The organism is Mitsuaria sp. MSU3D (assembly GCF_056867975.1).
The window spans coordinates 3354891-3411454 of record NZ_CP200314.1 but is presented as its reverse complement, the minus strand read 5'-3'; the positions used below and the strand labels follow the sequence as shown (position 1 = coordinate 3411454).

Genomic DNA, 56564 nt, shown 5'->3' with positions numbered 1-56564 from the left:
TTCGCGCAGGACATCGGTTTCCTGCCCCCGTCGGTGCACATCCGGGACAACCTGGAACTGCGCCCCAGCCAGTACCGCGTGACGTTGCGCGGCGCGGTGATCGGGGAAGCGGAGGCCTACCCGGGCATGTGGCTGGCGATCAACCCCGGTCACGCCACGCAGAAGCTGATCGGGACGCCCACCACGGACCCCGCCTTCGGACTCCCGGCGGTCTGGGTCGAGGAGCGGCAACGGGATATGGCGCAAATGGCGGGCTTTACCGTCGTTGATTGCGCGACCGTGGTGGCCACGCATCTTTCACACTTGCTGCAAGTTCACGCGGCCCGGTTGTTGGGCCGGGTGGAAACCCAGCAGCTGGTGGATCACCTCACCAAGCAAGCGCCCCAACTCATCGAAGACGTGATTCCCAAGATGGTCAATGTCGCCGCCCTGCAACGAGTCCTCCAGTTCCTGCTGGAAGAGGGCGTGCACATCCGCGACATGCGTTCCATCGTGGAAAGCCTGGCCGAAAACGCCGGGCAGACGACCGATCCCGCCGAGCTGGCCCGTCGCATCCGCATCCACATCGCTCCGGCGATCGTGCAGCAGATCTACGGACCGGCCAAGGAGCTCGACGTCATCGCCCTCGACCCCGAGCTGGAACGTCTGGTCTCGCAGGCCCTGCACTCGCCTCACGGCGCGGCGCTGGATCCCGGCGTGGCCGACACGCTTGCAAGAAGTGCCGCGCAGACCGCGCAGTCCCAAGAGGATCGCGGTTTGCCCGCCTGCCTGCTGGTGCCCGACCTGATTCGCGCTCCCCTGGCCCGTCTGCTCAAGCGCGCTGCGCCGCGGCTGAAGGTGCTGGGGCACAGCGAGATTCCTGAAACGCACACGATCCGCATCGGCTCCATCATCGGAGGCACGGCATGAACGTCAAACGCTTTACCGCCCGCAATTCCCGAGAAGCCATGGCCCTGGTCCGCCAGGCCTTCGGCGACGACGCGGTCGTGCTCTCGAACAAGCCCTGCCCCGAAGGGGTGGAGGTGCTGGCGATGGCGCCGGAAGGCATGTCGCAGATCGAGCGCGTCGCCGCCTCGACGCCGCGTGCCGCCGCTGCTGCGCCCCGCGCCGCCGCGCCGCGTCAGCCGGCTGCCCAGCCGCAGCGCCAGCAGCAACGGGAAGACGTGCCACCGCGTCAGGCGCTCAAGCAGCGTCTGTCCGCGTCGCCGGCCCCGCAGCGCGCGGAGCCCGGTTTCGGTGGCTCGGGTGCCTCGGTGGGCGAGGACGTCAATGCGATGGCCATGAGCACGCTGTCCTTCCAGGACTACGTCCGGGAGCGCATGCTCAAGCGCCGCTCGGCCGAGATGAACGGCCTGCCTGATCCGATGATGGACGAGCCGGCGCCCGCCTTTTCGCAATCTCAGATCAATGCGCAAATGAATGAATCGGTCGCCTCGATGGCTGCGCAGCGCGACCAGCGCGCGCGTTCCGCGATGCAGACCCTGGGCGCCCGTCGTGTCGACGAGCGTGCCTACGACTCCGCGCCGGCCCCCGCGCCGCGCGTCGTGCCGCCGGTGCTGCGCGACGAGATCCGCGTGCAGCAGCAGTCCCTGCAGGACCTGGGCGGCATCGGCCACGGCTTCGGCGGCATGGGCAACCATCCGCTGAACGACATGCCGGCGTCCTCGCGTCGCGAGCAGGAGATGATGACCGAGCTCCGCGCGATGAAGGGCATGATCGAAGAGCGCTTCGGCGCGCTGGCCTTCATGGAGAAGCTGCAGCGCCAGCCCGCGCAGGCCCGCCTGACGCAGAAGCTGCTGGATGCCGGTTTCTCGCCGGCCCTGGTGCGCAAGCTGGTCGAAGGCCTGCCGGCGCAGACGACCGAGGAAGCCGATTCCCACGCGTGGGCCGCCAACGTGCTGTCGCGCAACGTGCAGACCGCCGAGCAGCAACCGGCCCTGGAAGACCAAGGCGGCGTGTTCGCGATGATCGGCTCGACCGGCGTCGGCAAGACGACGACGACGGCCAAGATCGCCGCGGCCTTCGCCACCAAGTACGGCGCGAGCCAGCTCGGCCTGATCACGCTGGATGCCTATCGGGTCGGCGCCCACGAGCAACTGCGCGCCTACGGCCGCATCCTGGGCGTGCCGGTGCACACGGCGCATGACCGCGCCTCGCTGGAAGACCTGCTGGACCTGCTGTCGTCCAAGAAGATGGTGCTGATCGACACGGCCGGCACGGCCCAGCGCGACAGCCGGACCGCCGAGCTGCTGGAGATGCTGGCGCACAAGAGCATCAAGCGCATCCTGGTCGTCAACGCCGCTCAACAGGGCGAGACGATCGAGGACGTGGTCGGTGCCTGGCGCGGCGCGGAAGCGCAGGGCGTCATCCTGTCCAAGCTGGACGAAGCGGTGAAGCTGGCCCCGGCGCTGGACACCGTGATCCGTCACAAGCTGCGCGTCCTGGGCGTCACCAACGGCCAGCGCGTGCCGGAAGACTGGCATCGCCTGTCGTCGCAGGCCCTGGTGCAGCGCGCGCTGCGCAGCCACGGCCAGGCGGCCTGGCGCGTGGATGCTTCCGACGTCAACCTGATCTTCACCGCCGGCACGATGGCCGGATCGGCGGGCGCATCCTCGCCGATGGGGATGAACTGACCAAGGGCTGACCGCTCGGCCGGAGGGGCTTCCGGGGGACCGGAGTTGCCAAACCCGGTCACAAGTTCTAGAAAGGGGGAAGGGCTCGGGCCTTTCCCCCTTTTCCGTTGCGGCGGGGGACGACTCGAAGTCGTTGTGTGAGAGGTCCACGAGGTGAGGGTGCCAGGAGAGAAAAGCGGGGTGTTTCCCCCTTTCAATTCCCGGTCAAGGAGTGGCCCCCGGGGCGAAACTTCCGGTAACGGCTCCAGCAATGGCCGGTTCCTTTCGAGAGGGACATGGTGGCTGGAGCGGAAACACGCAAGAGACACAGAGCAGCCCAATGCGCGACTTCAGCAATGCTCCCAAGGACCAGGCCGACGGCCTGCGCCGTCTGTTCGCCACGGCGCGCGTGCGCGTGGTGCCGGTGGTGAGCAATCCGCATGTGGTGGGAAGCGGCGCGCTGCTGGAAGGCATGTGCGCGGCGTTCGGCGAACTCGGCCTGCACACGCTGGTCGTGGACGCGGGCGAGCAGGCCGCGGCGCCGTCGGACCTCGCGGCGGTGGACCTCGCGGCCTGCGTGGAGGCGCTGTCGGCGAAGGTGTCCTTCCTCACCGCGCGCGGACTGCCGCTGCGCTACATCAATGCCAACGGTTCGGCCGCCCAGTTCCTGGAAGCGGTGACCGACGCGGCGCCGTTCGCGGACGTCGTCCTGCTGCATGCCAGCGCCGCGGAACTGAGCCGCGTGCTGGTCTCGCGCGAAGTGCGTCCGGTGCTGCTGGCCGACACCGACGTGCAGAGCGTGACCTACGCCTACGCCGGCATGAAATGGCTGACGCAGCGCGCGGGCCTGATGGTCTACAGCCTGCTGCTGGCCTGCAACCCGCAGCTGCGCCTGGCGGAGCGGATCGCCCAGCAGCTCTCGAGCTGCGGCGACGGCTTCCTCGGCGCGGTGCTGCGCGAGTGGGCCTGCATGGATCCCCGCCAGCCGGTCTCCGCGCCCCTGACGCACGAGCTGCGTCACATGGCGCGCGAGCTGCTGCTGGCCTCGGTACCGGGTGCGGCGCTCGACAGCGCCGCTGATGCGATGCCGCTGCGTCCGCGGCCGATGTGGCAGCCCAAGGCTGGCCGCGCCCCGCAAGGCGTGACCCTCGCTGCGCATTGACGCCGGATTGGAGACGAGACGATGTACACCGCCAAGGGTCAACTCGACAACAACTCGCTGATCCGCCAGTACAGCCCGCTGGTGCGCCGTCTGGCGCATCAGATGATCGCGAAACTGCCGGCCAACGTTGAACTGGACGACCTGATCCAGGTCGGCCTGATCGGCCTGACGGACGCGCTGTCGCGCTTCGACACGGCGCAGGGCGTGCAGTTCGAGACCTTCGCGACGCAGCGCATCCGCGGCGCGATGCTCGATGAACTGCGCGGCAGCGACTGGATGAGCCGCGGCAACCGCCGCCAGCAGCGCTCGATCGAGAGCGCGGTGCACAAGCTCGAGCAGAAGCTCGGCCGCCCGCCGCAGGAGTCCGAGATCGCCGTCGAGATGGGCATCTCGCTGACCGAGTACCAGGAGATGCTGGGCAAGGTGCGCGGGACGCAGCTGGTCTATCTGGAGGACATCTCCGGGGACGACGACAGCGACGACTACCTCGATCGTCACGTCAGCGACGATTCGGCCGATCCGATGTCGATGCTGCGCGACCACCGCATGCGCGAGGCGCTGGTGGAGGCGATCAAGAACCTGCCGGAGCGCGAGGCCTACGTCATGTCCATGTACTACGAACATGACATGAACCTGAAAGAGATCGCCGCGGTGCTGAAGGTGACTGAATCGCGGGTGTGCCAGCTGCACAGTCAAGCGATTGCCCGATTGCGCGTGAAGCTGCGCGACTGGTAAAACGAGCCGCACAGCGGCCGCAGTTCTTGTGGTCCATAAACCATGAGGGGAGCGACCGATGTGGGACTCATGGCGCAGGCGCGCCGGGAAGGTGGCGCCAGATGCGTCGGTGGGGGGAGCCGACATCGGCTTTCATGAGCCGGCGATGCAAGGGAACACGGCGAAGGTCGTCCGGGAGCTCTCCTCCGGCGTTTCCAAACTGGGCCGTGACGCGGCCGAAGTCCGCGGGTTGCTGGAGGACACGCAGAAGGTCGTGACCTCGCAGGCGCAGGCGATGCAGGCGCTGGGCTCGGAGCTGCAGCAGGTCCGGCATGCGCAGGACGGCATCAATCAAAGCACGAACCAGACGCGCGAGGCGGTGGAGCGCGCGCGCACGGCCTTGTCGGGCGTGGGCGACGAGGTGGGCGGGATCGTGGCGACGCTGCGGCAGGTGTCCGGGGCGGCGTCCGAGATCACGAAGATCGCGTTGCAGACGCGGCTGGTGGCGTTCAACGCATCGGTGGAAGCCAAGCGCGCCGGCGAAGCGGGCCGCGGCTTCGGCGTGGTGGCGGATGCGGTGAAGGACCTGGCGGCGCAGGTGGAGGCGTCGTCGAAGGCCATCATGGGCACGGTGGGGACGCTGGATGCGCGGATCGGGACCTTCAGCCGGGAGTTGAGGGCGGACGGCTCGGGAGGAGCCGGCGAGAGCAAGATCCTGCAGGCGTTCGCGGATGTGGAGGTCGATGTCGACCTCATCGCGAAGTCGGCGCAGGAGAGCCAGGCGACGACGCATCAGTTGGCGGAGCGTTCGGGAGAGCTCGGGGTGGAGATCCAGCAGGCGATGCGCAAGCTGGAGTCGGCGTTCGCGTGCAGCGACCGGTTCCTGCGGCTGTCCGAGCAGATGATCGAGCAGATCGCGTCGAGCGGCATCGAGGTCGAGGACTCGCCGTACATCCAGGCGGTGCAGAGCGCGTCGGCGGAGATCGCGGGCTTGCTCGAACGCGCGGTGAAGGAGAAGCGGATCGACGTCTCGGCGCTCTTCGACGAGCAGTACCAGCCGATCGCGGGGACCGACCCGCAGCAGTTCACGACGAGATTCACGCAGATCGCGGATCAGCTGTTCCCGGAGGTCCAGGAGCGGATGCTGAAGTTCTCGGACAAGGTGGTGTTCTGCATCGCGGTGGACCGCAACGGGTACGTGGCGACGCATAACAAGCGCTATTGCCAACCCCAGCGCGCGGGCGACGTGGCTTGGAATACAGCCAATAGCCGATACCGGCGGATCTTCAACGACCGGACAGGGCTGGCTTCAGCCCGGAATCAACGACCGTTCCTTCTGCAAACCTACCGCCGGGATATGGGCGGTGGGAATTTCGTGCTGCTCAAGGAGGCTTCGGCACCCGTCACCGTTGCTGGGAGGCATTGGGGCGGTTTGCGTCTCGCGTTCAATTTCTAATTTTTAACAGGGAGGACGTCATGGAGAGATATGCCAACAATAACGGTGACTCTGGAGTGGTCGCATATGAGATTGGGCAGGGTTCCATCAAGGTTAGTTTCGAGATGGGATGACCTATCTCTATACTAATGGGTCTACTGGAGCTGCGAATATCGCGGAAATGTAAAGGCTTGCGCGCGCGGGGAGTGGTTTGAATTCATACATTAAGCGAGTGGTTAAAAGCGGTTATGCCTCGAAAGGCTGAAGGCGTCGTTGGTACGTCTGCGATTTTCCTCTCGGCCTTCTGGTCGGGATGGCCCCGGTCGGCTGGCTCTTGTGTAGCTACTGATTCTAGGGAGTCAGGCTAAAGAGTTAAGTCACTGCGGCTTAAAATCCAACAAAAGCCAGTAATCGACGCTGCGGTTGGTTTTCTGCATACTGCGAAGCAGATGCTCAAAACATCGTATTTCCAGCGAATGCTATCGCGCTAAATTATCGTCCCGCTTCTGCGGGCGAGATGGATCTTTCCGCGAGGAGGATCGCACGTTGGAAATCCGTGTTTTGACATCTCGCCCACCCTACGCATTCAATTGCTCAGGTGGTCGTCCCTCAACTGCCTTTTAGTTAAGGACCTCCATCCTATGCTCTCCAATCGCTTCCTTGAAACCGTCGCCGAAAGCAATTTCCGTCTCTCCGAATTCCTGGCCCTCGAACACCTCGACTTGGACCCGGCCCGCGGCGCCCCGGCAGTCCCGCTCCTCGACCGCATGCCCCTTGAGCTCAATTCCGAACGCACCCTGGAGCAGCTCAGCGTCGCCGCCGGCAATCCCTATCGCTATGACATACTCGAAAACGGCAGCTGCTACTGCTATCCGCTCGTGCTCAAGCAGTCCACCACCGTCCGCACCGCCATGTTCAACGTCCGCGAACGCCTCACCCAAGTGATCTCGCTGATGCAGGATTTCGATGTCCCGATGAGCGAGCACCGCGCCAACGGCTGCCTCCGCGATACCGCCCTCGATCTCGTCCACGAGATCGCCAGCTTCTTCGCAGTCATGGAGATCGCGGTCGTCGAGGACCACAACCGCCAGGTGAAGAACTCGATCCAGGCGAGCTGATGTCTCTCACTGGCAGACCCCGAGCCAAACCCCAGACCCCCAAAAGAAAACGAGTGCCCACGCGGGAGCGTGTGGCACTCGTTTTGTTTTGATTGCCTCGCGAGGGATCCATGCAAGTCGCTTTAATTGACCTTGAAGCGCCCCCGGCTCTGATGTGGGTCCCACGACTTGCGCGTGAGCGGTTCGTTATCGACGCGCCTGAGCTTGGCAAGACTTGTCTCGGGCATCGCCTTCACCTTTTCTGAAAGCCTGTTTGATTCGATGGTTACATCGGCTTTAACACACTCAAGCACCGCGACGAAAAGCTCTCTGTACGCAATCATCCACGCCTGAAAGAAGCCGCCAACCAGATTGGCGGCCATTGAAACCCCAGTGATTCTCTGGTTGCCGTTGTCCTCCACGACCGCCTGGATTCTGACTCGAACATCGTCAAAATGATTTACCGAGTGTGCAACCCACTTGTTTCGTAAGTCTCCGACCTGCGCGTGGCGTCGCTGAAGTTCAGAGGGCAATCGTTCAATCAAGCTAGCGTCGACAGCCTTGCGAGCGCCGCTGCCAAAACATCGGCCGTAGCTTATGAATGCAGCTCGACATAGAGCGTGTCGCGTATGCTCCCTACGCATAATTTCGTCTGTCGATAGGCCGGGCGCCGTAGGATCGATCTCGATGTGAAGGTCGCTGAAACGTACGGCTTGCTCCAGATCAATTTGTATGCCATACAAATCTGCTAGCTTTTGTGAATCTGGAACGCAGTATTCGAACTCCTTTAAAACACTCATGCATGCCCCTTGGTTGCGAACAAGATTTTTAGTCTTCTATTGGTTCGACCGGCCAATTCTAAATCATCAATTTCCTAGCCAAGTGATGAAATCGTTTGGATCCAGCCTTGGGGTGAGGTATTGATTGACTGTGAGATAGCCTAATGTCTCTCCATTTTTTACAAAGATTGGCGGAGTCGTAGAAAATCTGTTGTAAGGCGACTCTGTCCCGTACGGGCTTCCATATTGAGAATATTGGTTGAATATTGACTCTGCGGCGAACCGGTTTCCATGCGCGCCGTAAGGGTTGATTAAAGAATCGGTGTCAAATTTGTTGCGATTGACGTTTCCGAGAAAAACTCCGCTTGGGGTTTTTAATTGACTTCCGAGAATTGAGTCCGTACTCAATATTTCTGCGAAATTTCGAGTGCCGATATTGGCAAGAAGATCGGCGGCGGTTTCGGGCGGAATGTGGCCAGAATTTATAAGGCTAGTGATTGATTCTAAGAGTTTGGATGCGGCGGGCTTAGGGAGCTGTGTTTCAAAGTAATCTTTGAACCCACGTGGTAGTCTGGGCATCCGAAGCCGACGCATGGGGCGCATGGGTCGAAGAGGCCTCATGGGCCGTAGAGGCCGAAGGCGGCTATGACCTTGAGTATTCATATTTACGAGAAGCCGGTCATCATTTGATAGCGTACCAATGTAAGAGCCATCGGCGGCGCTATATACGTCGTCACCATCTTCTATAAAGCCGATCCAGTTGCAGTTTGGATCAAATAGATGATTGCCTTGTACGAATGCAACGTATGCTCCGCTGGTGTTGAATATATACCGCACGGACATTAATTGTCTCCCCAAAATGCATAGTACAGTCCGACAATCTGAAATACAATACCAAGCGCAAGAATAGCCCACCCCGTGGTTGCTAATGCATTATTCCCGCCTGTCAGAATGTTAATTGCAAATCCGACTGGTATGGCTGCTGCTGCTTGGAAAACGGCGCCGGTTCGCGCTCTTGTTTTTGCGTGGTCATAGCCGCTGACATACGTATTTGCAGTATTGAGTTCATTTTTCAACGAGCCATTTTCGTTGTTGAGTCTATTGTGATCATGCAACAGCATGGTCAGCGCTGGCTTGTTTTTCAATAGGTCATCAACCGTGACTCCGGCGAGACTCGACTGGATAAAGCCAAGTGGATTGATAAGCGGAGATGCAGGAATTGGTGGAACCGTTGCGGCCGCAGCCGGAGTCGCCGGTGCAGCCGGCTGAGCAGGGGTATTCGGACTGGTTGCCACGTGGCGCTCCTGTGGGCGGATGTGTTTTTCGTCTTGCGGAATTAATGTATTGCCAGTTGGCGCTGGCTCATAGAGATCCGCTGTTGCCGGGTTGGCCTGAGCGCAACATTCTTAATTGCATCTCACGCGGCTACCGCTCTCGGAATGAATCCCCGATCCGTCAACGACCTGATCACCCCTCGCAGCAGCATGCTGTTGCTGAACCCGAGCGTGTACTGCCGCGCCTCCGGATGCGTCGGCTGCAGCATCCCGTTGTCCAGCAGCCTGCGAATCTGATACGTGCGCTGCTGGCTGCTCATCCCGGGCATTGCTTCGGCCAGGTCGGCCGACTTCACGACCTTCTTGTTGATCGCCACCTTCAGGATGCGTTCCTCTTGCGCCGTGATCAGCTGGCGCGCTCGCGCATGGGCCAACGCCGGATGTAGGATCTCCGCGGTGAGGTTTCCATAGTCCGCCAAGCGGTCGAGCTTGCGCACTTCATCCCGCACGCCTGAAAGCACATAGGTGCACCACGCCTCCAGCGCTTCATCGGTCCCCGAGTCCGCCAAGGACAGCATCTCGTAGTACTTCTCGCGATCCGCGCAGAAGACTGCGGCGGGGTTCAACAGTCGCCCGTCTTCAGCGCTCACCCTGAACCCGTACTTGATCAGCAGCGCGTAAGTGAAGAGCCGCACGACGCGCCCATTCCCATTGCCGAATGGGTGGATCCATGCGAAGCGGTGGTGCGCGAGCGCCACCTTCATGAGGTCGTACTTGCGTTGGTCGTCGCGGTTGACGAAGTCGATGAGCTCCTGCATGTAGGCATCGACTTGCATCGCGTCAGGCGGTGCGTGCTCCGACAGCGCGATTTCCACTGCGCCGCTGCGGTAGGCGCCAGGTGTCTTGTCACCCTCGCGCTGGAGACCGTCAACGGTCATCGCATGCAAGCCGCGCAGGAGATGCGCGGTGACCGGCGATCCGGGCGTGATGGCGCCCTCGATCTCATCCATGGCGAGTTCGATGTTCCCGATCTCTCGCAAGGCATCTGCTTCCACCAGCGAGGGCTCCGACGCCTTGGGATCGGCGAACTTGGTCTCGACGTAGTCGGCCAGCGTCGTGTGGTTCCCCTCGATCCGAGCGGACGCCAAGCTCTCCAGCAGATGGAACACCTGCTTGAGTTGGAAGAACACCGTCGGGGGCGTCGATCCCTTGATCTCAAGCCGCCTCAGTTGCTCCAGGTCCGTCAGGACGTCGAGCAGTGGCGACGAAAAGTTGGGGTTCAACAGGCGCAGCGGATGGTCGACGAACTTCGCCATGATGTGTTGTGTAAGTTGAATCGCTCTTTTTGGTATGTTGAATCTTGTAGGAATTTCTTCGTGCTGACAATGACTTAGATTTTTCGTTGTCGGTCGGTATGTTGAATTTAGATTTTTGGGATGTTGAATGGACGGCTGCGGCCATGTCGAAAAGACGCCCGAGATCTGCATGGCGTGGCCCTCGTCCAGCGGCGCGTCTTCCCGTGTCGATCCGTGAGGTCAGCGGTCGTGCGTGTCAGGTCATGCCCGTTGCCGAGCTGGTCGGCACGAAGCAGATCTTCCGGTTGATGCTGCCGATCGGCCTTGATCGCAGGGGGCGGGGCGGTCCTCGCGCTCGACGAGCTCGACCTGCACCGGAGGCGGACCATTGGCTAGGTTAGGCTTCCAGCCGCTCACCTCCACAAACCCTCGGCGATGTCCATAGCTCGCGAACCTTGCATCAAATGCGGCGCAGTCATCCTTGCTGACCATGGCGTAACGCTCAAGACGGTCGCACAGCTTTCGACGCTGCCGCCGGCGAACTACGCCGAAGAGATCGCAAGGCTGGAAGGCCTTCCGCTGGAGGTCGCGCAGGAGTTTGTCGATCACAGGATGGGGCATCGCTGCAACAGGACCGAGCCTCCATGTCCTGTTTGCTCGTCACCACTCAAGACCTGGCACGCCACCGGCTGTTGGACCTGCGGTTGGCGGCGGAATTCAGGGTGGGAGGGGCCGCTTCCAGCGGCGCCTGAAGCACACCGATAGAACGGCGCCGACGACCGCCGACGACCGCCGAGAAGACCCGACGATTGCTCACGCGTGAGTCCGCCTCATTCGCAGACTCCGCCGCCTTCAGCCTGCAGTCGTCTGCAACCGCGTCCTCATTTCCGCCGCGTACTCGGTGAACCCCAGCGACCGGTAGAGCTCCCGGGCGTCCTCGGTCGCGCCGAGCCGGACCTCGTTGATGCCCAGCCCGCGCAGGTGATCGAGTGCGGTCACGACGAGCGCCTTCGCGACCCCGCGGCGGCGATGGGTGCCGGCGGTGAAGACATTCGTGACCCGGGCCATATGGCCGTCGGGATTGCCGCGCGTCGGTCCCCAATCCAGCAGGACCACGCCGGCGCCCCCCACGACGATCCCGTCGTCGACGGCGAACCAGCCCAGATAGCTGCCGGACCCGATGCGCGGCTTCACCCAGGCCGAGTAGGCGGGGCGACGCTCGGCATCGTCCTCGCGAAAGCAGCCATGCGCCGCGACTTGATCAGCGTCGGAAGGGGCGACGCGCCGAATGACCCAGGGTGTGTCCATGCGGGCATTGTCGGTGCCTCGCCTCGGCATCGCCTCTGCGGGCGGTACCGCACCATGCTGGCCAACAGGAACAATGACGAGATGACCGCTACCGCTTCTACAAGAGTTCCGACCAGGGGCGCCAGGGGCCATCGGCGCGACTAGCGCTGCTCGGCAACCAATTGCGTCAGTAGCCGTGCCAGTTCAAGCGCCTCTTGCTCTCCGAGTTCAACTGGATCGCCGTGTGGTTCCACAGTCTTGATGTAGATCCTTCCCGCTGGATCGACCCACACGACTATGTCTCCGCTGGCAAGCTTGAAGATGCTGCGCTCTGGATTTTTCACACACTCTCCTCGAGGGCTGCCAGCGGTGCCGCAGCGGACCTAATCGCCAAACTGGTTGATCGCTTCCATCTAACTCGGGTCAAGTGCAATAGAGTGGCTCATCGTGCCGTGAAGACGAGGTGGCTACCTGCCTTCATGGTGGAACTGTACCGATGGCTGAAGTTCGTTTCCAGACTTGATCAGCCCGTGAGCCCGCACAGTGCCTCCGCTGATGGCCAGGTGCGAGCACTGTCGCGACCCATAATCCCCCGCATGAAACTTGTAGTGGCTGTTCATTTCGATGGCGCCCAGGCGAATGCCGCCGCCGTGGCGTTCGATGCCTGGGATGCCGCTGAAGCGGAGAAGACTTACGTCTCGCGCATCGCTCATGTCGAGAAGGCTGTCCGCGGAGAACTCGACCTGCGGGAACTGCCCTGCGTGACGCAACTGCTGCGCGAGCACAACCTGGAACCCGAGCTCCTCCTGATCGACGGCTTCGTCCATCTGGATGGCGACGACACGCCGGGCCCCGGTCAGCACCTGTACCAGGCGCTGGGCGGCCGGGTGCCCGTTGTCGGTGTCTCGAAGAAGAGCCTGCCGGGTCTGTCGTCGCAGTTCGAGGTCATGCGCGAAGAGGAAACGCCGCCGCTGGTGGTGACCTGCGCGGGCATCGACATCGGCGCGGCCAAGGTGAGGCTGCGATCCATGCACGGCAGGAAGCGCGTGCCGACGCTCATGAAGCTCGCCGCCCGCCTCGCGAAGAACGCGGACTGATAGAGTGCCCCGCGCCGCCCATTGGCGGCGTGACAACCCCAAGGGAGATGGAGCGATGAGCGAGCGCAATCAACGGCTGGATGATCTGCTGGCCGACAAGAGGCCCGAGATCGAAGCGCACTGGACGTCCATGCGCGAGGGGGAAGGCTCGGCGCATACGCAGGCGGCGACCGACGCCATCGATGCCGAGATCCAGGCGTTCTTCGATCGTCTGAAGGCCTTGCCGGAGCCGGCGACGGACGCCTTGGTGCTGGCCGAGATGAGGCAACTCTACGATGGGTTGTATGAGGTCATGGAGGCCGCCGACGATGGCCTGCTCGAAACCGACGAGCGGGAGCTGCTGGTCCCGCTGTTCATCGACGCCGCGGCAGTCTGCGGTGTGGATCCCGACGAATACGACGGTGAGCCGGGTGGGGAGTACCGGGACTTCTGAGCGGGGATCAACACGCGGGCCCTTGCAAAGGGCGCGCATCGGAGGAGTGGCACTGATGAACGATCTTTGGAAACAGCTCGAGGACTGGCTCGCCGCCAATTGGCCGGAGGGGCTCGCTTCCCTCAACCCGCCCGCGACGGACGAAGAGATCTCCGCGCTGGAGCAGGCGCTCGGCGCTCGGCTTCCTCAAGACTTCATCGACTGCCTGAAGATCCACAACGGGCAGTCGGACTCGGCCGGCGGCCTGTTCGACAACGCCGACTTCCTGCCCACCTCCGCCATCCTGGACCAATGGACGGTCTGGAAAGAACTGCTCGACTCGGGGGACTTCGAGGGCATCGAGTCCGAACCGGAAGAGGGCATCCGCAACGACTGGTGGAACGCGCGCTGGATCCCTTTCACCTACAACGGCGCAGGCGATCACTATTGCCTCGACCTCGCGCCGGATGAGGCCGGGCAGGTCGGCCAGGTCATCACCATGTGGCACGACTCGAGCGAGCGGGAGATCCTGGGGAACAGCTTCGCGGCATGGCTGAAGCAGTACGTATCGGATGTCCTGGCCGGCGAGTACGTGTACTCGGACGATTACGGCGGTCTGGTTCCCAAAGAGGACGCCTGACGCTGCCAGCGGGCGAACGGGCAACGCCTGGCCCCTCATTGCACCTCGACGTCTCGGGTGAACTCCCGTGTCGTCCGGACTGGGAGATCGGTCCCAAGTGGAAGGTCTTCGGCAAGGGGGCCTTCCACTGCATCCGTCTGATCCGGGCCTGCGAGGCCTCCATCCGGACCGGGGCGGCGGTGGTGTTCTGCTGAGACGGGCGTGTGCGGCCGGAGGTGATACAAGCTCCCCATCGCCCCGCCTGGCCAGTGGGTGCCCCAGGCACCGAACCTGCCGCCCCGTCGCCGATGCCATTGATCCCTTCACCGAGTCCCTCCGACCCCCGCGCCGCCGACCTGCGCCGCATGAAGCGTGTCGCGCTGGGCTGCCTGCTCGCGTCGCTCGCCGGCCTGATCGTGAGCCTCCTCATGGGCGCTCAAGGCCCCTGGGCCTGGCTCAAGGCCTTCTGCGAGGCCGCCGCCATCGGCGGCCTGGCCGACTGGTTCGCCGTCGTCGCGCTGTTCCGGCACCCGCTCGGGATTCCGATCCCGCACACCGCGCTCATTCCGCAAGGCAAGCACCGCATCGCCGACAGCCTCGCCGAGTTCGTCCGCGACAACTTCCTCCACCCCGAGGTGTTGCTGCAGAAGCTGGAGATCCTCAACCCCGCCGAGCGCCTCGGCCAATGGCTGCGCGAGCCCGTCAACCTCGCGCAGGTCACCGGCTCCGTCCGCACGATGGCCGTGGAGGCGCTCTCGCTGCTCAACGAGCAGGCCGTGCGCCGCGCCATCGGCGAGTTCCTCGTCGCCCGCGCGCTGTCCTGGAACGCCACCGGCACGGCCGCCTCGGTCCTGGATGTGCTGACCAAGTCCGGCCGCCACCAGGACGTGCTCGACGGGGCGCTGTCCAAGCTGCGCGACTACCTGTCCACCCCCGAGGTGAGGGCGCTCGTCGCCGCGCGGCTGGTGAAGTTCGCCAGCGCCCAGTGGCCGAAGGCCGTCAAGCTCGTCGACACCATCGCCAACGTCGACAAGATGGCCGACAGCCTGTCCGACAAGCTCGCGCTGCAGCTGGTCGAGGAAGTGCAGACCGCGCTCTCGCAGCCGGACCATTCGGTGCGCCGCCAGTTCGACGACTGGATCCACGAGTTCATCGATCGCCTGCGCCAGGACCCCGAGTTCGCGCGCGAGGTCAACGCGATGAAGGACCGCGTCGTGCAGAGCGACGACGTCCGCGCCTACCTCGACGGCGTCTGGACGGAAGTCCGCGCCACCATCGAGCAGGACCTGCGCCGCGACGACTCCGTGCTGATGCGGCACCTGGACCAGTCGCTGGCGGCGCTCGGCGACCGGCTGAGCCGCGATCCGGCGCTGGTGCAGGCGATCAACGAGCATGTGCTGTCCGCCGCGGGCCGCATGGTCGGCGGCATGCGCGAAGGCATCACTCGCCACATCGCGACCACCGTGAAGGACTGGGACGACCGCAGCCTCGTGCGGCAGATCGAGCTCAGCGTCGGCCGCGACCTGCAGTTCATCCGCCTCAACGGCACGCTGGTGGGGGGCGTCATCGGGCTGTTGCTCTACGCGGTGACGATCCTGGCGCAGCGCTGAATGGAGTCGGTCGACGGCCGAATCGACGACGATCGTTGTTTAATGAACATCACTCGTTGTTCATTGAGCATCGACTGTGGCCTAATCCACAACGTCGACTTCCAGGCGTTTTCTCCGATGAACACGGCATTGATGAGCGAGCTTGTGGGCGGCGCGGGGCGCTACCGCGCGCTTCGTTGTCTCTATGAACAGCCTGAACGCGAGTTCGGCACACGCGAGCTGGCGGCCGCCGCCGAGATCGACGCGGGCAATGCGTCGCGTTGGCTCCGTCGCTGGACGGAGGTCGGCTTGGTCGATCGCAAGACGGTTCGGGGATTGCCTGTCTTCCAAGCCTCCACCGATCCGGCGCTTGCGCCGCTGCGCGCGCTGGTGATGCAGGACAGCGAGCTCGTCCGCGTCATGCGGGAGCATCTCGCCACGATCAAAGGCCAAGTGGAAGCCGCTGCCCTGTTTGGGTCAGCGGCACGCGCAGACATGCATTCCGACAGCGATATTGATCTTCTCGTGTTGACCCCCGACCTCTCGCGCCTTCAAGCTCAGGCCCACTTCAAACCAGCCGGGCGCGCGCTGAAGCGGGCCGTCAACGTGCTGGTCTACACGCCCGAGGACTGGCGCCAGGCACGCGACGATCGCAACCCCTTTGTGCTCGACATCCTCGGTCATCCGACCGTCGAGCTCAAAGGATCGCTGCATGCTCCGTAAGCCAGAAGATTTCTACAAGGAAGGCAGCAAGGTCTTCCGCAAGGCACCGTTCAATGCCACCTCCATCAAGGGCTGGATCACGATCTCCGAGGGCAAGGTCGCTGACTCGCTTCGACCGGAGAACTCCAGCACGACGCGGCTCGGCGCCGCTTATGACGCGATCCTCAACCTGAGCTTTGCATTGCTGTGTTCCAAGGGATGGCGCTGCACTTCCGCAGATGGGCATCACGTCCAGGCGCTGGAAGCGGCTTGCGCGTACGCCGGGTTGTCGTCGAATGTCTTCGACCAGCTGGATGCCATCCGTGATCTGCGGAACGACCAGTATCAAGGGGTCCCCGCGACATCGAAGGATGTCGACGAGGCCCTCGCGCTGATGGAGCGCATCGTCCCGGAGTTGTTGTCGCTGCTTCCCATGAGGCCGTAGCGGCGGTGCTCCGCTCGCACGTAGACTCCGGCGACCGTTCATTTCCCGAGAGCCCACCATGCCCCGTTACGTCGCCTTCCTCCGCGGTGTCAGCCCGATGAACGCCCGGATGCCGGACCTGATCCGTGCGTTCGAGGCTGCCGGCTTCACGCGGGTGAAGACCGTGATTTCGAGCGGCAATGTCGTCTTCGATCACCCCGGCGCACCGGTCGACGAGCTCGAACGCATCGCCGAGCAGGCGATGACCGACACGCTGGGCAAGACCTTCGGCACCACCGTGCGGCCGGTCGAACACCTCAGACAGATCGTCGACGCCGAGCATCACGCCGTCTTCAATCCACCGGCCGCGGCCAAGCAGCTGATCACCTTCCTGAAGAAGCCGCACGAGGGCCAGGTCTCGCTGCCGCTCGAAGGTGAGGGCGCCGCGATCTGCAAGCTCGACGGCGTCGAGGTCTACAGCCACTACCTGCCCAACGACAAGGGCCCGCTGTTCATGACGATGCTGGAAAAGACCTTCGGCAAGCAGATCACCACGCGCACCGTCGACACCGTGCGCAAGTGCATCAAGGCCTGACGCTCACGACGCACAGCTCACGCACCACGGACGGCGCACGATGGAACGCGCGCGCCGGCCTCACGACAGCACGTTGTAGAGCCGCAGGATCCACCACTGCTGCACCGCCAGCGCGACCAGCACCAGCGCCCATTGGAAGCGCCGGCTGGTGACCAGCGCCGCGACGCCGCACAGCACGATGGCCGCCGCCGTCTTCACGCCGTAGGCCGTGCCCAGTTCCTGCAGGTGCGCCACGCCCTTGAGCGCACTGTCCGCCACGTCCAGCAGCAGCGTGAACGCGAGGATCCCGAAGAACCAGCGTCTTCGCGACTGGAAGTAGTCGCGGTAGCCGGCGTACTCGGCGATGTCGTCGGGGAAGAGGATCGCGCACAGCAGGTACAGCACCGCGCTGTAGCCGACCACGAACGCGAACTGCAGGAAGTGCCACGGGCCCATGCGGCTCAGCGCGAATTCCCACCACCAGAAGTGGATCAGCGTCACCAGCATGTAGAGCGCCCACAGCAGGTGGACGCCGTCGACCTCCAGCCGGCCCGGGTGCTGCACGAACTTCGCCAGCCCCGACAGCAGCCGCGCGATCGACAGGCTGACCACCATGCTCAGCACCATCCGGATGTGGATGAACTGGGTCGGATCGATCGCGGTGTGGTCCATCGGTCGGGCTCCTGGCGCGGCACCGGTTCGTGGCGCCATCGAGGGCAGTCGAGCAGGGCGGCGGCGTCAGGCGCGCCGCCACGGACGCATGATGCGCCTCAGGCCACGCACGCCCGGTTCTTGCCGGTGCGCTTGGCCTCGTAGAGCGCCTCGTCGGCGCGGTCCAGCGCCTGCTCCATCGTCTCGCCCGCGCGGAACAGCGTCACGCCCGCCGAGAAGGTGACGAACACGTCGCGTCCCTCGTGCATGAACAGGCTGGCCGACAGCGAGCGCTGCAGCCGCAGCAGCACCGCCTGCGCCTCCTCGAGCGGCGCCTCGGGCAGGATCAGCACGAATTCCTCGCCACCCCAGCGCCCGACCTTGTCGCCCGGTCGCAGCAGTCCCGACACCCGCGACGCCAGCGCCTTCAGCGCCTCGTCGCCGGCCGCATGGCCGAGGTTGTCGTTGAGCTTCTTGAAGTTGTCGATGTCCAGCAGCGCCAGCGCCAGCGGCTTGGGATCGCGGTCGAGCTTGGCCCGTTCGGTCTCGAAGGTCGCGATCAGGCCGCGCCGGTTGGCCACCTGCGTCAGCTGGTCGGTCTGGACCTCGCTGGACAGCCGCCGCAACTCGCCTTCCAACTGCTCGACGCGCCCGGCGAGCTGCGTCGCGCGGTCGTGTTCGTCGCGCAAGCGGCCTTGCGTGTTCTGCACCAGCGACTGCACGCTGCGGCTTTCCTCGACCATCTCGCGCACGACGCCCGCCAGGCTCTCCAGCGAGTCCGCCTGTTCGATCACGGTCGCGTACTTGCCCACGCTGTCGCTGAAGCGGTCGGTGTGCTGGCCGAGTTCGCCGAGCTCCTGCAGCATCCGGTTGATCAGGCCCTTGAGCGCGTCGCGGGCGCGGCCGCGTTCCTCGCGCAGGCTGTGCTGGCGCTCGCGCGTGCTGTGCAGCAGCTCGCTGACCGAGCGCACGCTGCGCGCCGTCAGGCCCTGCGCCAGCGTCTGGCTCATCGCCTCGCACTGGCCTTGCGCCCAGGAGTCGTCCTCGGCCAGGTCGGTCAGGCTGCCGGTCAGCTCGCCGCAGAGCTTGCCCAGCTCGGTGAACGCGTGATTGCGGTGGTCCAGCCAGCGCCGCGCGCGGATGCACAGCGCATCCATCTGCGCCGCGCGCTCGGGCGTCGCGCCGTCGCGGATGAGCTCCGCATGCGCCACGCCCAGTTCGTCGATCAGTTCCTGCGCCCGCGCGTCGTCCGAGCGCAGTGCGTGCCGCACGGTGCCGTTCAAGTGCGTGCCGACCTCCTGCCACGATTGCAGGCCGGCGTCGGAGGTGGCCGACGTCCCGGTGGCCGCAGTGGCCGCGGTGTCTGCGGTCGAGCCACCCATCAACGTGTCGAGCGTGCCGTAGCGGCCGCCTTCCGCATTGGGCGCTGCCGCGGCGCCGGCCTCCGCCGGCGGTTGGGCGATCTCTTCGTCGGTGAAGAACTGCGTCGGCGTGCCGGCGCGCTCTTCGTCCTCGTCGTCATCGTCCTGTGCGACCGATGCGGCCCGCGCCGCGCCGGAGCCGACCGTGGACGGCAATTCATCCAGCGGGGCCGGTTGCGTCTCGACGCGCGAGTCGCCCACGTCGCTGTCCCAGCTGGCGACCAGCTGCTTCAGGCGCAGGGTCAGTCGTTGCGGGTCGCTGCGATTGCTCTGCAGCACGCGCAGCACGCCGTCCTTCTTGCGCGCCAGCGTCCATTGCCGGCCGCCGCGTTCCAGGCCGCGCATCATCCGTTCGATCAGCTGGGCCAGTTGCTCGGCCTGGGCGCCGGGGCCGTGGGTCTGCTGCAGCCCTTCCAGCGCGCGCTGGAGCTCGTCCCACCTGCCTTCGCGCACCTGCGTCGCGAAGCCCTGGCGCTGCTGCGGATCCGGCACGGCCAGGCCCAGCAGCCGCGCCACCGATGCCTGTGCACGTTCGGGCAACTGCGTGCCCGCGCCGCCGCGGGCGGGCTCGCCGGACTCCTGCGCATAGGCGCGGGCGTAGTTCTCGGGGGTGGGTTCCAGCTTGTCCAGCGCCAGCCGGCGCAGGGCCGCTTTTGCCAGGAGAGCGGGGGGCTGCTGCGGCATCGGTCGGAGCTCGGTGAAAACAGGGAAGGGCGCTGACGCTCGCGGCCGGAACCGGGATCAGCGTGTCGGAAGGTCTTCGCCGGCGTCGGACGTCGGCAGGATCCAGGGAGCCTTGCGCGGCAGCACGGTCTGCGCGAGCCAGCGCTCCAGGTCGTCCGGCGGCAGCGGTTTGCTGAACAGGAAACCCTGCATCAGGCTGCAGTCCAGTCTGCGCAGCACTTCCATCTGCCGCAGCGTCTCGACGCCCTCGGCGATGACCTGCAGGCCCAGCGAGCGCGCCAGCGCGATGATCGCGGTGACCACCGCCGAGCTCTGCGGCGTGATGCCCAGGTCGCGGACGAAGCTGCGGTCGATCTTCACTTCGGAGATCGGCAGCGTCGTGAGATACGCCAGCGACGAGTAGCCGGTGCCGAAGTCGTCGATCGAGATCTCGACGCCGACCTCGTTGAGCCGGTGCAGCGACGGGATCACGCTCTGCAGGTCCTTCATCAGGCCGGTCTCGGTGATCTCGAGCTGGATCGCGCGGTGCGGCACGCCCCACTGGCTGACGAACTGGTGGATGTGCTCGACCAGGTCCGAACGCTCGAACAGCCGGTTGGGCAGGTTCACCGCGATGGACTCGCTGAAGCCGAAGTTGAGTTGCCAGACCTTGGCCTGGCGCGCGGCCTCGCGCAGCGCCCATTCGGACAGCGGCACGATCAGGCCGGTCTCCTCGGCCAGCGGGATGAAGTCGCCCGGCGGCACCAGCGTGTTGCCGCGGCGCCAGCGCATCAGCGCTTCGGCGCCGACCATGCGGGCGGTGCGGACGTCGATCTTGGGCTGGTAATGCAGCACCAGCTCGTCGCGCTCGATCGCCTTGTGCAGCGCGGACTCGAGCTCGAGCTTCTCGCGCCCGCGGCCCGCCAGCATCGGCGAGTACAGCGCCGACGCGTTGCGGCCCTGGTTCTTGACCGCGTACATCGCGACGTCGGCGTTGCGCAGCAGGTCGGCCATCGTCAGGCCGTCGCGCGGGTAGAGCGAGATACCCACCGACGCGGTCACGAAGCATTCCTGGCCGGCGATGAAGATGGGTTCGCGCAGGGCGTCCAGCACGCGCTGGGCGACGCGCTCGGCATCGCTCTCGTCGCCGACCTCGGGCAGCAGCGCGACGAACTCGTCGCCGCCCAGGCGGCCCACCGCCTCCAGCGTGCGGTGCGAGCGCGTGCCGACCGATTCCAGCATCCCCTCCATCACCTGGTCGCTGTGACGCACGCAGGAACGCAGGCGGCGGCCGACCTCCATCAGCAGGTCGTCGCCGGCGGCGTGGCCCAGCGTGTCGTTGATGACCTTGAAGCGGTCCAGGTCGATCAGCAGCAGGCCGACCTCATGACCCATGCGACGGCCGGCCTCGATGGCGCGCTCGGCGCGCCACATCAGCTGGCGGCGGTTCGGCAGGCCGGTCAGCGCGTCGAAGTTGGCCAGCTCGCGGATGCGGTCCTCCGCCATGCGGCGGTCGGTCACGTCCTGGATGACGCCGGTATAGCCGCAGGCGTTGCCGTGCTCGTTGAACTCGGGCTCGGCCTCGATGTGGATGACGCGCTTGCGGCCGTCCAGCAGCGTGAACGGCAGGTCGGTCACCAGCACCGAGTTGTGGGCGACCACGTCGCGCAGCAGGCGCATGAAGAGCAGGCGCTCCTCGCGCGGCACCATGCGCATCACGCCGATGAAGTCCAGCGGATCGGCGGGCCCGCGGCCGAAGACGCGCAGCGCCTCGTTGGCCAGCTTGAAGCCGTGGCCGGTCTGCCACTCGAAGCTGCCCATGCGGGCCAGGTCTTGCGCGCGGGCCAGCTTGGACTTGCTGCGCTCCAGTTCCTGGCGCGTGCGCGAGCTGCGCAGCATGTAGCGCAGCCGGCCGGCCAGCAGCCGCCATTGGGTGGACTTGACGAAGAAGTCGGTCGCGCCGGCCTGGTAGGCGCGGTTGATCGAGGCCTCGTCGTCGAGGCCGGTCAGCATCAGGATCGGCGCGTTCTCGAAGCCGGGCAGGTTGCGCAGGCGCTCGCAGGTCTCGAAGCCGTCGAGGTCCGGCATCAGCGCGTCCAGCACGATCAACTCGGGCGTCCATTGCGTGACCAGCTGCAGCGCCTGCTGCCCGCCGGTCAGCGCGGTGACCTCGAAGCCGTGTTCCTGCAGCGCCGCCTCGATCAGCATCAGGTTGACCGCGTCGTCGTCCACCAGCAGGACGCGCGGCCGTTCGATCAGTTCGCCTTCCTTCACGACGCGGCTCATCGTGGGGGGTGAAGCAGTTGTTGCATGGCGAGGCGGGCGGCGGCGATGTCGTCCAGCACGGTCCCGATGAGGTCGGCCAGGCCGTCCTCGCGACCGGCGCGGGCCAGGCCTTCGATCTCGGCGCAGCGCTGCGACAGCACCGTCGCACCCAGGCTGGCTGCGGCGGACTTCAGGGTGTGCGCCACGTGGCGCAGTGCGTTCAGGTCGCGGGGCGCGTCGCGCCCCTGCGCGAGGATCTGCTCCTGTTGATCCAGCGACTTCAGGAAGGCGGCCACGACACGTTCCAGCAGATGGTTCACGCCGGCCGGATCCAACTCGCGCAGACGGGCGAGCGCCTGATCGTCCAGCACGGCGGGTTCGGGCTGTGTCCGGGAGGGCATGGTCGTGGCGTAGTCTGGTGACATCTTCTGATCATGGCGCCGCAGGAGGTTCCACGCGGAGTTGCAGACCATTGTCGTTCACCGCAAGGATGCGAGCGTGCGAAAAAGCAGTCAATTCTGGTGTTCTTGGAGACGCCGCTCGGGGTAAGTCCTGGGGTGGGTGTCGCATCCATGCCGCCTGACGCGAAGCGCCGGGCATCCCCGCCCCGCGTTCGAGGCCCGGGGGTCAGCGCTTGCCTGCCTACAATGGTCCGCATGAACAGGTTGGGGGAAGCCGCGGCGCGCCGTCGGCCATGGAAGGGAGCCGCGCTGGCCTTGGGGCTGGCGGTCGTGGTCCTGCTTCTCCTGCTGGCGCTCAACCTCGAGCCCACCGGCCCGGGCCTGGTGCTGACCGCCGTGATGGCGGGCGCCGCGCTGATGATCTTCGTGGCCGCGCTGACCTGGCACCTCGCGGTGCGGCTGGCGCGGGCGCAGTTCGGCGAGCTGCTGCGCGAGAGCCGGCAGCAGGCGTTGTCGCTGACGCAGCTGCAGCCGGACTGGCTCTGGCAGACCGACGCGCAACACCACCTCGTGCGCTGGCAGGCGCCGCAGGGCGCGCCCGCCTCGAGCTGGGCCGGCACGGCGATGAACGGCGCCGTGACGCAGCGACTGTGGGAACGTTTTCAGTCCTTGCCCGTCCTGTCCCCCGGGCCGGACGATTCACCGCCGGACGGCCTGCTGCCGGATGTGCGTCGCCATGTCGAGCCGGGACAGAGCTTCGACCGCCTGCGTGTCGTCGACGGTCAGGGCCGCCGCTGGGAACTGCGCGGCCAGGCGACGACCGACGCCGCGGGCCGATTCGCGGGTTATCTCGGCGCGGCGCGCGTGCTCGACGAAACGTCGGCGACGAGTCCGGACACGACACCGTCGGGCGCCTCGGCGGGGGCTGTCCCCACCGCCACGACGGACTGGCTGCAGGCACTGCCCGGCCCCGCCTGGCTGTTGAGCGACGGTGGCGGCGCGGGCGGCGGGTCCGGGTCGTCCACGCGCCTGATCGATTTCAACGAGGCGGCCGCGCAGATGATGGGCGGCTCGGAAGCCCGGGGTCAGCTGTGGCGCGCCTGCGAGGAAAGATTGCCCGAGGAGCTCCGCCAGGCGCTGGCGCAGCCCGACCTGCAATCCGGCAGCGCGTGCGGCGCCTGGTGGCTGTGCCTGACGGCGCTGCCGCACGGCGGCGGCACGCTGCTGACGCTCTGGCCGCAGGGCGCGGTCGAGACCGTGCCGGCGGCGCTCGCGATGCAGGCCGCGGAGCAGGCGCGGGCCGACCAGGCCTCGTTCAGCTACACCGTGTCGCACGACCTGCGCGCGCCGCTGCGCGTGGTCGAGGGCTTCACCCGCATCCTCAAGGAAGACTACGGCCGGCTGCTGGACCGCGCCGGCAACGACCACCTGGACCGGGTGCTCGGCGCGTCGACGCGGATGCACAGCATGATCGACTCGCTGCTGGCGTTGTCGCACCTGTCGTCGCAGGCGCTGCGGCACGAGACGGTGGACCTGTCGCTGCTGGCGTCGCAGGTGCTGGACGAACTCCGCCGCGGCGCCCCGAACCGTGCGGTCGATGCCCAGGTCCAGCCGGGCCTGCGCGTGCAGGGCGATCCGACGCTGCTGCGGATGGTGCTGGAGAACCTGCTCGGCAACGCCTGGAAGTACAGCGGCAAGCGCGACCACGCCGAGATCCGTTTCGAATCCGAGCAGCGCCAGGGCGAGCGGGTGTTCGTCGTCACCGACAACGGCGCGGGCTTCGACATGCGTTTCGCGGACCGCCTCTTCGGCGTGTTCCAGCGGCTGCACAGCGCGAGCGATTTCCAGGGCACCGGCGTCGGGCTGGCGTCGGCGCGGCGCATCGTGCGCCGGCACGGCGGCGACATCTGGGCGGAGTCGGAAGTCGGGCAGGGCGCCCGGTTCTACTTCACGCTGCCGAACTGAGCGGCGACAGATCCGCGTCCGTCGGGGGATGAGCCGCCGGGCGGATCAGCTCCCGAGCGCGAGCTGCTCGACCGCCTCGACGATGCGTCGGGCCTGTTCCCCGGTTTCGACCGACTGTTCCGCGGCCATGCGCTCCAGGCGCGACAGCGCCTGCGCGCGTGTCAGCGAGTAGCGGTGCATCAGCACGCCCAAGGCCATCGCCTCGATCACTTCGAGTGACGCGCTCGGCTCGACGGCTGGCGCCGGCGGGGCCGCGACGGTGCGCGCGGGTCGGTTGGCGAAGGCGGCCTCGACGGCGGGGACGATCTGGTGGATGTCCAGCGGCTTGACGAGGTAGGCGAGGGCGCCGAGTTCCTTCACCTTGGCGATGGTGGCCTCGTCGGCGAAGGCCGAGAGGAACATGAAGGGCAGCTGCAGGTAGTCGCGCAGGTAGCCGGCGACGTCGAAGCCGGTCATGCCTTCCATGCGGATGTCGAGCAGCGCGAGGTCGGGGCGGTGCTGGCGCGCGATGAGGATGGCGTCGTCGCCGTTGTCGGCGTCGAGCACCTCGTACCCGGCCTGGGCGAGCCCGTGCGTCAGGGTGGCGAGCACCAGCCGGTCGTCGTCCACGACCAGGATGCGGCCCTTGCCGCTCGCGCCCACGTCCTTGCTCACGCTGTCCACGCTGCTCCCGAATCCAAGGCAACCCCGATCAACGGGGGACTGGAGATTGTCACCGAAATGCCGTGGACGGGTCCGCAGAGGCCGGACCCCGGTTTCGGGTGGTCACAACCGACCCCGCGGGCGGGGCGCGGCGCTGCCGTCGACGTGGGAATCGGGAATGCGTTGCACACACGCGGAGAGTGCCGACACGGATGCGGCGGACAGTCCCTGATCACGGCAACTCTGCGCCCATTGATCGAGCGCGGCCTCTTCGACCTCGTCGATGACGGCGCTGGCGCCCGCCTCGTCGAGGTCGAAGCTCGTGGCGGCGGACAGCATGTTTTCGCGCGTGGCCCACGCGCCGAGATCGCCGACGCCCAACGCCTGTTGACGGACCCTGGGAGGCCGCAGCGCAGGGACGATGTCGTAGGCGGGCGCGAGGCGGAAGGCGTCGGGACGTTCCTCGTCCGCCAGCATGCCGTGATTCCGATCGTGATCGTCACCGTTGCCGACGACGGCGTTGAACACCATGCGCCGGAACAACTCGCGGCGGTCTGCCGCGCTGCGCGCGGAGAGCCGACCCAACTCGCGCGCAAACCGAGGATACGAGCCGAAGAAGCTGTAGCGCTGGGTCGATTCCCCGTTGGCCAGCAAGGTGCGCGCGCTGAGGAATGCATCGCGTGTCCATCCCCCGTCGCGCGCGGTGCGGTCAAAGCGTCGCACGAGCAGCACGTCGAGGTCCGCGATGGAGACCACTTCATGGACGACTGCCCGGATGCCGCATCGGCTCGCGAGCGTCAACGCCGCGGCTTCCAATCGTGCCATCGGCGCTTGCGCCGAGTCGCGCCGCGACGGGAACTTCACCAGCCACTGCTGACGACCGTCGGCGATGGTGATCTTCGGTCGCGCGCCGCCGAGGCCCGTGTTGGGCAACAACTGGCGCTCCAGCTCCGGTGGCAAGGGACGTTGGAGATCGAGCGCCGATACGACATGACACGCATCTTCAAGCCAGGACCGATCCCAAGGATCAAGCCATTCAGGCAACCGCTCTGGAGATTCGCTGAACGCCAGATGACCGACATGATCCTGTTGCGATTTCAGCAGGTAGTCGATCGGCGACGATTGCTGACCGTAGGCGCGATCGATGACATAGCGGCCCCAGTCGTCTGGGGATGCATCGGCGATGACACCGAAGAGTCCGCCGAGCGATGCCGTTGTCTTTGGGGAGTCGTTCAACGGCAGAGCAATTGGATCGATTGGCAAGGCGTCGTTGCGTTCCAGATAGCGACGACCATAGACGAACGCTCCTTGAGCCGATCCATTCGCAACGGCCTCGTGCGTGAACCGGCCGCACAACGTCGGTTGCGTTTCCCCAGGTAGAAAGCACCAGACGTAGGCGGACTTAGAAGTCATTGTCGGTAGCTCTTTTCACACGCACGCGCCGGCCATGTGCGCCGAGTTCGAGCGTGAGTCCGGTGTGGTCCAGACCAGCATCCGCGACCACATCGATCTGTTCGTTGAGTCCGAGCGCCCAGAGCGCGCGTAGATAGGCGCCGAATCCAGTGCCGAGGTCTCCGCGTTCAATCGCCGCGATCGACTTTGTCGACAGGTCCGCCCGGGCGGCCAGGTCTTCCACGCGCCAACCGCGACGAGTGCGTGCGGCACGGACTCGCGCGCCAAGCGCGCTGGCTTGGGCGATGAGTGCGTCTGGATAGGGTCTGGCCGGCGTTCTCACGAAATGACTCCTTCGTGGAATATTAGCCTAGTGCCGTATTTATGGAAATAAAAGCGGTTTAATTGGTTTAATAAAGGGTTTTATAGCGCCTCCAGCAACTGCACGCCGGGCGGCCACAGGCTGAGCTCGCAGACGACCTGATCGCCGTCCTGCGTCAAGCCGAGCAGCGCGCTGCGCCTGGGCAGCAGCGCGCGCACCAGACCCAGTCCGGACACGCCGCCGCGCACCTGCGCGAGGTCGAATCCCGCCGGCAGCGTCCCCTGGTTGACGATGCGCAGCACCACCTGCTCGGGATCGAAGCGCAGTTCGCAGCGCACCGGCGTCTCGCCGCCGTGTTTCACCGCGTTGGTGAACAGCTCGTTGAGCGTCAGCGCGATCGGGATCGCCTCGGCCTCGGGCAGGCCCCAGCGGTGCGACTGCTCGGCCATCGCGCCGTCGATCTCGACCAGGATCTCCCGTCCGAACATCCGCTGCACCGAGCCCATCACCGCCTCGACCACCTTGCGCAGCCGCAACGGTCCCGACATGCCCACCTGCAGCCCGTAGACCTGCGCGATCGCCTGCACCTGACCGACGGCCTCGTTGATGACCGTCCGCACCTCGGGCCGTCGCGCCGCGATCTGCTGCAGCAGTCCGGCCACGCCCTGGAGGTTGTTCTTGATCCGATGGTGGACCTCGCGCACCAGCAGTTCGCGCTGCGCGATCGCGGCCTCCAGACGGGCGGCCTCCTGCGCGCGTTGCTGCGTCACGTCGGTGGCAACGAGCAGCAGCTGCTCCGGCTCCAGCTCGCCGCTGGCGTCGTTGACGCCGGCCAGATGCAGCAGGCGCGCGTCCCAGATGCGCGCCTGTCCGCGAACGGTCAGCCGGTACTCGCGCTGCAGCACCTCGCTGCTCTGCAGCGCGAATTCCATGTCCGAGCGGATCGTCTCCGCCTCGTCGCCGCTGCCGAAGAGTGCTTCCAGGCTCGCGCCCAGCAGCTCTTCCTCCGGCCGGCCGGCCAGCGCCGCGGCGGCCTGGTTGATCTGGCGTACCTGCAGCGTGCGGGCGTCGTGCAGGCTGATGGCGATGGGCGCGGCCTCGATGATCCGGTGCAGCGAGGCCTGCGCCTGCTGGCTCTGCGCCTCGGCCTGGCGGCGGCGTTCGATGTCGAGCAGCGCGTAGGTCAGCTGGCGCGAGCTGTCCGGCCCGACCGTCGCCACGGCGTTGCCGACCACCCAGAACTCCCGCCCGTCGCGCGCGACCACGCGGCACTCGAAGGTCTCGGCCTGGCCCTCGGGCAAATCGTCGAGGTAATGCGTCTGGCGGAACGGATGATCCGGCGCCTCGGTCGCGACGCTGCTGATCGGCTGCCCGGCGAATTCCGGCAGGTCCCCGCCGAACATCCGCCGCGCCGAGCGGTTCATCCATTCGATGCCCTGCCGGCCCACCGTCACGATGCCCACGAGCACCGAGTCGAGCACCGCGCGTTCGCGCTCCGTCTGCAGGTTCAGCGAATGCTGCAGCAGCTCGTTGCGCTCCTGCGCCTGCTGGTGATCGGTGATGTCGACGGTCAGCACCGAGGTCGTCTTCTGGCCCGAGGCCAACTGGCCGATCTCGACACGCGTCATCAGCCAGCGCAGTCCGTGCTCGGGATGCCGGACCGCGTAGCGTGCCACCGTCGGTGTCGCCTGCTTCAGCGCTTGCTGGAGCTTCTCGTATTCGGCGCGCGATTCGGGCTCGACCATGTCGCGGTTGACGCCCTGCAGCGCGGGCGCCGGCCGCATGCCCTCGTCGCCGGGGACGGGCGGCGACGGTGGCGCGCCGGTGCCGGGCCGCGACCAGCCGCCTTCCGCCTGGAAGGTCGCCAGCCCGACGCCGGCCGTGTCCATCAAGGTCTGCAACTGCTGCTGCGCGAGCTCCAGATCCTGCTCCGCGCTGCGATCCTCGAGCATCACCAGCGTGCGCGGCCGCGTCCACGGGCCGCTCAGCCGGCGCGCGCGCACGCGGATCCAGCGTCGACGATCGCCGGGCGGCGCGAGCAGTGCGTTGCGGTGCGTTTCCTGGCCGGACTCCGGCGCCTTCGCATGCAGGAGATCGCGCCACTCGGGCGGCAGCTCGTGCAGGCTGATCGGCATCTGCGGACTCAGCCGCCGGCACAGCGCCGCGAATGCGCCGTTGAAGCGCAGCAGCAGGCCCTGGTCGTCGTGCATCAGCGCGGGCAGCGGGCAGAGATCGAGCCACTGGTCGATCTCCGACTGCATCCGTTCCGCGCGTTCCCGCGCCGCGAGTTCGGTGCTGTGGTCCTGCAGCAGCGCCAGGCCCAGCCCGCCGTCCAGCGGATGCACCCAGGCCTGCAGCAGGTGATCGCGGCCCTGGTCGTCGACCAGACGCAGCTCCTGCGCCTTGCCGCTGGGCAGCAGGCGCTCACCTTTCAGGGAGACCTCGCCCATCAGCCCCTGCAGCCGTGCGTTGGTCAGCAAGACCTGGCCCTTGGCGTCCAGGACAAAGGCCGGCCACGGGCCTTCCCACAAGCCGGCGAGCAGGTCGGCCAGCGCCAGGCCGCGCGCGGTCAGCAGCGCGCGCAGCGCGTCGAGATCGGGGGAGGCGAGGGGGAGTTGCGTCGACACGGGCCGAGTTTATGCCGGGTGGAGGCCGCCTATCAGCAACGGATTGAGCGTTGGCCGCCAGGTCGCAGGGCCCTGGCGGCAAGCGCCAGAACCCTGCGACCTGCCGTCCCGGACCGCCGTCCTACTTCCACGGTTTTGCGACCGGGGACTGCAATGAAAAAGGCCTCGCGGGGTTGCCGGCGAGGCCTCGTTGCAGTGGGCTTGGAGCCCTTTCTTATTCGAGTTGCGAGGCCTTGTGCAGCGCGCGCAGCACGGCGTGGTTCACTTCGTCCGGGCCCAGCATCAGCGTGTCGAGCGCGGCACGGACGTCGAAGACCGATTCGTTCTCGATCGCCTGCACCAGGTCCAGGTAGCCCTTGTACGGGCCGCTCTGGTCGACCAGCGCCTGGCGCACGCGCTCGGGCACCGGGATCGACTGCAGCAGCTTCTCGAACGGCTGCTTCAGCATGTGGTCCAGCAGCGAGAACAGGCCGCAGATGAACATCTCGTCGCGGACTTCGGAGTCCGTCATGCTCTTGGCCAGCTCTTCCATCACCAGGCCGCGGCGCAGCGCGCCGAACATCACCGGGCGCATCGCGTGATCCTTGCTGGCCGTGGCCAGCAGCAGCGCCAGCCAGCGGCGCAGGCGCGCATAACCCAGCAGCATGATCGCGTGACGGAACGAGGACACCTCGACCGACAGGCCGAAGGCCGCGGAATTCATGTAACGCAGCAGCTTGAAGGCCAGGCTCGGGTCGCGCTTGAGCGTCTGCTCCAGGCGTTCGACATCCTCGCCCTGGTCGACGCGCGACATCAGTTCGACGATCACCTGCAGGTCGGCCTGCGAGTCGTTGCGGGCAGCCGGGGCGGTAGGCGCCTCGAACTCGCCGTGCACGGTCCAGCCCAGCACGCCGGCCGCGCCGGCATCCAACGCCTGCTTGAAATCACCGCCGTTGCGGGCGCCGGAGACCAGCACCGACTTGCCCGCCGGCAGCGGACCGCCGCCGAGCTCCTGCAGGTCCAGCACCAGCTGCTTGAAGCCGGCCGCGTCGGAGCGACCCTTCAGCAGCGCGCCGCGTGCCTGCGCCTGGGCGGCCAGGTCGGCGTCGGACAGCAGGAAGGCGGGGACCTCAATCTTGAAATTGCCCGGCAGCGGGGCGGCCAGCAGGCCCTTGAGCAGGCCTTCGTGCGCCACGTTCAGCAGCACCGCCTTGGTCGGGAAAGCCTCGGCGAGCGCGGCCAGCAGTTCGCCCGCGTCGGGCGTGCCTTCGGGGCGAAGCGCGAACACCGTGACGCGGGTGGCCTCGATGTCGAAGGACTTGGAAACCAGGGGCGCGTACCCCAGGGCCACTTGGCCCAGCACGGCGTGTGTCGAGTTCATGCAGATCGGCGCATCAGGTGTTGATGTACTGGAACAGCGACATGCGCTGCACCATCGAGTAGGTCTTCAGCGCCGCATCGTAGCCCGTCTGCTGATTCTGGAAGTCGGAAATGCCCTGGGTCATGTCCAGATCCTCTGCGGCAGATTGCTCAGCCTGGTTGTAAACCTTGAGCGTCTGCAGGCGGGACTCCGAACCGTCCAGGTTGTTCATCTGCTCGCCCACCTGGCTGCGCACGTTGGCAAGGTTGTTCATCACCGCGTCCAGGTCGCGCAGGTTCACCAGGTTGGACTGCGTGATCTCGGGGCCGGTGCGGCCCGTGGTCTTGAGCGATTCGATGGTGCGGTCCAGCACCTCGAAGAGCTTGAGGTCCGCCGTCGAGGGCTTGACGCTGAAGGTGTCGCCGTCGGACGGCGCGCCGGCGATGGTCATCGCCATGCCGTCGAACTTGACGGTCTGGCCGGCGGCGTAGTTGTCGCTGGCGACCGGCACGTGGCCCTGGGATTCGTTGAAGACCGTGTAGGTCTGCGCCGGGGCCGTGCCGCTGACGACGATGCTGTAGCTGTCGCCCGTCACCAGCGCGGGATCGGTGACGCGGCCGGAGTCGATGTAGCCCGTCGAGGCCTTGCCGGTCAGCGCGTTGGGCGCGGGGCCGGTCTCGAAGGTGCCGTTGCCGCTGCGCGCCTGCTCCCAGGCCTGGCGGCCGTCGACGCTGAGCGGGTAGTTCTCGAGGTTGCCGGTCGTGACGTTGCCCGAGATCCCCTCGAAGCCGACGCCGCCGCCGATGCGGGCGCCCGACGCGTCGCGCTGGACCGGGTTGTCGAGGAAGGGCGTGCCGGAGGTGCCCTGGCCGGAGAACAGGTAGCCGCCCGCGCCGTCGGTGCGGTTGGCGATGGACAGCAGCTGGTCGCGCAGGCCCTGGACCTTGGTCGCCAGGCCCTGCCGCTCGGGATCGCTGTAGCTGGCGTTGCCGGCGGCGACCAGCGTCTCGCGGATCTGCTGCATCAGCTCGTTGGCGTCGCCCAGCGCACTTTCCGCCAGCGTCATGCTGTTGCGGCTGGCGTCCAGCGCGCGCTGGCTCGCGTCGACCTGGCCGAGCGAGGTGCGCGCGCGCTCGGCGCGGGCGGCGCCGGTCGGGTCGTCGCTGGCCTTCTCGACGCGCTTGCCGCTGGTCAGGCGCTGCTGCGCCTCCTGCATCTCCTGCTGGCGGCGTTGCAGCGTCGCGATGCTGGTGTCGAACATGTTGTTGGTCGAGAGTCGCATGGCTGCGTCCTTCAGTGTTCAGGCGATCGGTCGCTTATCGGTAGCCGGTCGCGTCAGCGGCCGACCACGCTCAGCAATTGGTCGAACAGGCTCTGCGCGGCCTGCAGCATCTTGGCGGCGGCCTGGTAGCCCTGCTGGAACTGCATCAGCTTGGCCGCCTCTTCGTCGAGGTTGACGCCGGCCTGGCTGGAGCGCGTCTGCTCCGTGTCCGAGGCCACCGTGGTGGAGACCTGCGCCAGGTAATCCGCGCCCTGCACGCGCGAGCCGATGTCGGCCATCGCGGCGGCGTAGGCCTCGTTGACGGTCTGGCCGCGCGACAGCGTGCCGTCGACCTGCAGCTGCTTGCCCAGGAAGGGCTCGCTCTGCATCGCGAGGAAGGCCTTGGCGTTGCCGTTGTTGGTGGCGACCACCTGGTCCGACACCTGCAGCGCGATCTTGTCGCCCTCACGCGGCACGCCGTTCAGGCTCAGCTCGAAGCCGAGGTCCACGCCGTTGGCCGGATCGTTGCCGATCTTGCCGCCGGCTTTCCAGGTGCCGCTGACCTGCGTGTTGTCCGACAGCGTGATCGTGTAGTTGATGCTGTTGTCGGCGTTGACGGCGCCGAACTCGACGGTCGCGGGCTGCTTGCTCTTGTCGAACTTGTCGTTGATCGCGTAGAGCGTGTCGACGGTCGCCGTGCCCTTGTTGTTGATGTTGGTCGTGCCGATGATCGGCGACGCCGCCGCCAGGCCCGCCGGATCGTCCAGCGCGCGCTTGAAGCTGCCCGCCGCGTTGGCCACCGGCTCCAGCAGGAAGCTGTCGCCCTGCTGCATGGTGCCGGTCGTCGACAGGCTGATGCCGTAGGCCGCCTTGATCTGGTCGTTGCTCATGATCGTCGGCTGGCCGCCCGGGCGCACCGCGATCTGGTAGCTGTCGGGCGTGCCGGTCGGGTCGGGGGTGACCGTGAAGGAGAGCGCCGGCACCAGCGCACCGTCCGTGACGGCGGCGCTGAGCTTGGCGTCGCCGCGGTTGGTCGCCGCCGGGAGCACCGTCGGATTGGCGATCGTGAACAGCGGGCCGCCGGCCTGCGCCTTCAGGTCGATGCCCAGGCTCTGCTGCTCGTTGACGCGCGTCGCGATCGCGGTCGCCATCTGGCCGAGCAGGTTGCGGGCGTCCTGCAGGTGGGTGTTCTGGTAGCGCAGCATCGCCGTGAGCGAGCCGCCGGTCAGTGTGCTGTCGTCCAGCGCGCGGGTGCCGCTGGTGTCGGTGATCGAGAGCTGCGCGCGGGCGCCGTCGTACGGGTCGGGCGTGACCGACAGCTGCTGCGCCTGGCCGCCGAGCACCAGCACCTGGCCGCCGCCGATGAACACGCCGGTCGTGCCGTCGCGGGCGTTGGGGACGGTGCTCACCTGCACGTACTGGCTCAGCTGCGAGATCAGCTGATCGCGCTTGTCGAGCAGGTCGTTGGGCGTGTGGCTGGTACCGGCCGAACGCGCGATCTGGTCGTTCGCCGCGGCGATCTGCTTGGCGAGCTCGTTGACCTGCTTGACGTCGGCGTTCATGTCGCTGACGACGCCCGACTGCAGGTCGGCCAACTGCTGGCCGGCGCTCTGGAACCGCGCGGCCAGCGCCTGCGCCTTGCCCAGCACGACCTGGCGCGCCGACGGATCGGACGGGCGGCTGGCCACGTCGACCAGCGCGTTCAGGAAGTCGTTGGCGGACTGGCCCAGGCCGTCCGAGCCGGTGGGGAAGAGCTTCTCCAGCTGCGCCAGCTGCGACTGCATCGTCGTGTCGGCGAAGGCCTGCGACTTGGCGGCCGCGGCCTCGCGGGTCAGGAACTCGTTGTGCGAACGGGTCACCGTCTGCACATTGACGCCCTTGCCGAAGTAGCCCGCGCCGGTGAACTGGCCCTCGGGCGTGGTCAGCACCACTTCCTGGCGGGAGTAGCCTTGCGTGTTCGCGTTGGCGATGTTCTGGCCGATGGTCTGCAGCGCCGCCTGGTTGGCGTACATGGCGCGCATGCCGAGCGACAGCAGCGGGGAGGTACTCATGGCGGGGTCCTCGGTCTTTCCTGGGCGTTCTAGGCGTGCAGGACGTACTCAGGGGCGCGCGATCAGGCCAGCGCGCGCTGCACGCGCATCGTGGTGTTGATCGTGCGCGCCAGCTTGGTCGCGTAGTCGGGGTCGGTGGCGTAGCCGGCCTTCTGCAGGCCCTTGGCGAAGCCCTCGGCGCTGCCGGTGTTGGCCTTGGCGACGACGTCGCGGTAGCGGTCGTTGTTGCCGATCAGCTTGGCGTAGTCCTTGAAGGCCTCTTCATAGCTGCCGTAGGCGCGGAACTTGGCCGTCACCTTGGTCGGCTTGCCGTCGACGTATTCGGTGGTCTGCACCTCGGCCACCTTGCCGGTCCAGTTGGCGCCGGCCTTGATGCCGAAGACGTTGAAGCTGCTCGAGCCGTCCTTGTTCAGGATCTCGCGCTTGCCCCAGCCGGACTCGTGCGCGGCCTGCGCGATCATGAAGCTGGCCGGGATGCCGGTCGACGCCTGCGCCGACTTGGCGGCGGCGTCGTGCTTCAGGATGAAGTCCTGCACGTGCGGCTGCACGTTCTTGACGGCCAGCGCCGGCAGCTGTGGCACCTTGGTCGCGTCCTTGGCGGTCGGCAGCTCGCCGTCCTTGACGCCCAACTGGCGCTGCAGGTGGCGCTCGATGGCCTGCGACAGGCCGCCGGGCAGGCCGGTCATCTTCGCGGCGTACTGCTGGTCGAGCATCTCGCCGCCCATCTGGGTCGCCGAGTTCTCCATCATCCCGCTGTTCATCGTGGCCTGGCGCATGCTCTTCATCACCTCCTGCATGAAGAGGGCCTCGAACTGGCGCGCGGTTTCCTTGACGGCGGCCTTGGGGTCGCGCGACGCGGTGCCCTTGAGCTGCTCGACGGAACGCGTGTCCGACGAGAGACCGTTGACGCCCATGCCGAGCGCGGTGCTGAGGGGGGTGGAGAGGGCCATGTCAGATCACCTCGAGCTCGGCGTTCAAGGCGCCGGCGCTCTTCATCGCCTGGAGGATCGCCAGCAGGTCCTGCGGCGTGGCGCCCAGCGTGTTGAGCGCCTTGACGACGTCGTTCAGGCGCGCGCCGGCCGGCAACTGGATCAGCGAGCCGGGCTCCTGCTTGATCGAGATGTCGGTCTTCTGCGTGACCGTGGTCTGGCCGCCGGACAGCGCGTTGGGCTGGCTGACCTGCGGCGTGCTGGAGATGGTCACCGCCAGATTGCCGTGCGCGACCGCGCAGGGCTGCAGCGTGACGGCCTGGTTCATGACGACCGAGCCGGTGCGGGCATTGATGACGATGCGGGCGGACGGGATCTCCTGGTCGAAGCTCAGGTTCTCCATGTCGGCCAGGAAGGCGACGCGCGCGTCCGGCGCCAGCGGGGCGCGGACCTTCACGACGCGGCCGTCCAGCGCCATCGCCGTGCCTTCGCCCTTGAACTTGTTGATGGCCTTGGCGACGGCGCGCGCGGTGCCGAAGTCGGAGGCGTTCAGGTCCAGCTGCAGCCACTCGTTCTGCTGCAGCGGCGTGGGCACGCTGCGCTCGACCAGCGCGCCGCCAGGGATGCGGCCGGCGCTCAGGTGGTTGATCTGGACCTTGGAACCGCCCGCGGACGCGCCGGCGCCGCCGACGACCAGGTTGCCCTGGGCGATCGCGTAGACCTGGCCGTCGGCGCCGCGCAGCGGCGTGGCGATCAGCGTGCCGCCGCGCAGGCTCTTGGCGTTGCCCATCGACGAGACGACGACGTCCAGCGGCTGGCCGGGTTGCGCGAACGGGGGGAGCGAGGTGGTGATCATCACCGCCGCGACGTTGCGCGGCTGCATGGTCACGCCCGGCGGGAGCAGCACGCCGAACTGCTGCAGCATCGCGGTGATGCTCTGGCCCGTGAACGGGGCCTGCGTGGTCTGGTCGCCGGTGCCGTCCAGGCCCACGACGAGGCCGTAGCCGGTCAGCGGGTTGGAGCGGACGCCCTGCACCGCGGCGACTTCCTTGATGCGCGTCGCCTCGGCCGGCGTCGCGATCGCGAGCAGGGCCATCAGCGCGAGCAGGCCGGAGGCCAGCAGGCGAGGGGAGCGGGAGAAGAAGCGGGGGAGGGTGTTGGGGTACATCTCGGTCACACGGTTGCAGACTCGTGTGACCGATTGTGGGGAAACTTAAATGGGCGAAAGGTTCAAGAAGAAGCGGGATAGCCAGCCAATTCCATGCGCGTCGGCGACGGCGCCGCGACCGCGCTGCTCGACCCGGACGTTGGCGATGGCCGTCGAGGCGACGATGTTCCCCTGCCGGATCGACTGCGGGTCGACCTGGCCGTAGAAGCGCAGCACGTCCACGTTGGCATTCACGCCGACCTGCTTCTCGCCCGAGATCAGCAGGTGCCCGTTGGGCAGCACGCCGGTGACGACGGCGGTGATCGTGCCGGAGAAGTCGTTGGTGTTCTCGTTCGTGCCCTTGCCGGTGCTCTTGTTGGACGAGGAGCCCGTCAGCTCGGCCCGGCCGCCGCCGAAGGAGTTGGCGGCGATGCCGGGAATCGCGCTGACGCTGGCGCCGATGGCGCCGTTCTTGTCGAGTTCGGAACTCGACTTCTGCGTCGCGCTGACCTTCTCGGTGATCGTGACGGTGACGATGTCGCCGACCAGGCGGGCGCGGTGATCCTCGAACAGCGGCCGGTAGTTCGCGTTCTGGTAGATCGCGCCGTTGTTGGCGGAGGCCGGGATCGGCTCCGGCATCTTCACCACCGGCGCGGGCTGCATGTCCACGCGCGGCTGCGGGTACATCGTCGAGCAGGCGGTGAGAACCAGCACGGTGGCGCAGGCACTGAGCCGCATCGCCGATCGGGCGAGGCTGGACGTGGGCAACAGGGGCGAGGACGGGAACGAATGCATGAACAACTCCTGGATTCGCGGCGTGTCGGGACGCCGGCCTTGGCACCGGGTGGGTGCGCCGCGCGGGGCCGGCGGGATCTGGACGATGGGACCCTCATCGTCGCCCGGGCGATGCGCGCCCGATCGACCGAAGTGAGCCCGTCAGTCCGGTCAGATCTGCGACAGCTTCTGGAGCATCTGGTCGGTGGTCTGGATCGCCTTCGAGTTCATTTCGTAGGCGCGCTGGGTCTGGATCATCTGGACCAGTTCCTCGACGACGTTGACGTTCGAGGTTTCGACGAAGCCCTGCTGCACGGTGCCCAGGCTGTTCTGGCCGGGCGCGCCGGTCTGCGGCGTGCCGGAGGCGACCGTCTCGGCGTACAGGTTGCCGCCCAGCGACTCCAGCCCCGGCGGGTTGATGAAGTTCGCCAGCTGCAGCTGGCCCAGCGTCGTCGGCGTGGCGCTGGCGGCGGTGGTGACGCTCACCGTGCCGTCGGCGCCGATGGTCAGCGACTTGGCGTCGGCCGGGACGATGATCCCGGGCAGCACCGTGTTGCCGTTGTTGGTGACGACCTGGCCGTTGGCGTCCAGCTGGAAGCTGCCGTCGCGGGTGTAGGCGGTGGTGCCGTCGGGCATCTGCACCTGGAAGAAGCCGTTGCCCTTGACGGCGACGTCCAGGTAGTTGGACGTCTGCGTCAGGCTGCCCTGCGAATGGCTGCGCGAGGTGGCGACCGCGCGCGAACCCAGGCCGACCTGCATGCCGGTGGGCAGCGTGGTCTGCTCGGTGTTGTTGGCGCCGGGCTGGCGCAGCGTCTGGTACATCAGGTCTTCGAAGACCGCATGCGACTTCTTGAAGCCGTTGGTCGAGACGTTGGCCAGGTTGTGGGAAATCACGTCCAGCTGGGTCTGCTGGCTTTCCATGCCGGTCTTGGCGGTCCAGAGCGAACGAAGCATTTGAAGTCTCCTGAATCCTGTTGCTGAAGCGGTTCCGTGCTGCGAACTGTGGGCAGGCGGATCAGCTGTCGGACAGCAGCTTGGAGGCTGCCTGGCCGTGGGTCTGGGCGATCGAGAGCATCTTCATCTGCTGCTCGAACTGGCGGGCGGCGGCGATCATGCCGACCATGGTCTCGACCGGGCTCACGTTGGAGCCCTCGAGGGCGCCCGACTGGAGGCGGGCGGCGGGGTCGGCGGGCAGCGGATCGCCGCCGTCGGCGATGAACAGGCCGTCGTCGCGGCGCGTGAAGCGGCCGTCCTCGGTGACCAGCTTGATCCGGCCGATGTTGACCGGACGCTGTCCGTCGGCCTTGGCGACGACGGTGCCGTCGTCGCCGATCGAGATCGTCGAGTTGGGCGGCACGGTGATCGGGCCGCCGTCGCCCAGCACCTGCAGGCCGTTGCGCATGCGCAGCACGCCGTCCTGGTCGACGTCCATCGAGCCGGCGCGGGTGTAGGCCTCGGTGCCGTCCAGCGCCTGCACGGCCATCCAGGACTTGCCCTTCATGGCGACGTCCAGGTTGCGGTCGGTCGTCGTGATCGGGCCGGCGGTCAGGTCGTGGCCGGTGGTCGTCTCCAGCGCGAACGCGCGGGTGGACGAGCCGTCGCCGCGGATCGGCACCGCGCGGAACGCCTGCAGCTCGGCGCGGAAGCCGTTGCTGTTGGCGTTGGCGAGGTTGTTGGAAAGCACGTCCTGGCGCGACATCGCCGCCTGGGCGCCGCTCATCGACAGGTAGATCATGCGGTCCATCGGAACTCCTCAGCGATCGGCAACGGGATGGGTCAGGACGCCGGTGCCTGCATCAACGCAGGTTGACCAGCGTCTGCAGGACCTGGTCCTGCGTCTTGATGGTCTGCGAGTTGGCCTGGTAGACGCGCTGGGCGGTCATCATGTTCACCAGCTCGGAGGTCAGGTCGACGTTGGATTCCTCCAGCGCGCCGGGGGTCAGCGAGCCGAGGTTGCCGTCGCCCGGCACGCCCACGACCGGATCGCCCGACGAATTCGTGCGCGCCCAGACGTTGCCGCCCAGCGGCTGCAGGCCTTGCGGGTTGCGGAAGTTGGCCAGCTCGACCTGGCCGGCCGGCTTCGATTCACCGTTCGAATAACGGGCGGTGACGATGCCGTTGTCTTCCAGCTTGATGCCGACCAACTGGCCCGGCGCGTAGCCGTTCTGGTTCAGGTCGGTGACGGCGAAGTTGGAGCCGTTCTCGGTCGCGGAGCGCAGGTCGAAGCTGATGCCCTGCACCGACGGGTCGGACGGGTCGGCCGGCGGCGCCGGGATCGGCAGCGTCGGGGCGCCTTGCGAGTTCGTGCCGGCGGGGATCTTCAGGTTCAGGAACTCGCTCGGGCCGGGCGAGACGGGCTTGCCGCCGGTGGGCAGGAAGGTCATCTGCGTGAACGGCGTCAGCGGGTTGCCCTTGGCGGTGCCGTCGTCGGTCTCGATCGGGTTGCCCTGCGAGTCGAACTGCACGGCGCTGCCGTTGGCCGTCAGGTAGACGTTCCAGACGGTGTTGCCGTTGGCGTCGTCGTTGTTGGCGCGCTGGAAGTACATGGTCAGCGCGGTGGGCTGGCCCTTGGCGTCGTACACCGTCATCGACGTCGCGTTGTTGTACGAGGTCGGGTCGTTCAGCGTGATGCCGGTCTTGTCGATCTTGGGCGAGTTCGGATCGGCCGGATCGGTCAGGTCGTAAGCGGCGGTCGGGCCGGCGCGGGAGTCCAGGTTGAACTCCATCTTGATGTCGCTGGTCACCTTGGGGTCGATGCCGCCGGTGGGCAGCTTCAGGCCCTGCGCCAGACCGGGCTGGATCACGCCGTTGGCGTCGGCGGGATACCCCATCAGCTTGAGCTGATCGTTGTTGACGATGTTGCCTTCCTTGTCGACCTTGAACTGGCCGTTGCGGGTGTACACCGTCGGGCTCTTGCCGTCGGACACCTGGAAGAAGCCGGCGCCGTTGATGGCCAGGTCCATCGGGTTCTCGGTGATCGAGATGTTGCCTTGCGTGAACTGCTGGGCCACCGTCTGGACCTGCACGCCGATGCCGACGTCGCTGGTGCCGGCGCCGTTGAGCGAGGCCGCGTACATGTCGGCGAACTCGGCCCGCGACGACTTGGCGCCGTAGGTCTGCGAGTTGGCGATGTTGTTGCCGATGACTTCCAGGTTCTTGCTGGAAGCGTTCAGTCCGGAGAGGCCTTGTTGGAAGCTCATGGTCGTGTCCTTGGGCGATTCAGGCGCGAATCTGCGGGGTCAAGCGGGGGGCGGGGCTGAGGGCGGAAATGCTGGGATCAGCCCAGCGAACGGACCTTGTCGTAATCGACCAGGCCGGAATTCTTCAGTTCGAGCTGCAGCGTGGCGCCGCTCGTATTCACCGCGCGCACCGTGTCGCGGGTGAGGGTGGTCGCGGTGACCGGGGCGCTGGCATTGGTCGCCGTGACGCGGAAGCTCAGGTTGGTGGTCTCGGTCGCCTTGGACGCGTCCCAGGTGTAGGACTGCATGCCGGCCTTCATCTTGCCGAGGTCCTGCGTGGAGATCACCTCGCCGGCGCCGTTGAGGATTTCCAGCTTGACGGCGTCGGCGGCGCCGCCGAGGTCGAAGCTCATCGTGGATTTCCCGTCGGCGACGCTGATCTTGTTGCCGGGGACGGTGACGTCGCGGCCGACCAGGCTCACGCTCTGCAGCGCCTGCATCTGGCCGAACTGGCTGCCCAGGGCCTGGATGCTGCTGTTGAGCGTGCTCACGCCGGTCACCGTCTGGATCTGCGCCATCTGCGTCGTCACGGCGGCGTTGTCCATCGGGTTCATCGGGTCCTGGTTCTGCAGCTGCGCGACCAGCAGCTTCAGGAAGCGGTCCGAGGTTTCCTGCGCGCTCGTGCCGGTGGCGCTCGCGGCGGCCGTGTTCGAGGCGGCGCCGGTCTTCGTGTTGGCGTTCAGGGCGGTGAAGTCCATGATGGGCGTTCCGTTCGGTTATTCGGGAGGAGCGGGCGATCAGCCCTGGCCCATCTGCAGGGTCTTGAGCAGCAGCGACTTGGCGGTGCCCATGACCTCGAGGTTGTTCTGGTACGAACGGGAGGCGGAGATCATGTTGACCATCTCCTCCACGCTGTTGACGTTGCTGTACGTGACGTAGCCGTCGGCGTCGGCCAGCTGGTGGCTGGGATCGTGGATGCGGCGGCCGGGGGTCTGGTTCTCCTGGACGCCCACCACCTGCACGCCGACGTCGGTCTGGTCCGTGCCGTTCTGGGCCAGCACGCTCTGGAAGACGACCTGGCGCGCCTTGTACGCCTGGCCATCCGGGCCGGCGACGGTGTCCGCGTTGGCCATGTTGCTGGCGACCGCGTTCAGGCGCTGGCTCTGCGCGCTCACCGCGCTGCCGCTGATGTGGAAGATGCTGAACATCGACATGACGGGCTCCTTGCTTCAGCGCTCGATCAGGACGCGTTCGGCGACTTCATCGCATCCAGCATGGTGCGGATGGAGCCGTTCAGGAATCGCAGCGAGGCCTCGTACTTCACCGTGTTGTCGGCGAAGCTGGCGCGCTCGCGGTCCATGTCGACCGTGTTGCTGTCCATGCTGGTCATCGAACTCAGGCTGCTCTGCAGCGCGGCCTGCGTGCGCTGGGTCAGGGTCTGGTTGGAATCCGAGGGATTGGCCGCCGGGGAGGTCGCCGCGCGCAGCGCCTTGGCGAAGTCCATGTCCTTGGACTGGTAGCCGGGGGTGTCGGCGTTGGCGATGTTGCTGGCCAGCAGACGCTGACGCTCCGCCCGCAGGGTCAGCGCCTGGGACTGGAAGCTCATCGCGTCGGTCAGTTTGTTCAGCATCTCGTTTCTCCTTCGGACGGGGCGGGGGCATCGGGACGCGGCCCGTTGGCTGTCACCCGGTTTTGTCACGTTCGAGCATTGTGTTCAGCAGGTCCGAAAACATGAGCGCGATAAGACGGGTGATCCCGGCGCATTTCGAAGCCATCGGCGAGCCCCGGATCCGTACAGTTCCGACCCATGCCGCAAAGCTGCCACTCCACCCATGCCCGCCACGCGCAGGCGCTGCCCGCCCTGCTGGCGGGCGCGCTGATGTCCGTGTGGCTGATGTTCGGGCTCGTGGACGAGGCCGATGCGCAGCCCGCGGCGCCCGTGCAGGTCGCGGTAGCGCCCAACATTTCGATTGGCGAACCTGGGGGCTCAGGCCTCGGCGCGCTGGACGCGACGCTGGAAGACCGTCTGCAGACGCTGGCGATGGCCGGCGCCCGCCAGGTGGCGCCGAACCAGGCCCGCGTGGAGATCGAGATCGGCAAGCTGGATCCGCGACTGCGCCTGGCGCCGTGCGCGCAGATCCAGCCCTACCTGCCGCCCGGCACCAGGATGTGGGGCCGCAGCCGCCTGGGGCTGCGCTGCGTGGCCGGCGTGACCAAATGGAATGTGACGCTGCCGCTGACCATCAAGGTCTACGGCCAGGCCTTCGTCGCGGCGGCAGACCTGCCGACCGGCACGCTGCTGACTCAAGAACATCTCCGGCTGGCCGAAGTAGATATTGCCGGTGAGGCCGGCGCCATCTATACCCAAACGGATGGCTGGCTCGGACGTCATCTGGCAAAACCGGTCGCGGCCGGTCAGGCACTGCGATCCGTGGACCTGAAGCTGCGCCAATGGGTGCAGCCAGGCGACCGGGTGCAGGTCATGGCGACTGGCGACGGTTATGCGATCGCCGGCGAAGGCCAGGCGATGGGCGTCGGGCTGGAAGGCCAGGATGTCCGTGTACGTTTCGACAATGGCCGCATGGCCACCGGGCGTACGATCGGTGAACGACGGGTGGAGGTGGTACTGTGATGCCCTTCACCGAGAGATCTGTTTAATTTGTGAAGCTCGCCCCTCAAGTTCCGTCCAGGCAGGTCGATAAACCCGCTAATGGAAGGGATCCGGAAGTCCTCGGGCCCATGGAGAATTGCCATGAAGATCGGTAACAACGCTGACATCAACGCCTACTCGAAAGTCGGCGGCACCGCTGCCGGCGCGACCGAGGGCGGAGCCAAGACCGCCAAGGGCGGCGCCGCGGCCCCCTCGAACGAGGGGTCCAAGGTCGAGCTGTCAAGCACCGCGAGCAGCCTGATCTCGGGCACCGGCACGGACGACGGCAGCTTCGACGCGGAGAAGGTCGCCCGCATCGCCAGCGCGATCGAGAAGGGCGAGTTCAAGATCAACGCCGACGCGATCGCCGACAAGCTGATCGCCAACGCGTCCGAGATGCTGGGCCGCACCCAGCAGTCGCACTGAACCGCTCCGTCGAAAGACGCCGAGCTGTAGCGAGCCAAGACCCCAGCCTTTCCGGTGACGCCCATGACCGCCACGCCTCTGACCACGACCCCCGTCGACCTGGAGCAGCCGCTCCAGGACGTCGAAAGCTGCCTGAACCTGCTGGGCGACGCGCTGCATCGACGCGACTCGCAGGCGATCGAGCTGCACGCGGCGTCGTTGCACGCGGCACTGGCACGGGCGATCGAACAGTTCAGCGCGGCCGCTCGTACCGGCACCGTGCCGCAAGGCTTGCGCACCCGCCTGATGCAGGCCGGTGGCCGTGTGGCCGCGCAGCGTGAGTCGCTGGCTCGTGCCACCGCGGCGCTGGACCGCGCCATCGACGTGCTGATGCCCGGCGAGCCCAGCGGTCTGTACGGCGCTTCCGGCAAGAGCGAGCGCAAGTCGGGACTGGGTGGAGCGATCCAGGCTTGAGCCCGGTTTCTCGAATGACGAAGGCCACGCAGTGCGTGGCCTTTTTGCTTTTGGGGAACTCGCGTGCGGAGGGCGGTGCGTTGGCCGCCAGTGCAGGGGGCCTTGGCGGCAGGCGCCAAAACCCCCAGCACAGCCGTCCCCAACCATTCGCGTCCTTCGACGGATTTGCGACCGAGGACCTTGGGCGAGGAGGGGGAGGTGTGGGGCGGTCAGGTCGGCGTGCGCGTCGCCTTGCGACGCAGGCAGTCGAGGTAGACGTGGCCGTCCGGCGGCAGCCCGCTGCGCTGCGAGGTCCAGATCATCTCGCCCAGGCACTCCATCGCCTCGTGGTGGGCGTCGTGGAGCGACTGGCGGCGGGCCGCCAGCAGGTCCAGCGCCTGGCGCACGCCGGTCGGCTGGTCGATCTGGTGCTGCTCCATCAGGCTGAGGTGCATGGACAGGTGCAGGAACGGGTTCGTGCGGCCGTCCTCGACCGTGTAGACCGCCGCCAGCGCGGCGTCCTCATCGGCGAGTTCGTCGTGGTACTCCGGATGCTGCTCGATCCAGTCCGAGGCGATCGCCTCCATCGGCGTCAGCGGCAGCTTGTCGCGGTACTTGCGGAAGGTCTGGCAGAAGAAGCGCCGGACTTCGAGTTGGGATGGGGCAAACATAAGCGCGTGATTGTCGTCGCCCGCGTCAGGCCTTGTCGGGTTGGGGATGCTCGGACGACGGCACCGGCGCCGCGCCCGGGGCGGCGCCCGGCGCCAGGTGCGGCTCCTGCCAGGGGTTGCGGGCCTTGCCTTCCGCCAGCGCCTTGCGTTCCGCCGCCAGCCGCTCCTCCAACTGTTCGCGACCGCGCTTGGACATCGCGATCAGCGTGTCCAGGTCGCCGCGGTGCGGGCGCAGTGCCTCGGTCTGCTCGACGGTATGCCGCCGGAAGCGCCACGCCATCTGCCGCGCCGCGTGCGGCTCCCAACCGAGCTGCTGCAGCACGCTGCGCGCGCTCATGAGCGCGGAGTCCAGCGTCTCGCGCTCGATCAGCTCGACGCCCAGTTCGCGCAGCGCGTAGTAGTGCTGGACGTTGCGCGCCCGCGCGACGATGGTCAGGTGCGGGAAGTGCTGGCGCGCGATCTCGGCGATCTTGACGCTGTGGTTGAAGTCGTCGACGGCCAGCACCAGCACCTGCGCATGCTGGGCGCCGGCGGTGCGCAGCAGTTCCAGCCGCGTCGCGTCGCCCCAGAACACCCGCCAGCCGAAGCGCCGCAGCGATTCGACGGTGTCGGCGTCGTGGTCCAGCACCGTCGCCGGGATGCCGTTGGCGAAGAGCATCCGCCCGACGATCTGCCCGTAGCGACCGAAGCCCGCGATGATCACCGGCGACTCCTGCTGTTCGGTGAGTTCGTGCGGGGATTTGCGCTCGATCTGGCCGGCGCGCCGCTGCGCCCAGGCCAGCAGTGCCGGCGTCAGCGCCAGCGACAGCGCGACCGCCGCCACCAGCACCGAGCGCTGTCCCGCGTCGAGCAGCGTGGCCTGTTCCGCGAGCTGGAAGACGACGAAACCGAACTCGCCGCCCTGCGCCAGCAGGATGACGAAGACCGCGCGCTCCGGCCTGGGCAGGCCCATCGCGCGGCCCAGTACCGCCAGCACCAGGCCCTTGCACAGCCAGAGCGCGGCCAGCAGGCCGAGCACCGCGAACGGCTTCTGCCACAGCACCGTCAGGTCCAGGCCCATGCCCACGGCGATGAAGAACATCCCGAGCAACAGGCCCTTGAACGGCTCCAGGTCGGCCTCGAGGGCGCGGCGATATTCGCTTTCGGCGAGCAGCACGCCCGCCGCGAACGCGCCCAGCGCCATCGACAGCCCGACCTTCTGCATCAGCATCGCCGCGGCCAGCACCAGCAGCAGCGAGGCGGCGGTGAAGATCTCCGGCGTGCCGCTGCGCGCGATCCAGCGCAGCAGCGGTCGCAGCAGCAGCCGGCCGCCGAGCACGATCAGCACCAGCGCACCGAGCGCCAGCCAGATGCGATATCCGGAGTGCCCCGCCGCGGGCCGCCCCTGGCTCGCGAGGATGGGCACCAGCGCCAGCACCGGGATCGCGGCGATGTCCTGCAGCAGCGCGACGCTGATGACGCTCTGTCCGGCGCGCGTGTTGCCGAGATTCTTCTCGCTGAGCGTGGCCAGCGCGACCGCCGTCGACGACATCGCCAGTCCCAGTGCCGCGATGACGGCGGCATGCCAGTCGGCGTCGAGGAAGAAGGACGGGATCAGCAGCAGCGCCGCGCAGCCCAGCATCTGCGCCGAGCCCCAGCCGAAGATCGGCCGGCGCATCGCCCACAGCCGCTTGGGCTCGAGTTCCAGGCCGACCAGGAACATCATCAGCACGACGCCGAATTCACCGACCTCCAGCACGGTCGCCGGTTGGCTGATCAACCCGAGCACCTGCGGGCCAAGCAGTACGCCCGCCACCAGGTAGCCCAGGATCGAGCCCAGCTTCAGCCCGCGCGCCAGGGGCACCGCGAGCACCGCGGCGGCCAGCAGGACGAGCGGCGTCAGCAGCCAGTTGCCATGGGCGCCATGCGCCGCGGCTTCCGTCGCGGTCACGGCGGCGGAGGCGGCGGTCAGCGCGGCGGACGCCGCGGACATCGGGGTGGAGATGTCCATCAGACCGGCGCCCCTTCCTCGCGCACCGGGCGCTCGTCGTCGGGGACCGTCTCCTGGGCGGGGTCGGGCTGGTGTTCGCACCAGGCGGGCAGGGCGCGCAGCCCCTCGACGAAGGCCTGCGCATGGGCCTGGACCTGCTCGGCCGGCGCCTTCTGCGCGCCATGCAGGATCAGCGGCGGCAGGAAGCGCATGCCGCACAGCGCGGCCGTTTGCGCATAGGGCAGCAGGAAGTCGCCGACCGGATGGCGGTTGTAGCCCTCCGCGCTGTAGGAGTGCTCGCTCCCCCCGGCCGACGTCACCAGCCACAGTTCCTTGCCGTGCAGCGCGTGACCGGTCTGGCCGTAGGCGAAGCCCACGCTCAGCACCTCGTCCACCCACAGCTTCATCAGCGCGGGCATGCCGTACCAGTGCAGCGGATGCAGCCAGACCAGCATCTCCGCGTCGCGCAGCGCTTCCTGCTCCGCATGCGTGTCGATGGCGTAGTCCGGATACAGCGCGTAGAGGTCGCGCACGCGGACGTTGGGCAGCCCGTGCGCGGCGGACAGCATCGCCCGCGTGACGCGGGAGTGGGCCAGGTCCGGATGCGCGGCCAGGATCAGGATCGGCGGCGCGCCAGGGGCGGAGGAGGGGGAGGTGGGAGGGGGCGGGGCTGACGAGCTCATGGAACCGGAGTATCCGGCACCTCTGCCGCCGCCGGGCCTCCCCGGAGGGAGACCCGGCGGGGGCTCGTCACGGCGTTGCGGACGCCGTCGCAGAGGACGCGGCAGAGGACGCCGCTGGGGGCGCCGCTGGGGGCGCGTCGGACATTTCCTGGATCCAGATCGTGCCGCCTCGGCGCTCGGGCCATGCACCGCCAGGCAAGAGGCGGATCTCGATCTTCGCCGGCGCGTGGCCCGCGGCGACCAAGGCATCGCGGACGGCGATCAGGCGGCGATAGGTGGCTTGGCGAGCCGTGGTCTGTTCGAGGTCGGTGGAGGCGGCGATCTGGATCGTCCGGTCCCGCCGTTCGGACGTCATCCAGCGTGCCAGCGTCGCGCTCGTGGCCTCATCCAATCCCAGCGCGCCAATCGCAAAGCTGACCTGCAGACGCCATCCGCCAGCGGGCAGGGCAACCTGCTCGATGCGGACCGGCGTTGCCTCGACCCGAGACGCGGAGGACGACCGGACGTGCAGCGTGAGCGTCGGCAAGCCGGGAGGACCGTTCTCCAGCGCGGGCGCGGTGGTACCGCGAGGCGCCGGCGATTCGTCTTCGCGTATGGGGGCCTCGCGCAGGTCGATCTCGCGCGTTGCTGGCCGGACCGGCGTCGCGGACGTCTGCGGAACCTGCGGAGCCGGCGCGACGAGTGCCGCTTCGACGAGGGCAGACTCCACGAGGCCCGGCTCGACGAGAGCGGGCGTCACGGCCACGGGAGGCGGCTCGCGGACCCGCGAGGGGCTCGCGATCTGCAATCCGGTGGCCAGCAGGCCGCCACAGAAGATCGACACCACGAACATCAGGTTCAGCACCACGTTGATCAGCGCGTCGACGTAGCCGGGCCAGAAGTCGATGGTGTCCGAGCGTTCAGCGTGCATGGTGTTCTCCTTCGATTGCGGCCGGGACCGCCTCGATCACGACGGTTCGCGCGCCTGGGTCGGCGGCGAATGGACCGGACGGCGCGCCGGCCTCGTCCAGCGCGAACTGGATGCGGCCCGCCGCGATGTCCAGGTCCAGCAGCGCGTTGCGCACCGCCATGAGTCGGATGTAGGCGGCGCGGCGGGTGGTGCCCGACGCGTCGACGGGCACGAGGGCGGTGAGCCGCACACGTCGCTCCGCAGGCAGCGAGGACAGCGCGGTCCGCAGCGATGCGCGGACCTCGTCGTCCAGCGCATGGGCGTCCTCGTCGAAGGTCAAGGCGATGCGCCCGGCGGTCGTGGATGGGCGCGGCGCGCGGAGGCTGGACGGGCCGGGAGGCGGTGATGGCGCCGCCGCCGACACGGTGGGCCAGTCCCGGCGCGGCGGCTCCGGCACCGGCGCGCCCGCATTGACGGGCTCAGGCGGCGCCGCCGCCAACGGCATTTGGCTGGCCGGATCGTCGTCGCGGTCGGCCGGGGGCAGTTCATGCACGACCGCCTGGCTCACGAGGAACAGGTTGCCGCCCAGGATGGCGATCACCAGCAGCAGGGTGATCGCCAGCCCGGCGACGGCGGCGACGTAGCCCGGCCACACGTTGGGGCTTCTGGAGGACGCTCGCATGATGGACGCTCAGAGGACGCTGCCGTTGCTGACCAAGGTCTGCACGTCGGTCGTGGCCAGCGTGACGCCGCTCAGGTAGATCTGCTGCAGCACGTGGCCCGGCCCGTCACCGTCCACGTCGATGACGATCAGTGCGCCGGACGTGCCCGCGTCCGCGCCCGCCACGCCGGCGGGTGCCGCCGCGTTGTTGAAGACCTTGATCCATGCCGAGAGGTCGTCGGCCGGTCCTGCGCGGCCCTCCAGCATCGGCAGCAGGGACAGCCGATCCTTGTTGCCGTCACTGGCGCCGAAGTCCCGGATCACGTCGATGGCGCCGGTGGTGCCCGCGTCGCCGCGGTGCCAGGCGAAGAGGTCGTTGTCCGTTCCCGCGGCCGTCGAACCGCCGCGGCCGTACAGGATGTCGTTGCCACGACCGCCGGTGATCAGGTCGTCCCCGTTGCCGGCCATGATGGCGTCGTCGCCGGCACCGCCATCGATGGTGTCGTTGCCGACGCCCATGCGTTGGGTGAACAGGCGGTTTTCGCCGTTGCTGCCGCCGGGGCCGTCCAGGAAGGCGGCGCGCGCACCGGCGATGGCACTGTCCGCCGAGCCGGTGTTGTCGTACTGGTGCAGCGCGGCGTTCTGGGCGCCGTCGAACTCGGCGGTGTACTGGGTGCTGCCTCCTCCAACGCTGGCGCCGCCGCCGCCGGTGATGAAACTGCCCCGGGTGGTACCGGCGCCGCCGCCCAGTGCCACGCCGAGCGTGTTGGGTTGACCGTTGACGGCCGAGCCCTCCTGGGTCCCGCCGTCGCCGGCGCCAACACCGCCGAGGCCACCGACACCGGCGGTGTAGTAGCTTCGGCCATTGCCACCGCCACCACCGCCGCCATACCCGCCGGCACCCGCGGTACTGGTGGTATCGCTGCCGGAGAAACCGTCCCCGAAGATGACGTCGTTGCCGTCACCTCCGGAGATCACATCGTTCGCGCCGCCCGCCTGACCGCCGTGTTGCGGGAACCCCGCGTATTGAGACGCTCCCGCGCCACCGCCCGAACCATCGCCGAAGATCAGATCGCCCTGGCTGGTGCCGAGCAGCTGGTCCGCCTGCGCGGAGCCGGCTTGTGCGGTGAAGGTCGGATCGGTGTTGTTGTTGGATCCCGCGTGGCCGTAGCCGGACCCGTCGCCATAGGCAACGATCCCGCCGCCGTCGTGGTGGATGCCGAAGTTGAGCGAGCCGCTCGCCGTGTCGGTCGTCGCGCCGGGCTTGGACACGTCGAAGCCCGCTGAGGCGAAGACGCCGCCGGATTGCAGCGACGCGTTGTCCTGGCTGTAGGCGATGCCGACATGACCGTCCATCACCTGCTGCAAGGAGACGCTGCCACCGCTGGCCAGCGTGACGCCGTCGACGCTGAGGGTGACGTTGGTCGTCTGCCCGAAGGTGATCAGCACCTCCGCGGGCGCAGGGTCGGACAGGCCCAGGTGCTCGGCCGTCAGGCGCTCGGTCCCCAACGGCGTGTTGGGCAGCAGGCTGTCGTTCCCATCGGTGTTGGCCAGCGAACGCCCATCGAGCTCGAGGGTCCGGGCCGCCACGAAGGTCGGCAGCGAATGATTGACCGTCAGCGTGTACGCCGTGGCCACGCTCACGTTGCCAGCAGGATCGTGGGCGGTGATGCCCAGTGCGTGCACGCCTTCGTGCAGCGGGACCTGGACGTCCGTCGTGGAACCCGTCAGCGCGCCGGTGGCCAGCAGCTCGCCCGCGTCCATCACGCCGTTGCCGTTCCTGTCGTCGAAGAGGTCGAAGCGGGCGCCGGCGGCCCCCGTGATCTCCAGCGCGACCGATTCCAGCGTGGTCACCTGGTCGCCAGCCGTCCCCGTGTCGCTGCCGACCGCGAGCTGCACGGCGGGCGCCGCGGGCGCCTGCTGATCCAGCGTGATGGCGAGGTCAGCCCCGGCGGCGCTCTTTCGCCCGAGCGAGTCCACGGTGTAGGCGTGGAGGTGGTTGACCCCGTCGACGAGCTGCACGGCCCCGCTGCCGTGCGCATCCCGTGCGGACAGGGCGATCGAGCCTGCGGACTCGCCGACATCCTCCTTGCCGTTCTGGTTGAAGTCGTTGAAGAGCTTCACCGTCGTGCCCGCCGTGCCGTCCACCTGGATGGACACGGTGCGCTGGTTGGTGAGGAGGTCGCTGCTGCTGTCGCCGGTATCGTCCGCCGCCGTGAGGCCCAGCGTGGGGGCGATCGGAGCGGACGCCGCGACCGAGAGGGTCTGGATCGCCGACACGCTGCGGTTGCCCGCGACGTCGGTCGCCAGGACGCGCAGCTCGTAGCTGCCGTCGGCCAGCGCGACGGCGCTGGCGATCTCGTCACGAGCGCCGATCTGCAGGTGATCGGCGATCAGCGTCCGCTCGCCCGCGTCGATCTGGCCGTTGCTGTTCAGATCCTCGAAGACGCTCACGCGGCTGCCCTTGTCGGCGGTGATCTCGAACAGCGGTGTCGCCGACGTCGATACCGGCACGCCATTCAGGGTCGTGCTGTCGGGCCCGCCCAGTTCCGGCTTGCCCACAGCCGGCGCGGTCCGGTCGATGACGACCGTCCGCGGCGCGGAGACGTTGCCGGACAAGCCGTTGATGTCCTGCTGATAGGCCCGCAGCACATGGCTCCCCTCCGCGAGGCTGAAGACCAGGGCGGCCTGGGCGTTCCCGTCCTGCACGGGCGCCGACGCCAGCAGCTCTCCGTCGTCCTGCCTGCCATTGCCGTTCAGGTCGTCGAACAGGTAGACGGTGTTGCCCGCATCGCCGCTCACCTGCGCATGCAGTGTCGAGCGGCTGGTGATCAGGTCGTCGGCGCGGTCGCCGGTGTCGTCCGCCGGCGCCAGCGTCCACGACGATGTGGCGATCGGCTTGCTGAGGATGCCGATGGTCTGGATGTCGGAGACGCTTCGATTGCCCGCGGCATCGGTCGTGATGACGCGCAGGTCGTGGCGGCCTCCGCTCAGGCTGATGTCGCTGTCGACCTCGTCCTGGCCGCCGAGCTGCGTGTGCTCGGCCAGGGTCTGTTCGTCCGCGCCCTGCGCGCCGTCGCCGTTCAGGTCCTCGAAGACGAGCACGCGGGCGCCTTTCTCCGCGGTGAGCTCGAAGGTCGGCATCGCGTTCAGCGACACCGGCAGGCCGTTGACGGTCAACTGCTCCGAGCCGCCCAAGGCCAGCGTCGCCTGAGCGGGGGCGGTCTTGTCGACCACCACGACCTGCGGCGTCGACAGGTCGCTGGTGAAGCCGTTGTCGTCCTGCTGATAGGCCATCAGCACGTGGCGACCCTCGGCCAGGCTCGCCGGCAGCGACACCGGCGTTCCCGCCTGAGCGGACGCCGGTCCCTGCCCGATCAGTTCGCCGTCGTCCAACTGGCCGTTGCCGTTGAGATCGTCGAACACGAACACGGTGTTGCCTGGCTCGCCGCTGACCTGCAGATGCAGCAGGGACTTGCTCGTGATGCCGTCCGAATCCTTGGCGCCGCTGTCTTCCTGCGGCAGCAGGCCGACCCGGGGCGCCGGTGGCGGCGTGGTCGCCACGCCGATGGTCTGGAGCTCCGAGACGCTGCGATTGCCCGCGGCATCGGTGCTGAGGATGCGCAGCGGATGCATGCCGTCGCCCAGCGCGACGGTGCTCTCGACGGTGTCCATGGACCCGGTCTGGAGGTGGGTGAGCAGCGTCGGCTCATCGTCGTTCTGCACGCCGTCGCCGTTGCGATCTTCGAAGACGGCAACCTGGCTGCCCTTTTCCGCCGTGATCGAGAAGCTCGGATGCGCCACCAGCGAGAACGGCATGCCGCCGCGCGTGACCTGGTCCGGGCCGGTCAGCAGCAGCTTGGCACCGACAGGGGCGCTGTTGTCGACGACCACGGTGAACGGCGCGGAACTGGCACCCGTCAGGCCGTCGGCATCCTGCTGATACGCCAGCAGATCGTGTCGCCCTTCCTTCAGGGTGACCGTCAGCGTCGCCTCCTTGGTGCCGGGCGGGATCAACGCTTCACCCAGGGCCTCGCCGTCGTCCGGCTTGCCGTTGCCGTTCAGGTCCTCGAACAGATGGACGGTGTTGCCCACGCTGCCCGAGAGGGAGACATGGAGGAGCGAGGACTGGGTGATGCCGTCGTCCGACCGGAGCCCCGTGTCGTCGGCCGCGTCCAAGCGCACGCCGACCCCGGGGAGGAGGGTGCCTACCGCGATGGGATGGGGCTGATCCGCGACGGGAAGCGCGATGCCGACCGCATTGCCGCCGGCATCCACCAGCTTGTCGAGATCATCCGCGGTCACGCCGACGACGCTGATCGTGCCCGAAGCCGCATAGTCGGTCGGCTGCACGTCGTACTCGAACACCAGCCGGCCGTCGGCCGTCGTGGCCGTGTAGGCGGCCTGGACCGTGTGGCCGCCGAGGTCGAGACCCAGGGTCGGCGAACCGACGACGAGCGTCGATTCATCCGTCGACAGCGTGACACGCAGCTTGTCGCCGGACACCAGCTTGCCGGTCTTGTCGTCGCCATGGCTGTCGACGCCGGTCAGCGTGACGCTCCGCATCACCGGCGCGATCGTGTCGCCGCTCGCGCCGAGGGCCTTGTTCAACGCGACACGCAGGTCGTCCGTGCGACTCGTCCCGGGCAGGGCGTTGAACGCCTGGGCCAACTGCGCGGACAGCGGGGGCTGGTCCGGTGCGCCGGCCTTCCACTGGTAGTCCGTTCCCGAGGTGTCGATCAGGCCCAGCAGTCGCGACATCGCGGCATCGTCGCCGCCATCGGTCGACGCGGCACCGGACAACAGCGCCAGCACGCGTCCGTAGTCGTTCGAATGGCCGCTGACGCTGCCGTCCTGAAGGATCACGGGGCTGGCGGTGCTGGCCGTGATGTCGGAATCGCCCAGGCCGAGCAGTCGCGACAGGGCCGTGTTGGCGTGCGTCACGGCGGCGCTGTCGGCCGGGAGCTTGCCATCGGTCGGCGCCAGCACCCGCACCGCGAGCTCGGTGACGGCGGTGACGTTGACCTGCAACTGGGTGTCGTTCCCGCGCACCGCCGCGGCCCTCAGCGGCGCGGCCAGGTCCTTGCCGGCGTGCGTGGCCACGTCCACGTAATCGACGTTGCCGCCCGTGCTGAAGACCGTCACCAGCAGGGGACCGGCGTAGGCGCCGTTCAGGCCGTTGATCTGGTAGCGCCCGTTCGCATCCACCGTGGACGCGCCGAGCACGCGACCGCTGGTGTCGCGGACTTCGACGCGCAGGTCGTTGCTCGGCAGCACCGGCCCCGCCGTGATCGTCCCGAAGACCGAGAACGGATCAGCTGTCGCGCCGGCCGGCGACGACGCGGCCGAGGCCATGGACGCGGTCGAGGTCGAGGTCGAGCTTCCGCCATGACCTTTCGACGACCCCATGGCCACGGCGAGCAGCGCGCCGCCAGCGGCGACGATGCTGGCCAAGGGCCCCCAATGCTCGGAGAAGCTCTTCGGTTCCGGTACGGACAGGGCGCTGAGCTTGCCGCCCAGTGGGTCGGCCGTCCCCGTGGCCTCCGCGACCGGCGACGGCCCGCCGTTGAGCCAGACCGCGGCATCGTCGGGCGGCGGCGTGCTGACGGCCACCGACGCCAGATCGCCGATCTCCATCCGGCCGGCCTGGCGCAGCAAGGCGCTGCCGGCGACCTCGGTGTCGTCGAACTGGAGGGTGAACTCGGGATCCATCATGGCGCGGATCGCGCCGTCAGGGACCACGGCCGTCTTGCCGGACTTCAGGACGATCACCAGGTCGGTGTCCATCAGCCGGATGTTGTGGATGTCGGCGAGCGAGGCCTGGACCTTGATGACGGTCTTCTTGCCGGGGGCGGCAGCGGGAGTGAGGGAAGTGTTAGCCATTGCGCGGCTCCATGGAGAGTGGGGATCAGCCGGCGTTCGAGGCCAGCGCGACATCCGGTGCGGGGTTCACGGGGGGAAGGACGTTCGTGTCGACGGCAGCCGCGAGCCGATCGGCCTGATCGAGCTGCAGGGCGAGCACCGAGCGCAGCCGCCCGGCCACGTCCTCGAAGGCCAGCCGGCATTCCTGCAGGGCGTGCCGCAGGTCGACGCCGGCCTGCGAGTCCTGCGCGGTGGACTGCGTCATCAGCGCGTGCATCCCGGCGGTCGTCTCGGCGACGCGCTCGACGGTCCGCGTCTGATCGCGCAGCGATTGCAGCAGGGCCAGGGACGTGCTGACTTCCTGCGCGCGCAGCCGGGCCAGTTGCTCATTCATCTGCGACCAGGCGTCCAGCCACAGCTGCGGATGGCGCAGCCCGGCCAGGGCGGCGACCTGCTCGTCGAGCTTTCGGGTCAGCGACAGCAGGGCCGACACGAAGCGTTCGGACGCCAGGTCCCGGTCGTCCCGATGGTCCCCAAGGTCCCGATCATCCGAACGGCGGACGCGGGTCGGCGTGGTCAGCGGGATGCCGTTGAAGGCATCGAACATCGCGTCATGGACCGTGGCGTTGACACGCAGCCGGACGTTGTTCACCGCCACCAGCGTGAGGCCGAGGATGAGCGAACCCAGCAGGCCGTACAGGGAAGCGATGAACGCGGTGCCCATGCTCTTCATGGGGGCCTGGAGCTTGAGCAGCATGCCGCTGAAGAGGGTGGCGGGATCGCCGCCGGAAGCGGCGCTCATGCCGGAGAAGAGGGCCGCCAGGTCCTGCAGCGCGCCCAGCAGGCCGATGAAGGTGCCGACCAGGCCCAGGCCCACGAGCGCTCCGGCGATGAAGCCCGGCAGGGACAGCCGCTCCGCATAGGCGAGTTCGGCAGCCTGGAGCCGGCGCTCCAGTTCCTGCCGGTTCACCTCCTTGGGGTGAAGCGCGTGTTCCGCCACGAGCGCATACGCATCGCGGTACGGCGACCGGGGCGCCGTGAAGCCCAGGCGCGACGCGAACTGCTCCGGAGCCGCGTCGCGCCACGCGCGGGCCGTCTGCGCTTCCCGGGTCAATTGGTGCAGGACCAGCCAGGCGAGCGCGACGGCGGCGGTCAGGGCCCCCAGGATGATGTAGACCAGGGCTGGGTGGGGTGTGTTCCGGATCGAGCGGAGGATGTCGTCGCCGAACCACAGAGCGCCGCCGCCGGCCACGAGGGTGAATGGCCATGCCGCGCGAAGCCAGTCGCCGGCGGTCATCAGTTTGAATCGAGTATTCATGGCTGTTGCCTGTTCAGGAATTTCTGGAAGGGATATGGAATATTGATACCTGTGGTCCCGGGGTATGTGATCCGGTTTTCTGGGGCTCGTGGGTGATTGGCGCCGGGCCGGTGTTTTGGGCTGGCGGTTTCAAGCGGCTCCCTCGGGACGAGGAGGCTCAAGCGGCTCGAATGCACAAGAAAATTCCCGATGGACATTCCGAAGACGAATTGTTCAGCTCGAAATTCGTATTTGAATGACACGAGTTGGCGCCAAAACTTGGGAGTGCGCAGCTATGGGCTGGTCAACCAGCAATATTGGGTGGGAAGTTGCCGCTCATGATTTGTCGGATGACAACCCGGCGGCTGCGGCGGACGCGGGGGCGTATTTGCCGGCCGCCTGATTTTTGCGGTCGCGGATCACCTAAGATTCCCGCGTTTCTTCATCCGAACGAAGGGTGCTGCGATGCCGGTGATCCTGGTGGCCAATCCCAAGGGAGGGGTGGGTAAGAGCACGCTCGCGAGCAATATCGCGGGGTATCTGGCCCATCGTGGCCGTGCGGTGATGCTCGGCGACATCGATCGCCAGCAGTCCTCGGCGCGCTGGCTGGCGCAGCGTCCCGCCCAGGTGCCGGCGGTCCGGGGCTGGGAGCTCGCCTCGACCGAGCAGCTGAGAGCCCCCAAGGGCGTCTCGCACGCGGTGCTCGACACCCCCGCCGGCCTGCACGGCAAGAAGCTGGCGCAGGCGCTCAAGGTGGCGGACCGCGTCGTCGTGCCGCTGCAGCCCAGCCTCTTTGACATCCAGGCGACATACGACTTCGTGCGCGAACTGCAAGATGCGTCCCAGGATCGCGGCAAGCCCGGCGACAAGTCCAACGGCGGGCCCGACATCGGCCTGGTGGCGATGCGGGTGCGCGAGGGGAC

At 67.5% G+C, this 56564-nt stretch carries 50 protein-coding genes (2 of these 50 cut by a window edge); 18 read left to right on the top strand and 32 right to left on the bottom strand.

Translation table 11 applies throughout. The features are described from left to right. The 6 genes from flhA to AC1VNM_RS14805 all read left to right on the top strand — a co-directional run. A protein-coding gene (gene flhA, locus AC1VNM_RS14830; RefSeq protein WP_483107412.1) for a flagellar biosynthesis protein FlhA crosses the window boundary here: on the top strand, positions 1-909 show its 3' portion. It extends 1194 nt beyond the left edge of the window; 909 of the gene's 2103 nt are visible here — the last part of the coding sequence; its start codon lies off the left edge, out of view; its stop codon occupies positions 907-909. After that, positions 906-2633, top strand: coding sequence for a flagellar biosynthesis GTPase FlhF (flhF, locus tag AC1VNM_RS14825; protein ID WP_483107411.1), 1728 nt, complete (start codon positions 906-908; stop codon positions 2631-2633). Before flhA ends, flhF begins: the two co-directional genes overlap by 4 nt. Positions 2634-2952: 319 nt before the next feature. Beyond that, on the top strand, positions 2953-3774 hold the full coding sequence (locus AC1VNM_RS14820; RefSeq protein WP_483107410.1) for a MinD/ParA family ATP-binding protein: 822 nt from the start codon (positions 2953-2955) through the stop codon (positions 3772-3774). A gap of 21 nt (positions 3775-3795) precedes the next feature. Continuing rightward, positions 3796-4509 (top strand): RNA polymerase sigma factor FliA, encoded by a 714-nt coding sequence (locus AC1VNM_RS14815; RefSeq protein WP_377161343.1) that lies wholly within the window; start codon positions 3796-3798, stop codon positions 4507-4509. Between the two features lie 253 nt (positions 4510-4762). Next, a complete protein-coding gene (locus tag AC1VNM_RS14810) occupies positions 4763-5944 on the top strand; it encodes a methyl-accepting chemotaxis protein (protein WP_483107409.1) in 1182 nt (393 codons plus the stop codon). A gap of 620 nt (positions 5945-6564) precedes the next feature. After that, a complete protein-coding gene (locus tag AC1VNM_RS14805) occupies positions 6565-7041 on the top strand; it encodes a hypothetical protein (protein ID WP_483107408.1) in 477 nt (158 codons plus the stop codon). Positions 7042-7163: 122 nt separating this feature from the next. Here the strand turns inward: AC1VNM_RS14805 and AC1VNM_RS14800 are convergent, their stop codons facing one another. The 5 genes from AC1VNM_RS14800 to AC1VNM_RS14780 form a co-directional block, all read right to left on the bottom strand. Then, complete coding sequence (locus tag AC1VNM_RS14800; RefSeq protein WP_483107407.1) at positions 7164-7820, bottom strand: hypothetical protein; 657 nt, start codon at positions 7818-7820, stop codon at positions 7164-7166. Between the two features lie 66 nt (positions 7821-7886). Further along, on the bottom strand, positions 7887-8642 hold the full coding sequence (locus AC1VNM_RS14795; RefSeq protein WP_377161351.1) for a 4-fold beta flower protein: 756 nt from the start codon (positions 8640-8642) through the stop codon (positions 7887-7889). Then, positions 8642-9094, bottom strand: a complete 453-nt coding sequence (locus AC1VNM_RS14790; RefSeq protein ID WP_377161353.1) for a hypothetical protein — start codon at positions 9092-9094, stop codon at positions 8642-8644. Before AC1VNM_RS14790 ends, AC1VNM_RS14795 begins: the two co-directional genes overlap by 1 nt. Before the next feature lie 122 nt (positions 9095-9216). Continuing rightward, positions 9217-10389, bottom strand: coding sequence for a Fic family protein (locus AC1VNM_RS14785; RefSeq protein WP_483107406.1), 1173 nt, complete (start codon positions 10387-10389; stop codon positions 9217-9219). 831 nt (positions 10390-11220) lie between these two features. Further along, entirely contained in the window at positions 11221-11676 is a 456-nt protein-coding gene (locus AC1VNM_RS14780) for a GNAT family N-acetyltransferase (protein WP_483107405.1), read from the bottom strand. 194 nt (positions 11677-11870) lie between these two features. Between AC1VNM_RS14780 and AC1VNM_RS14775 the strand changes: the two genes are divergently transcribed. The 7 genes from AC1VNM_RS14775 to AC1VNM_RS14745 all read left to right on the top strand — a co-directional run bounded on the left by AC1VNM_RS14775 (position 11871) and on the right by AC1VNM_RS14745 (position 17093). Then, positions 11871-12752 (top strand): hypothetical protein, encoded by an 882-nt coding sequence (locus AC1VNM_RS14775; RefSeq protein WP_483107404.1) that lies wholly within the window; start codon positions 11871-11873, stop codon positions 12750-12752. A 55-nt stretch (positions 12753-12807) separates the two neighbouring features. After that, on the top strand, positions 12808-13185 hold the full coding sequence (locus tag AC1VNM_RS14770) for a hypothetical protein (RefSeq protein ID WP_483107403.1): 378 nt from the start codon (positions 12808-12810) through the stop codon (positions 13183-13185). 55 nt (positions 13186-13240) lie between these two features. Then, positions 13241-13804 carry an SMI1/KNR4 family protein gene (locus tag AC1VNM_RS14765; protein WP_483109283.1) on the top strand — a complete coding sequence of 188 codons (564 nt, stop codon included), beginning with the start codon at positions 13241-13243 and terminating at the stop codon, positions 13802-13804. Between the two features lie 344 nt (positions 13805-14148). Next, entirely contained in the window at positions 14149-15393 is a 1245-nt protein-coding gene (locus AC1VNM_RS14760) for a DUF445 domain-containing protein (RefSeq protein ID WP_483107402.1), read from the top strand. Continuing rightward, complete coding sequence (locus tag AC1VNM_RS14755) at positions 15394-16095, top strand: nucleotidyltransferase domain-containing protein (RefSeq protein ID WP_483107401.1); 702 nt, start codon at positions 15394-15396, stop codon at positions 16093-16095. Further along, positions 16085-16519: a hypothetical protein gene (locus tag AC1VNM_RS14750; RefSeq protein ID WP_483107400.1), complete on the top strand. Its 435-nt coding sequence runs from the start codon at positions 16085-16087 to the stop codon at positions 16517-16519. Before AC1VNM_RS14755 ends, AC1VNM_RS14750 begins: the two co-directional genes overlap by 11 nt. Before the next feature lie 58 nt (positions 16520-16577). Continuing rightward, positions 16578-17093: a DUF1697 domain-containing protein gene (locus AC1VNM_RS14745; RefSeq protein WP_377161367.1), complete on the top strand. Its 516-nt coding sequence runs from the start codon at positions 16578-16580 to the stop codon at positions 17091-17093. Between the two features lie 60 nt (positions 17094-17153). Here AC1VNM_RS14745 and AC1VNM_RS14740 read toward each other — a convergent pair whose 3' ends face one another. The 4 genes from AC1VNM_RS14740 to AC1VNM_RS14725 form a co-directional block, all read right to left on the bottom strand. Continuing rightward, positions 17154-17744: a hypothetical protein gene (locus tag AC1VNM_RS14740; RefSeq protein WP_483107399.1), complete on the bottom strand. Its 591-nt coding sequence runs from the start codon at positions 17742-17744 to the stop codon at positions 17154-17156. A gap of 98 nt (positions 17745-17842) precedes the next feature. Next, positions 17843-19828, bottom strand: coding sequence for a GGDEF domain-containing protein (locus AC1VNM_RS14735; RefSeq protein WP_483107398.1), 1986 nt, complete (start codon positions 19826-19828; stop codon positions 17843-17845). 57 nt (positions 19829-19885) lie between these two features. Next, positions 19886-22093, bottom strand: a complete 2208-nt coding sequence (locus tag AC1VNM_RS14730) for a putative bifunctional diguanylate cyclase/phosphodiesterase (RefSeq protein WP_483107397.1) — start codon at positions 22091-22093, stop codon at positions 19886-19888. Continuing rightward, positions 22090-22497: an Hpt domain-containing protein gene (locus AC1VNM_RS14725; protein ID WP_483107396.1), complete on the bottom strand. Its 408-nt coding sequence runs from the start codon at positions 22495-22497 to the stop codon at positions 22090-22092. Before AC1VNM_RS14725 ends, AC1VNM_RS14730 begins: the two co-directional genes overlap by 4 nt. Positions 22498-22728: 231 nt before the next feature. Here AC1VNM_RS14725 and AC1VNM_RS14720 point away from each other — a divergent pair, with 231 nt between their 5' ends. After that, on the top strand, positions 22729-24438 hold the full coding sequence (locus AC1VNM_RS14720; protein WP_483107395.1) for a sensor histidine kinase: 1710 nt from the start codon (positions 22729-22731) through the stop codon (positions 24436-24438). A 45-nt stretch (positions 24439-24483) separates the two neighbouring features. Here the strand turns inward: AC1VNM_RS14720 and AC1VNM_RS14715 are convergent, their stop codons facing one another. The 16 genes from AC1VNM_RS14715 to flgB form a co-directional block, all read right to left on the bottom strand. Continuing rightward, entirely contained in the window at positions 24484-25092 is a 609-nt protein-coding gene (locus AC1VNM_RS14715; protein ID WP_377161383.1) for a response regulator, read from the bottom strand. Positions 25093-25203: 111 nt separating this feature from the next. Then, positions 25204-26493: a type II toxin-antitoxin system HipA family toxin gene (locus AC1VNM_RS14710; protein ID WP_483107394.1), complete on the bottom strand. Its 1290-nt coding sequence runs from the start codon at positions 26491-26493 to the stop codon at positions 25204-25206. Beyond that, the gene (locus tag AC1VNM_RS14705) at positions 26483-26815 is read right to left on the bottom strand and encodes a helix-turn-helix domain-containing protein (protein ID WP_483107393.1); all 333 of its coding nucleotides are present in this window, start codon (positions 26813-26815) and stop codon (positions 26483-26485) included. Before AC1VNM_RS14705 ends, AC1VNM_RS14710 begins: the two co-directional genes overlap by 11 nt. A gap of 80 nt (positions 26816-26895) precedes the next feature. Further along, a complete protein-coding gene (locus tag AC1VNM_RS14700) occupies positions 26896-29421 on the bottom strand; it encodes a sensor histidine kinase (protein WP_483107392.1) in 2526 nt (841 codons plus the stop codon). A 214-nt stretch (positions 29422-29635) separates the two neighbouring features. Continuing rightward, complete coding sequence (locus AC1VNM_RS14695; protein WP_377161393.1) at positions 29636-30781, bottom strand: EAL and HDOD domain-containing protein; 1146 nt, start codon at positions 30779-30781, stop codon at positions 29636-29638. A 13-nt stretch (positions 30782-30794) separates the two neighbouring features. Then, on the bottom strand, positions 30795-32042 hold the full coding sequence (gene flgL / locus AC1VNM_RS14690) for a flagellar hook-associated protein FlgL (protein ID WP_483107391.1): 1248 nt from the start codon (positions 32040-32042) through the stop codon (positions 30795-30797). A gap of 53 nt (positions 32043-32095) precedes the next feature. Continuing rightward, positions 32096-34072, bottom strand: a complete 1977-nt coding sequence (gene flgK / locus AC1VNM_RS14685; protein WP_483107390.1) for a flagellar hook-associated protein FlgK — start codon at positions 34070-34072, stop codon at positions 32096-32098. Positions 34073-34134: 62 nt separating this feature from the next. After that, positions 34135-35022 carry a flagellar assembly peptidoglycan hydrolase FlgJ gene (gene flgJ / locus AC1VNM_RS14680; RefSeq protein ID WP_377161402.1) on the bottom strand — a complete coding sequence of 296 codons (888 nt, stop codon included), beginning with the start codon at positions 35020-35022 and terminating at the stop codon, positions 34135-34137. 1 nt (position 35023) lies between these two features. Beyond that, positions 35024-36169, bottom strand: a complete 1146-nt coding sequence (locus tag AC1VNM_RS14675) for a flagellar basal body P-ring protein FlgI (protein WP_483109282.1) — start codon at positions 36167-36169, stop codon at positions 35024-35026. A 45-nt stretch (positions 36170-36214) separates the two neighbouring features. Continuing rightward, on the bottom strand, positions 36215-36943 hold the full coding sequence (locus AC1VNM_RS14670; protein WP_377161406.1) for a flagellar basal body L-ring protein FlgH: 729 nt from the start codon (positions 36941-36943) through the stop codon (positions 36215-36217). A gap of 150 nt (positions 36944-37093) precedes the next feature. Continuing rightward, positions 37094-37876, bottom strand: coding sequence for a flagellar basal-body rod protein FlgG (flgG, locus tag AC1VNM_RS14665; protein WP_377161408.1), 783 nt, complete (start codon positions 37874-37876; stop codon positions 37094-37096). A gap of 61 nt (positions 37877-37937) precedes the next feature. Continuing rightward, a complete protein-coding gene (gene flgF / locus AC1VNM_RS14660) occupies positions 37938-38666 on the bottom strand; it encodes a flagellar basal-body rod protein FlgF (protein ID WP_377161410.1) in 729 nt (242 codons plus the stop codon). Between the two features lie 52 nt (positions 38667-38718). Continuing rightward, on the bottom strand, positions 38719-40122 hold the full coding sequence (gene flgE, locus AC1VNM_RS14655) for a flagellar hook protein FlgE (RefSeq protein ID WP_377161412.1): 1404 nt from the start codon (positions 40120-40122) through the stop codon (positions 38719-38721). A 77-nt stretch (positions 40123-40199) separates the two neighbouring features. Next, positions 40200-40859: a flagellar hook assembly protein FlgD gene (locus AC1VNM_RS14650; protein ID WP_377161414.1), complete on the bottom strand. Its 660-nt coding sequence runs from the start codon at positions 40857-40859 to the stop codon at positions 40200-40202. Between the two features lie 39 nt (positions 40860-40898). Then, positions 40899-41315 (bottom strand): flagellar basal body rod protein FlgC, encoded by a 417-nt coding sequence (gene flgC, locus AC1VNM_RS14645; RefSeq protein WP_067276020.1) that lies wholly within the window; start codon positions 41313-41315, stop codon positions 40899-40901. 26 nt (positions 41316-41341) lie between these two features. Continuing rightward, entirely contained in the window at positions 41342-41731 is a 390-nt protein-coding gene (gene flgB / locus AC1VNM_RS14640; RefSeq protein ID WP_377161416.1) for a flagellar basal body rod protein FlgB, read from the bottom strand. Positions 41732-41908: 177 nt separating this feature from the next. On the opposite strand from flgB, the gene flgA reads away from it, so the two are divergent. The 3 genes from flgA (at position 41909) to AC1VNM_RS14625 (ending at position 43630) form a co-directional block, all read left to right on the top strand. Continuing rightward, entirely contained in the window at positions 41909-42733 is an 825-nt protein-coding gene (flgA, locus tag AC1VNM_RS14635) for a flagellar basal body P-ring formation chaperone FlgA (RefSeq protein WP_483107389.1), read from the top strand. Positions 42734-42853: 120 nt separating this feature from the next. Next, positions 42854-43177, top strand: coding sequence for a flagellar biosynthesis anti-sigma factor FlgM (flgM, locus tag AC1VNM_RS14630; RefSeq protein ID WP_377161421.1), 324 nt, complete (start codon positions 42854-42856; stop codon positions 43175-43177). Positions 43178-43240: 63 nt separating this feature from the next. Continuing rightward, positions 43241-43630, top strand: coding sequence for a hypothetical protein (locus AC1VNM_RS14625; RefSeq protein ID WP_297526466.1), 390 nt, complete (start codon positions 43241-43243; stop codon positions 43628-43630). A 209-nt stretch (positions 43631-43839) separates the two neighbouring features. On the opposite strand, the gene AC1VNM_RS14620 is transcribed toward AC1VNM_RS14625, so the two are convergent. From AC1VNM_RS14620 to AC1VNM_RS14590, 7 genes are all read right to left on the bottom strand, one after another. Beyond that, entirely contained in the window at positions 43840-44280 is a 441-nt protein-coding gene (locus AC1VNM_RS14620; RefSeq protein WP_377161425.1) for a DUF1841 family protein, read from the bottom strand. A gap of 25 nt (positions 44281-44305) precedes the next feature. Then, positions 44306-46270 carry a glutathione-regulated potassium-efflux system protein KefC gene (gene kefC, locus AC1VNM_RS14615; protein WP_483107388.1) on the bottom strand — a complete coding sequence of 655 codons (1965 nt, stop codon included), beginning with the start codon at positions 46268-46270 and terminating at the stop codon, positions 44306-44308. Continuing rightward, on the bottom strand, positions 46270-46932 hold the full coding sequence (gene kefF / locus AC1VNM_RS14610; protein ID WP_483107387.1) for a glutathione-regulated potassium-efflux system oxidoreductase KefF: 663 nt from the start codon (positions 46930-46932) through the stop codon (positions 46270-46272). The genes kefC and kefF overlap by 1 nt, the downstream gene beginning before the upstream one ends. A gap of 67 nt (positions 46933-46999) precedes the next feature. After that, entirely contained in the window at positions 47000-47842 is an 843-nt protein-coding gene (locus tag AC1VNM_RS14605; protein WP_483107386.1) for a hypothetical protein, read from the bottom strand. Then, a complete protein-coding gene (locus AC1VNM_RS14600) occupies positions 47832-48503 on the bottom strand; it encodes a hypothetical protein (protein ID WP_483107385.1) in 672 nt (223 codons plus the stop codon). Before AC1VNM_RS14600 ends, AC1VNM_RS14605 begins: the two co-directional genes overlap by 11 nt. Before the next feature lie 9 nt (positions 48504-48512). Next, positions 48513-54365 carry an Ig-like domain-containing protein gene (locus AC1VNM_RS14595; protein WP_483107384.1) on the bottom strand — a complete coding sequence of 1951 codons (5853 nt, stop codon included), beginning with the start codon at positions 54363-54365 and terminating at the stop codon, positions 48513-48515. Between the two features lie 25 nt (positions 54366-54390). Continuing rightward, positions 54391-55662, bottom strand: coding sequence for a hypothetical protein (locus AC1VNM_RS14590; protein WP_483107383.1), 1272 nt, complete (start codon positions 55660-55662; stop codon positions 54391-54393). A 444-nt stretch (positions 55663-56106) separates the two neighbouring features. Here AC1VNM_RS14590 and AC1VNM_RS14585 point away from each other — a divergent pair, with 444 nt between their 5' ends. After that, positions 56107-56564, top strand: partial view of a ParA family protein gene (locus tag AC1VNM_RS14585; RefSeq protein ID WP_431104835.1) — the 5' portion only. Its footprint extends 208 nt past the window's final position; 458 of the gene's 666 nt are visible here — the first part of the coding sequence; it begins with the start codon at positions 56107-56109; its stop codon lies off the right edge, out of view.

What these genes read in the sequence shown, in the direction of transcription:
- AC1VNM_RS14650 (WP_377161414.1), bottom strand. Translation starts at nt 40,859, where the DNA reads ATGGACTTCACCGCCCTGAACGCCAACACGAAGACCGGCGCCGCCTCG.
- AC1VNM_RS14725 (WP_483107396.1), bottom strand. Translation starts at nt 22,497, where the DNA reads ATGTCACCAGACTACGCCACGACCATGCCCTCCCGGACACAGCCCGAA.
- AC1VNM_RS14770 (WP_483107403.1), top strand. Translation starts at nt 12,808, where the DNA reads ATGAGCGAGCGCAATCAACGGCTGGATGATCTGCTGGCCGACAAGAGG.
- flgA (WP_483107389.1), top strand. Translation starts at nt 41,909, where the DNA reads ATGCCGCAAAGCTGCCACTCCACCCATGCCCGCCACGCGCAGGCGCTG.
- flgF (WP_377161410.1), bottom strand. Translation starts at nt 38,666, where the DNA reads ATGGACCGCATGATCTACCTGTCGATGAGCGGCGCCCAGGCGGCGATG.
- AC1VNM_RS14710 (WP_483107394.1), bottom strand. Translation starts at nt 26,493, where the DNA reads ATGACTTCTAAGTCCGCCTACGTCTGGTGCTTTCTACCTGGGGAAACG.
- AC1VNM_RS14765 (WP_483109283.1), top strand. Translation starts at nt 13,241, where the DNA reads ATGAACGATCTTTGGAAACAGCTCGAGGACTGGCTCGCCGCCAATTGG.
- AC1VNM_RS14620 (WP_377161425.1), bottom strand. Translation starts at nt 44,280, where the DNA reads ATGTTTGCCCCATCCCAACTCGAAGTCCGGCGCTTCTTCTGCCAGACC.
- flgK (WP_483107390.1), bottom strand. Translation starts at nt 34,072, where the DNA reads ATGAGTACCTCCCCGCTGCTGTCGCTCGGCATGCGCGCCATGTACGCC.
- AC1VNM_RS14625 (WP_297526466.1), top strand. Translation starts at nt 43,241, where the DNA reads ATGACCGCCACGCCTCTGACCACGACCCCCGTCGACCTGGAGCAGCCG.
- flgJ (WP_377161402.1), bottom strand. Translation starts at nt 35,022, where the DNA reads ATGGCCCTCTCCACCCCCCTCAGCACCGCGCTCGGCATGGGCGTCAAC.
- AC1VNM_RS14755 (WP_483107401.1), top strand. Translation starts at nt 15,394, where the DNA reads ATGGAGTCGGTCGACGGCCGAATCGACGACGATCGTTGTTTAATGAAC.
- flgB (WP_377161416.1), bottom strand. Translation starts at nt 41,731, where the DNA reads ATGCTGAACAAACTGACCGACGCGATGAGCTTCCAGTCCCAGGCGCTG.
- AC1VNM_RS14780 (WP_483107405.1), bottom strand. Translation starts at nt 11,676, where the DNA reads ATGGACACACCCTGGGTCATTCGGCGCGTCGCCCCTTCCGACGCTGAT.
- AC1VNM_RS14595 (WP_483107384.1), bottom strand. Translation starts at nt 54,365, where the DNA reads ATGGCTAACACTTCCCTCACTCCCGCTGCCGCCCCCGGCAAGAAGACC.
- AC1VNM_RS14730 (WP_483107397.1), bottom strand. Translation starts at nt 22,093, where the DNA reads ATGAGCCGCGTCGTGAAGGAAGGCGAACTGATCGAACGGCCGCGCGTC.
- AC1VNM_RS14805 (WP_483107408.1), top strand. Translation starts at nt 6,565, where the DNA reads ATGCTCTCCAATCGCTTCCTTGAAACCGTCGCCGAAAGCAATTTCCGT.
- AC1VNM_RS14785 (WP_483107406.1), bottom strand. Translation starts at nt 10,389, where the DNA reads ATGGCGAAGTTCGTCGACCATCCGCTGCGCCTGTTGAACCCCAACTTT.
- flgL (WP_483107391.1), bottom strand. Translation starts at nt 32,042, where the DNA reads ATGCGACTCTCGACCAACAACATGTTCGACACCAGCATCGCGACGCTG.
- AC1VNM_RS14795 (WP_377161351.1), bottom strand. Translation starts at nt 8,642, where the DNA reads ATGTCCGTGCGGTATATATTCAACACCAGCGGAGCATACGTTGCATTC.
- AC1VNM_RS14760 (WP_483107402.1), top strand. Translation starts at nt 14,149, where the DNA reads ATGAAGCGTGTCGCGCTGGGCTGCCTGCTCGCGTCGCTCGCCGGCCTG.
- kefF (WP_483107387.1), bottom strand. Translation starts at nt 46,932, where the DNA reads ATGAGCTCGTCAGCCCCGCCCCCTCCCACCTCCCCCTCCTCCGCCCCT.
- AC1VNM_RS14820 (WP_483107410.1), top strand. Translation starts at nt 2,953, where the DNA reads ATGCGCGACTTCAGCAATGCTCCCAAGGACCAGGCCGACGGCCTGCGC.
- AC1VNM_RS14675 (WP_483109282.1), bottom strand. Translation starts at nt 36,169, where the DNA reads ATGTACCCCAACACCCTCCCCCGCTTCTTCTCCCGCTCCCCTCGCCTG.
- kefC (WP_483107388.1), bottom strand. Translation starts at nt 46,270, where the DNA reads ATGGACATCTCCACCCCGATGTCCGCGGCGTCCGCCGCGCTGACCGCC.
- AC1VNM_RS14670 (WP_377161406.1), bottom strand. Translation starts at nt 36,943, where the DNA reads ATGCATTCGTTCCCGTCCTCGCCCCTGTTGCCCACGTCCAGCCTCGCC.
- AC1VNM_RS14600 (WP_483107385.1), bottom strand. Translation starts at nt 48,503, where the DNA reads ATGCGAGCGTCCTCCAGAAGCCCCAACGTGTGGCCGGGCTACGTCGCC.
- AC1VNM_RS14605 (WP_483107386.1), bottom strand. Translation starts at nt 47,842, where the DNA reads ATGCACGCTGAACGCTCGGACACCATCGACTTCTGGCCCGGCTACGTC.
- AC1VNM_RS14750 (WP_483107400.1), top strand. Translation starts at nt 16,085, where the DNA reads ATGCTCCGTAAGCCAGAAGATTTCTACAAGGAAGGCAGCAAGGTCTTC.
- AC1VNM_RS14720 (WP_483107395.1), top strand. Translation starts at nt 22,729, where the DNA reads ATGAACAGGTTGGGGGAAGCCGCGGCGCGCCGTCGGCCATGGAAGGGA.
- flgC (WP_067276020.1), bottom strand. Translation starts at nt 41,315, where the DNA reads ATGTCGATGTTCAGCATCTTCCACATCAGCGGCAGCGCGGTGAGCGCG.
- AC1VNM_RS14745 (WP_377161367.1), top strand. Translation starts at nt 16,578, where the DNA reads ATGCCCCGTTACGTCGCCTTCCTCCGCGGTGTCAGCCCGATGAACGCC.
- AC1VNM_RS14740 (WP_483107399.1), bottom strand. Translation starts at nt 17,744, where the DNA reads ATGGACCACACCGCGATCGATCCGACCCAGTTCATCCACATCCGGATG.
- AC1VNM_RS14590 (WP_483107383.1), bottom strand. Translation starts at nt 55,662, where the DNA reads ATGAATACTCGATTCAAACTGATGACCGCCGGCGACTGGCTTCGCGCG.
- flgM (WP_377161421.1), top strand. Translation starts at nt 42,854, where the DNA reads ATGAAGATCGGTAACAACGCTGACATCAACGCCTACTCGAAAGTCGGC.
- AC1VNM_RS14695 (WP_377161393.1), bottom strand. Translation starts at nt 30,781, where the DNA reads ATGAACTCGACACACGCCGTGCTGGGCCAAGTGGCCCTGGGGTACGCG.
- flgE (WP_377161412.1), bottom strand. Translation starts at nt 40,122, where the DNA reads ATGAGCTTCCAACAAGGCCTCTCCGGACTGAACGCTTCCAGCAAGAAC.
- flhF (WP_483107411.1), top strand. Translation starts at nt 906, where the DNA reads ATGAACGTCAAACGCTTTACCGCCCGCAATTCCCGAGAAGCCATGGCC.
- flgG (WP_377161408.1), bottom strand. Translation starts at nt 37,876, where the DNA reads ATGCTTCGTTCGCTCTGGACCGCCAAGACCGGCATGGAAAGCCAGCAG.
- AC1VNM_RS14735 (WP_483107398.1), bottom strand. Translation starts at nt 19,828, where the DNA reads ATGCCGCAGCAGCCCCCCGCTCTCCTGGCAAAAGCGGCCCTGCGCCGG.
- AC1VNM_RS14815 (WP_377161343.1), top strand. Translation starts at nt 3,796, where the DNA reads ATGTACACCGCCAAGGGTCAACTCGACAACAACTCGCTGATCCGCCAG.
- AC1VNM_RS14800 (WP_483107407.1), bottom strand. Translation starts at nt 7,820, where the DNA reads ATGAGTGTTTTAAAGGAGTTCGAATACTGCGTTCCAGATTCACAAAAG.